Source organism: Rhizobacter sp. Root1221, assembly GCF_001425785.1.
Classification (GTDB): domain Bacteria; phylum Pseudomonadota; class Gammaproteobacteria; order Burkholderiales; family Burkholderiaceae_C; genus Rhizobacter.
The window spans coordinates 112,951-154,185 of sequence record NZ_LMDI01000007.1; the positions used below are offsets into that span (position 1 = coordinate 112,951).

Below are 41,235 nucleotides of genomic sequence, written 5' to 3' on the forward strand. Positions count from 1 at the left end.
GGCGATCTTGCCCACCCCGGCGATGGCGCCGTCGCCAACGATGTCGTGCTTGAAGGGCAGCGCCAGCGGAACATCGATCGAGATGTTGTCGGAGTACATGTAGGTGATGCCACCCCCCACCTGCGTGTCGGCCTCGACATCCGACTTCGTGTTCGGGAACGACGGCGCGCTGAGGGCTCCGCTCTTGACCTGGGGAGTGATGCGCGCGACACCGCCGCGCACCAGCAGCGAACCGGCCGACTGCGCGCTGGCCGCGCCGGAGGCAAGGAGGCCGGCCACACAAGCGGCGGCGGCGAGGCACTTGACGTTGTTGTTCATGTGTTCTGTTCTTTCAAGCGTCAGTTACAGCCAGCCCTTGGAGGCCAGGCTCCGGGCGATCAGCTGGGAGACCAGTTGGTGGGCGTACGGCGTCGGGTGGAAACCATCCGAGAACGCGTAGCTGCGCCACCAGTTCGGGTCGGTCACGCCGGTGGGCGGTGCGGCCGACAGTGCAGCGGCGGTGCAGGTGGCGAACGTGTAGGTCGGCAGGCCATCCGAGCCCACGCCGGTGGCCGGGCAGGCCGGGGTCGTCACGTTCGTCAGGCTGTACTGCGACGGGTTGGCGATGTTGTCTTCGAACGAGGTGTAGAAGTCGACCACGGCCACCTTGCTGTTGCCGGCGAAGCGGGCGGCGAGGCGGCTGTTGTAGGCCGAGATCCAGCCCTTGAACAACGCTTCGGCCTGCGCCCGGGCCGCCACACCATTGGCGCCGTTGGCGGCCGCGATGGCGTTCAGCACGGTCTGGAAGCGCGGCGTGTGCGTGATGGGCGGCATGTTGAGCACGGCCACGTACTGGGCGCCCTTTTGCACCACGTTCGCGTCGATTGCGTCCGAGAACTGGTTGGCCAGCGCGGTCATGTAGAGGCCGCCCAGGTTGGCGAGGCCGGCCGCGCCGGTGGCCATCTGGGTGTCGACCACCGTGGCGTCGAGCACCGTCTTGAGCAGCCCGCCGTAGGTGGCGCCGCTGTCCGAGGCGGCCCTCAGGTAGGCGCCCACGAGGTCGGCTGCGTCGTTGCCGCCGCCGTCGATCAGCACCAGTTCACGGGCACCGAAGTTGGTGGTGGCCGACGCGTCCTTCAGCTGCTGGATCACCGACAACGGCGAGGCCGGGTTGCTGAAGTTGTTGATGCGGCCGCCGCCGATCGCGTAGTTCGTGCAGCCTGCGGCCGGGTTCGGCACGAACGTCGTGGCGCCCGTGGCCACGTAGTAGTTGCAGGGCTTCGTGACACCAAAGCTCTCGGCCACCCGCTGCGGGTACATGACACCGCCCTGCACGGTGGCGATCACGCCGCCGAAGGTGCCGACGTCGGCCAGGCTGTCGCCCATGACCTTGACCGACGTGATCTCGACCTGGGTCTCCGTGTCGCTCCCGCCGCCGCCACAGGCGGTGACGAGGGCCGCCGCCAGTGCGATGGCGCCCAGCGCGCCGACCTTGCGATTCCATTGATGCATGCAGAACTCCAGTGTCTTCGCCGCGACGGGGGCGAGATTTCAATAAGAACGAACGTTCGTTTCCAACAGCCGCGGATGCTACTCTCGTGGCCGAAATTGACACATATGGAAACCCCGGATTCCGCACCACAGAATCCGCGTGTCCGGTGGGAGACACCAGACCCGCCAGGCTGCCGCCCAGCTGGCACGGAGGCGCTCAGCACTCGATGATGTTCACCGCCAAGCCGCCCCGCGCCGTTTCCTTGTACTTGGTCATCATGTCGGCGCCGGTCTCGCGCATGGTCTTGATGACCTGGTCGAGGCTCACGTGGTGGACGCCGTCGCCGTGCAGCGCCATGCGCGCGGCGTTGATGGCCTTGACCGACGCCACCGCGTTGCGCTCGATGCACGGGATCTGCACCAGCCCACCCACGGGGTCGCAGGTGAGGCCCAGGTGGTGTTCCATGCCGATCTCCGCGGCGTTCTCGACCTGGGCCGGCGAGCCGCCCATCACCGCGCACAGCGCGCCGGCCGCCATCGAGCAGGCCACGCCCACCTCGCCCTGGCAGCCCACCTCGGCGCCGGAAATGGACGCGTTTTCCTTGTAGAGGATGCCGATGGCCGCGGCGGTGAGCAGGAAGTCGACCACCCCGGCGTCGGTGGCGCCTTTGACGAAGTTCACGTAGTAGTGCAACACGGCCGGCACGATGCCGGCCGCGCCATTGGTGGGCGCCGTGACCACCCTGCCCCCGGCCGCGTTTTCCTCGTTCACGGCCAGCGCGTACAGGTTCACCCAGTCCATCACGACCAGCGGATCTTCGGCCGGCGACGGTGCGGTGCGCAACGCCACGGCGAGCCCGGCGGCACGCCGCCGCACCTTGAACCCGCCCGGCAGGATGCCTTCGGTGCGGCACCCGCGCTCGACACACGCCTGCATCACCCCCCAGATCTTGAGCAGGCCCGCCTCGGTGGCCTCGTCGGACCGCCAGTGGCGCTCGTTGCGCCGCATGACCTGGGCGATGCTGCACTGGTGCTGCGTGGTCAGGGCCAGCAGGTCGGCCCCGCTGTGGAACGGCAGGGGCAGCACGGTGGTGTCGGGTGCGATGGCCTTCTGGCGCGTGCCGTCGATCGCCACCTCTTCGCTGACCACGAAGCCGCCGCCCACCGAGTAGTAGGTGCGGGCCTCGACCACCGCATCCGCGGCGTCGAAGGCGGTGAAGGTCATGCCGTTGGTGTGGAACGGCAGCACCGCCTTGCGGTGGAAGATCAGGTGAGCCCGTTCGTCGAACGGCACCGGGGCACCGCCCGCCACGGGCAGCATGCCCTGCGTCCGGATGACCGCCAGCAATGCGGGGATGGCCTCGACGTCGACCGTCTCGGGATCGTGCCCGGACAGGCCGAGCAACACCGCCTTGTCGCTGCCGTGCCCCTTGCCGGTGGCGCCCAGCGAACCATACAGCGCCACCTGCAGGCGGGCCACGTGGGCACGGCGCGGGTGGGACGACAGCGCGTGCGCGAACATCCGCGCCGCGCGCATGGGGCCCACCGTGTGCGAGCTGGATGGCCCGATGCCGATCTTGAAGAGGTCGAAGACACTGACGGCCATGGGGAACGCGCCCGCGGACAAGGAGGAATCATCCTAGCCCGGCGGCTGCAGGCCCACAAGCACGGGGCCTTCGCCCCGCGTGGTTCAGCTGCCCTTCTTCGGGCGGCCCGGCTTCAGCGGCACCAGCGTTTCCAGTGCGGCGCGCAGCCGGGCATCGTTCAACGCGCTCAATGCCTGCAGGCCGGCGCGCAGCAGCTCGCTCTTCTTGGCCGGGCGGCCGAAGGCGATGGCACGGGCCTTGAGCTGGCCGATCAGGTCGAAGTCGGCCTGGGGCAGCGTGAAGCTGTCGCGCACCAGCTTCTGCTTCACCTTCACCGGTGCCTCGACCACCACCGGCACGTCGGCCTTCACGGCCTTGCCGTTGGACTTGGCTGCCGCGGGTTTGGCTGCCGGCTTCGCTGCCGGTACGGCCTTGCGTTTGGCGGCAGCGGGGGTTGCGGCGGTAGTTGCGGCGGTAGTTGCGGCGGCAGTGCGGGAGGTGGCTGCGGGCATCGGGGAAAACTCCGTCAAATTGGTATAAACGATTTATACGATATAAACCAATTGGCGACAAGTGCGGCTGGCCGATTTTCAACGCGGCTGTCACACACGGCGGCGAGACTCGGCAGGATGCCTGCGCCGCGTTGCCTACCCGTTGTCGTGTGTGCCACGCATCCGCCAGCGGGCGCGCCACAGCGCGGCCAGTTCGATCGCGCCCCACACCCAGTCGCGCAACCGGCGGGGGCTGGGCGATCGCGGATTCGCGGCACGTGGTGCTGCCTCCATGGCGTTTTCCCGAGTGGACCTGCCCCCACGCTAGTGCCACCGTGTGACAGAACGATGGCAGCGCCCACCGCGTCCGGCCGCCCATGACCTCACAGCAGCCACCCCAACTGGCCGAACTGCAGGACCTCCTCGACGGGGCGCCCCGCGAGGCGGAGGTGTCGACGGTGTGCCAGGTGGATGCGGCCGGGCGCACGTTCCCCGTGTATGCACTCGCCCTCGGCAACCGTTCACCGGACGTGCCCGCGGTAGGCTTCTTCGGCGGTGTCCACGGCCTCGAGCGCATCGGTGCCGACGTGGTGATCGGTTACCTGCGCAACATCCTCAACCGCCTGCCCTGGGACAACCTGCTCGCGATGCAGCTCGCGCGCATGCGGATGGTGTTCATGCCCATCGTGAACCCCGGGGGCCTGTGGCTCGGCACCCGGGCCAACCCGCACGGCGTGGACCTGATGCGCAACGCCCCCGTGGACTCGGCCGATGCCCCACCCGCGTTGCTGGGCGGCCAGCGAATCAGTGCGCGGCTGCCGTGGTACCGCGGCGTGTTGGGCGCCTCGATGGAGGCCGAGAGCCTGGCCGTGTGCCGGGTGGTCGAGGCGGAGCTGCTGCCCCATGTGTTCAGCCTGAGCGTCGACTGCCACTCCGGCTTCGGCGTGCGCGACCGCATCTGGTTTCCCTACGCCCACACGGCGCAGCCGGTGACCCATCTCGCGGAACTGCATGCCTTCTCGCAGGTGCTCGACCGCGGGCACCCGCACCACCGCTACGTGTTCGAGCCGCAGAGCCACCAGTACCTCGCCCACGGCGACCTCTGGGACCACCTCTACGCGCTCGCCTGCACGCGCGGCGACGGTGTGTTCCTGCCGCTCACGCTCGAGATGGGCTCGTGGTTGTGGGTGCGCAAGAACCCGCGCCAGTTCCTGTCGCGGCACGGGTTCTTCAACCCGCTCATCCAGCACCGGCAGGAGCGCGTGCTGCGCCGCCACCTGGGCGGCCTCGACTTCATGGCCCGGGCCGCCTGGAGCCACGACCGGTGGCTGCCGGCTGGCGCGGCGCGTGCCAGTCACCGGGAGTTGGCCCTCGACCGCTGGTACCGGGGGGCCCGGTGAACGCGTGGATCCTGCTGCGCGGCCTGACCCGCGAGGCGCGGCATTGGGGGGCGTTCCCCGAGGTGCTGGCGGCGCGCTGCCCGCACGTGCCGATCGTTGCAATCGACCTGCCCGGCAACGGCACGCTGAACAACGAACCCAGCCCGCCCGACGTGGCGACGATGGCTGCCGCTTGCCGCGCCCGGGCGCGGGCGCTCGGCCTGGCACCGCCGTTCGGTGTGGTGGCGATGTCGCTCGGGGCCATGGTCACGGCCCAGTGGGCCCACGACGCGCCGGGGGAGTTGGCTGCCGCCGTGCTGATCAACACGAGCCTGAGGCCCCATTCCCCATTCCACCACCGGTTGCAGGCGGCGGCGTGGCCCGGGCTCCTGCGGGTGGCGCTGAGCCGCGATGCCCGTCGACGTGAGCAGGCGGTGTGGTACCTGACGAGCCGTCGGCCCGAGGCGGACCGGGACGCCACGGTGGCGGCGTGGTCCGCCATCCACCGGGACCGGCCGGTGGCCACCATCAACGGGCTGCGCCAGTTGTGGGCCGCCGCCCGGTACCGCGCGCCGGCCCACGCGCCGGAGGTGCCGATGCTGATGCTGTGCGGCGCCGGCGACCGCCTCGTGAACCCCAACTGTTCCGCCGCCATCGCCCGCGCGTGGCACGCCACCCTGCGCACCCACCCGTGGTCCGGCCATGACCTGCCCCTCGACGACCCGGCGTGGGTGGCCGAGGCCGTGCTTGCCTGGTGCGACCAGCAACTAAGCGACAGTCGCCCCTGACCTCGGCAGGGTCGTGCCGTCGATGCCGTTTACCCAGGGCGACACTCGGCCGATGGATCCCCACACCCCTCCCCTCGATCCGCTGCCTCATGTGTCGCTGGCCTTCGACGACCTGCAGCGCCTGCTGCTCGACGCCCATGCCGGTGTTGTCATGGGCCTCGACCTGGATGGCCGGCTGCGCTGGCTCAACGCGGCGGGCCAGGCCCGGCTCGGGTATGCCGCCCGCGAGCTCGATGGCGTGGACCTGGCGGGCACCCTGCTCACCCAGGACGAACTCGACCGGCACGCGGCCGCACTGTTCGAAGAACTCGGAGAACCCGTGCCCGCGAACGCCGCGGTGCTGGGCGTGCGCCTCCTGCGCGGCCTGCCTCCGAAGGACTCGGCCTGGATGCTGCGCCACAAGGACGGTTCACCGCAGCCCACCCGCCTGGCGATGGGCGCGTTGCGCAACGACCGCGATGAGGTGGTGGGGTTCGTTGCGGTGGAACCTGCCTCGCCCCACGACGCACCGCTGCGCTTCGCCCACCACGACAACCTCACCGGGCTGCCGAACCGCGCGGTGCTGGCCGACCGGGCCGAGATGGCCCTGCAGCGGGCCACGCGGCAAGGCACCGTGCTCGCGCTGCTGCTGGTCGAGCTCGTGGGCTTCGACGCCTTGTGTGCGGAACGTGGCCGCAGCGTCGGCGACGACCTGCTGCGTGCCACCGCCAGCCGCCTGCACTTCGAACTGCGCAGGACCGACACCGCCGTCCGGCTGGAAGGCGGCCAGTTTGCCGCGCTGCTCGTGGACCTGAACCACGCCGACGAAGCCATGGCGGTGGCGGGCAAGGTGCGGCACGCGTTGTCGGCCAAGGTCAACGTGGGCGTGGCGATCCTCCCGCTCGACGTCCGCGTGGGCCTCGCGTGGTTCCCGGAACACGGCGACCAGCTGCTGCCGCTGCTGGAGGCGGCCGAGGCGGCACTCGGCACGCTTGGCCCGGATGGCGACGGATTGGCCGCGGCGGCGGCCGGCTGACCGCCCTGGTTCTTCCTGTCGAGCGGATCACGGCGGAAGGCGTGGTGGACTCCGTCGTGACGCCAGCCGGCGAATGGCGCCTACGACGCGGCAACGGCCTCCTTGACGAAGTCCGCGTACTTGCGCAGGGGACGCCCGAGGATGGCCTGCAGGCGATCCGCTGCGCCGTCCGCACCGTGCATGCCGAACTTCTGGATCCCGGCCATCATCAGGCGCATGTCGTAGGCAAGCCAGGACGGCGCCGACCCGGCCATCTGCCGTTCGAAGGCCACCACGTCATTCCCGCCGTAGGTCACTTCGCGGCCGAGCGCGGCATGCCAGGTCCTGGCCGCCGACTCCCCGGTCAACAGCTCGGGCCCGACCAGCTCCAGTGTCACGCGCGGTGATGGTGCGAGCGCGCGGTCGCGGCGCAGCAGTTCGGCGACGGCGACGTCCGCGATGTCCCGCGCATCGATCATCGCGACGCCTGCCGAGCCGATCGGCATCGGGTAAACGCCGTAGCCCTGGATCACCTGCTGGACCATGCGCTCGTTCTGCATGAAGTAGGCGGGCCGAAGAATGGTCGCCGGCATGTCGAGGCTCTCGATCATTCGCTCGACCGTGTGCTTGCCGGTGAAGTGCGGCACGTTGGTGAACTTGTCCGCGTGCATGACCGACAGGTAGACGACGCGCTCGATGCCAGCCTCGCGCGCCAGGTTCAGCGTGACGAGGGCTTGCGTCACTTCGTCGGGCGTGACGGCATTCAACAGGAACAGCGTGCGCACCGACGACAGTGCCGCGCGCAATGAGGGCACGTCGGTCAGGTCGCCAACGACCTCTTTGGCGCCCGCCGGAAAGCGTTGCTTTCCGGGTGTGCGAACGAACGCGCTGACTTTGGCGCCGGCGCCTGCCAGGCCTTGGACGACAAGGGAACCGATGGTGCCGGTGGCACCTGTGACGAGAATGCTCATGGAAATCTCCAGGGGTGGTGGTGGGGATGGATCAGCGCGAAAAGTCTGCGACGACTTTGCCGATGCGAGGGCCGGTGCGATTGCGTTCGATGGCCGCGGGGATGCCGTCGAAGCCCACGACTTCGCTGAGCTTCGAGATCAGCGTGCCTTTGGCGATCTCCGCCGCCAGGCGTTCCAGCAGGGCCGCGTCCGGTTTGTTCGTGAACCACAGTCCGCGGCGGCCGGGGGGCGTGCGTGCAAGGATGTCGGGCGAGGACGTGCCGACGATCGCGCCGTGCTTCGTCAGCACCTGCCACGAGCGATCGAGCACGTCGCCGCCGACGTAGTCGACCACCAGGTCGATGTCCCGCGCGATCTCCTCGAAGCGTTGGGTCCGGTAGTCGATGACGTGGTCAGCGCCCAGGCTGCGCACGTACTCGAGGTGCGCGGTGGCCGCCGTTGCAAAGACCTCGGCACCTGCACGCCTGGCGTACTGCACGGCATAGCCGCCCAGCCCCCCTGCTGCACCGTGGATCAGGATTCGCTGCCCTGCGGTGATCGGACCCGCGTGGTGCAAGCTGTGCCAGGCGGCTACGGCCGCCACGGGAACGCCGGCCGCATGGACGTCGTCCAAGCCTGGCGGCGTGAGCACCAGGTTCGTTTCGTCAACCGTCACGAAATCGGCATAGGCGCCCAGCCGGCCAAGCGGCCCCATGACGCGATCGCCTGCGCGAAAGCGCGAGGCGCCGGGGCCGACCGCCGCCACGGCACCCGCCATTTCAATACCCAGCACGGCGGGCAGCTGAAGCGGGAAGGCGTCCCGGACGTAGCCTTCACGAACTTTCCAATCGATGCCGTTCACGCCGGCTGCGCGAACGCGGACGAGAACCTGCCCCGGTCCGGCTGCGGGCCTTGCGATATCGGCGACCTCGGCGGCGGCAGCGCCGCCATAGGCGCGGATCAGGACAGCGCGTTGAGTGGCGCTCATTTTCAGTTTCCTCGTATCGAAGTAGCGATGACGAGAAGATAGGTCGTTGCAAAGACAAAACGAAGACGCCAAAATGAAGACATACTGTTTCAAATTCGGAACACCATGGACATGAACGCATTGGCCGACCTCGCGCTCGTCGCAACGAATGGCGGCCTGGGAAAGGCAAGCCGTGCGAGCGGGAAATCGAAGGCGACCCTGTCCCGGCGCATCGCGGACCTGGAAGAGCAACTCGGCGTGCGACTCATCGAGCGCAGCGCCCGCGGGCTCAAGCTCACGGAAGCCGGCCAGGTGCTGATGGAGCGCACCGAAGGGCCCATGCACGAGGTCATTGAAGCCATGACCGCCGCTCGCGAGGGCTTGTCGGCACCGCGCGGACGCTTGCGTGTCGCTTCTCCGGTGCTGTTCTCCCAGCTTGCGATGGGTCGCATCTCCGCCGGGTTCTGCGCGGCTTACCCGGACGTCACATGCGAGGTGGTGGCAGAGGATCGCCTGGTCGACCTCGTGGAGGAGCAGTTCGACGCCGCGATCCGTATCAATCCAGGTCCGGACAGCAGCCTCGTGGGCCGGTGCTTCGCCAAGGACAGGCTCGTGGTCGTGGCTGCACCCTCCGTGCCTGTGCCAACCCCAGGCAAGGTCAGCCCCGTTCCCGGCATCGTTTCCACAACCTTCCAACCCACGAACTGGACGCTCGACGACGGGCGCCTGGTCCTGGAGCCGATCCCGAGGCTGAGACTCTCCTCATTCCTGATGATTCGCGACGCTGCGGTCGCCGGCGCCGGCGCTGCCCTGATACCGCAGTCCATCGCGTGGAACCAACTGACCCGCGGAGAGCTGGTTCAGTGGGGCACGGTTTCGGGTGTGGAGGTCGCGCTCTGGGTCTTGCATACATCGCGACGACTTCCTGCGCCGAAGGTTCGGGCCTTTGTCGACTTCATGTGCGCGCAATATCCGGATGCGTCCCTCGTACTGAACGGCTGAAGGACCTCAGGGATCGGGGTAGAGCTTCTTCAGCTTCACGAGCACCGCGTTGGTCCACCCGAAGCCGCACTGCGTGGGGTACTCGCCCCCGCCCCCCGGCTTGTCGTCCATCACGTCGTACTTCTCGAGCAGGCGTCCGGTGTCGCGGTGCACGCGCTGGATGCAGCCGATCCAGCGTGTGCCGATCTCGCGCGCGAGCGTGTCGTGTCCGTACCGCCGCAGCCCGTCCACCGCCATCCACTGCAGCGGGGCCCAGCCGTTGGGCACGTCCCACTGCTGGCCGGAGCACACGGTGGTGGTGACGATGCCGTTGCGCATCAGCAGCTGCGACGCCACCGCGTCGGCCACCCGCGCCGCCTCGTCGTGCGACGCCTGGCCCAGGAACAGCGGCACCACGGTGGCCGCCGACAACTGCGTGCGCGGCACCCCGCGCAACCAGTGGTAGTCGACGTGGTGGCCGCGGGTGTTGTCCCACAGGTAGGTGCGCAGGGCCTCGCGGCGCGCATCGGCACGCGCCCGGTAGAGGGCCTCGCCCGCCGTGTCGCCCGCCTGCGCGCAACCGGTGGCGATGGCCTCCTCCAGGCCCAGCAGCAGGCTGTTCAGGTCGACGGGCAGGATGGCCGTGGTCTCGATGGATGACAGCCGGTCCGGGTCGGCACACCAGCGGCTGCTGAAGTCCCACCCGCTTTCGGCGGCGGCGCGCAGGTCGCGGTACACGTCGCCGTACGGCCGGTCGCTGTCGCGCGCGGTGTGCACGTCTTCCCGGTACGACTCGTCGCGCGGTTCGTCGCGGTCGTCCCAGAACCGGTTCAGCAAGTGGCCATCGGGCAGGCGCACCACACGCGACACCGCGGTGCCGGGGTCCAGCAGGTGTTCCCCCGCCATCCAGTAGCCGTGTTCGGCCTTCAGCTGCGGCAGGAAGCGTGCGTACGCAGGCGTCCCACCGGCCGCGACACACTCGATCATCTTGAAGAAAAACGGCGGTTGCGAGCGGCTGAGGTAGTAGGTGCGGTTGCCATTCGGCACGTGCCCGTGGCGGTCGATCAGGTGGGCGAAGTTGAGCACCATGCCCTCGGCCAGCGCGGCGTGGCCGGACTCCACGAGGCCCAGCATCGTGAAATACGAGTCCCAGTAGTACACCTCGCTGAACCGCCCGCCGGGCACCACGTACGGGTGCGGCAGCGGCAGCAGCGTGTCGGTCTCGCGCAACACGGCATCGGCCACCGGCTGGCGCGTGAGCTGCGGCCACAGCGTGGCCACGTGGTGCATGGCGTCGTCGTACGGCACGGCCGAGTCGTGCGAGCCGGCCTGCCACGGCAGGTCGAAGTGCCGGCGCACGAACTCGGCCAGCGCGGTGCCGGTCAACGGCCCCTCGGCCTCGTACAGCGCGCGGATCACCGCGGGCGACTGCCTCGCCACCGCATCGACGAACACCTTGCCGTCGCCGAACACGTCTTCCATCTGCACGTCCGTGAACAGCCGGCCGTACTTCTCGACCAGCGACAGCACCACCGCGGGGCGGGTCTCGGGGGCACCGTGTCTCATGCTGCCACCCGCAAGGCGGGCCCGTCGAGGCGGGTCACCGCCTGGCCGTCGGGGAGGAACACGTGCACGTGTTCGGGCGGAAACGAAAACGGCACGGCACTGCCCACGCGCAACGAGGCATCGAGTGTCTTGGCCATGAACGCCTCCGTGCCGTCGCCCGCGTGCAGGTACGCGTAGCTGTGTTCACCCAGGTGCTCCAGGTGGGTGACCACGGCGTTGCGGTCGCCCTGCCCCAGCACCACGTGTTCCGGGCGGATGCCGATGGTCACGTCGCCGCCCACCGGCAAGGCCTGCCGCACCGCGGCGGCCTGCACCCGCGCGGACACCGATGCACCCAACACCAACGCCTGCAACCCGCGGTCGGTCACCTGGGTGATGGTGCCCGGCAGGAAGTTCATTGCCGGTGACCCGATGAAACCGGCCACGAACCGGTTCGCCGGCCGGTGATACAGCTCGAGCGGGTGGCCCACCTGGGCGATGCTGGGCAGGCCCTGCCGTTCGGCGTCGGGCCGCAGCAGCACGATCTTGTGCGCGAGGGTCATCGCCTCGACCTGGTCGTGGGTGACGTACACCATGCTCGCCGAGCCCAGGTCGCGGTGCAGGCGCGCGATCTCCACGCGGGTCTTCACCCTGAGCGAGGCATCGAGGTTCGACAGCGGTTCGTCGAACAGGAACACCTTCGGCTGGCGCACGATGGCGCGGCCGATGGCCACCCGCTGCCGCTGCCCGCCCGACATGTCGCGCGGCTTGCGCTGCAGCAGCTCGTCCAGGCGCAGGATGCGCGAGGCCTCGGCCACCCGGCGGTCGATCTCGCCCGCTGGCAGCTTCAGGTGCCGCAGGCCGAAGGCCATGTTCTCGAACGCCGTCATGTGGGGGTACAGCGCGTAGCTCTGGAACACCATCGCGACGTTGCGTTTCGCGGGCGGCAGGTCATCGACCCGCCGCCCGTCGATCTCGATCTCGCCGCTGCTCGCGTCGTCGAGCCCGGCGATCAGCCGCAGCAGCGTGGACTTGCCGCAGCCCGACGGGCCGATGAACACGCAGAACTCGCCCGGCTCGACGGTAAGGGTGATGTCCTTCAGGACATGGGTGGTGCCAAAGTGCTTGTTGACATCCCGCAACTGGATCTTGGACATGGAATTGTTCCTTCAGCCCTTGACGGCGCCGGCAGTGAGCCCCGACACGATGCGGCGCTGGAAATAGACAACGAGGACCACGAGCGGCAGCGTCACGATGACCGACGCCGCCATGATCGACCCCCACGGCAGTTCGAAGCCCGAGGCCCCCGAGATCAGCGTGATGGCGACGGGCACGGTGCGTTGCCCGGTGGACAGCGTGAACGTGAGCGCGAACAGGAACTCGTTCCACGACGCGATGAACGCCAGCAGCCCGGTGGCCACCAACGCCGGCCACAGCAGTGGCAGGAAGATGCGGAAGATCACCGTGAACACGCCCAGCCCGTCCATGGCCGCGGCCTCCTCCAGCTCCTTTGGCAGCTGCTTCATGAACGTGACGAGCACCCACACGGTGAACGGCAGCGTGATGACGAGGTGCGAGATCCACAGCGCGCCCAGGTGGTCGTACAGCCCGAGGAAACGCACCAGCTCGTACATGCCCGACAGCACCGCCACCTGCGGGAACATCGACACGGCGAGGATCGTCATCAGCAGCAGCCCGCGGCCTCGAAACGCCACGCGCCCGAGCGACCAGGCCGCGAGCAGGCTGAGCCCGAGCGACAGCGCCACGGTGCCGGCCGCCACCACCGCCGAGTTCATCAGGTTGAGCCCGAACGGCTGGTCGCGGAACAGCGCGCGGTAGTTGTCGAGCGTGGCCGCGTTCGGCCACAGATCGGGCACGAACAGCGCCGAGCCCTGCTTGAACGACGTGGAGATGGCGTACAGGAACGGGAACAGCGACACCACCATGAACACCAGCGACAGCGTGGCGTGGGTGACCCGCACCGCGGCGGATGGTTTCATGACGAGGCTCCGTTGGCACCGGACCGGGTCACCGCGAGGTACACCCCGGTGGTGATCGCGATCACGAGGAACAGCAGGGTGGCCGCGGCCGAGCCGTAGCCCACCTGCTGGAAGTCGATCAGCTGCTCGCGCACGTAGAGCGACATGCTCTTGGAACTGCGGCTGTTGGACGTCATGACGTAGATCAGGTCGAACACACGCAGCGCGTCGAGCAGGCGGAAGATCATCGCCACGGCCACGCCGGGCATGATCAGCGGCAGCGTGACGCTGCGAAACACCCGCCAGGCCGGCACCCCGTCCACGTTGGCGGCCTCGTAGCAGTCCGGCGGCACCAGCTGCAATGCGGCCAGGATCAGCAGCGCCATGAATGGCGTGGTCTTCCACACATCCACCATCACCACCGTGAGCAGCGACAAGTCGGGGTCGGCCGTGAACGCGAGCGGTGCGGAGAGGGCCCCGAGCGCCAGGAGGTAGTGGTTCACCACACCGAACTGGTCATGCAACATCCAGCTCCACATGCGGGCCGATACCACCGTGGGGATGGCCCACGGCACGAGCAGCGTGGCGCGCAGCAGGGTGCGCAGGCGCGACGGATGGTTCAGCAGCAGCGCCACCCCGAGCCCGAGCGCCGTCTCCAGCGTCACCGACAGCACCGCGAACTGCAGCGTGTTGCCCACCGCGTTCCACCACTCGCGGTCCATCAGCACACCGTACTCGCCCACGTAGTTGTCGAGGCCGATGAACCGCCAGGCCGACAGGTCGGACAGGTTGGCGTCGGTGAAGCTGAACCAGATGGTGCGCCCGAGCGGCCAGCCGGCCACCATGGCCAGCACCACGAGCATGGGCGCGAGCAGCCACCACGCCGTGCGCACACGCTGGCGCGACAGCGGCGCGGTGCCCCCGCGCGACGTGGCCGGCGGTGGCGTGGCCGTCTCGGCCGCGGACATCACTCCCACTTGCCACCCCGGCCCAGGCGGTTGAGCGTGGTGTCCAGGCGCTTGAGGGCGTCAGGCGCCTTGGCCCGGCCCGACAGCACGTCGTGCGCGGCGTTCCAGAACTCGTTGCTGACCTGGTTGTAGCGCGACGCCGTCACCGTGGCCGGACGGCCCACCGCGCTGGTGAACGTGCCGTACAGCTCACCCATGAACGGGTTGGCGGCCACGATGTCGGGGTCCTTGTACAGGGCGCCGATGGTGGGGTTGTACGAGGCCTTCAGCGCGCGCTCCTTCTGCACGGCGGCGCTGGTCATGTACAGCACCAGGTCGGCCGCAAGCGCTGCGTTCCTGGAATACTTCGACACCGCCAGCAGTTCGCCGCCCAGGGTGGCCGCGTGGCGCCCATCGGGCCCGCCCTTGGGCAACACGGCCACGCCGATCTTGCCCTTGACGGGGCTGTCGGCCCCCTGCCCCAGCGACCAGGCGTAGGGCCAGTTGCGCATGTAGACGGCGTTGCCGGCCTGGAACACCCCGCGGGCCTCTTCCTCGCCGTAGTTGAGCACGGCCTTCGGCGAGATCGTGCCCACCCAGGCGGCAGCGGTCTGCAGCGCCTTCACGGCCGCCGGGTTGTTGATGGTGACCTTGCCGGACGGGTCGACGATGGAGCCGCCACCGAAGCTCGCGACCCACTCGAACGCGTCGCAGGTGAGGCCTTCGTACGCGCGGCCCTGCCACACGTAGCCCCACATCTTGTCGTTGCCCGCCTGGCGCTCGGCCGCCTGGATCCTGGTGGCCGACGCGGTGAGGTCGTCCCACGTGACGGGCACCTTCTGGCCATGTTTCTCGAGCAGGTCCTTGCGGTAGAACAGCAGGCCGGCGTTCGTGAACCAAGGCATCGCCACGAGTTTGCCGCGCACCGTGTTGTTGGCGATCATGCTCTCGAAGTGGTTCTTCTCGGCGCCCTTCGCGTACGGTGTCAGGTCCACCAGGTGGTTCGCCAGCAGGCCGGGCCAAACCACGTCGATCTGGAACACGTCGATCTTGTCCGAGCCGGCGCTGAGCACCTGCTGGTACAGCGCGAGCCGTTCGCTGCCATCGTTGGGCGTGGAGACCACCTCCACCTGGTTGCCGGTCTTGCCAGCCCAGGCCTCCGCCGCGGACTTGCACAACGCAAGCTCCTGGCCGAGGCCGCTGCACGAGACCTTCAGGGTGGCCGCCTGCGCGGCGCCGGCGAACAACAGCGCGGCCGCGAGGCCGATCGAATTCAAGCGTGTCATGGGGTCTCCTTTGGCAGATGTCTTCATTGGCAAACGTCGTGCCGGACGGCGAAAGCTTTTCGCCTCGCCAAGCACCGGATCCGCATCAGACGCCACGCCGGTGAACCGGCGATTTCAAGCATTGCCCGGTCGCGCGCCGCGGATGAAACAAATGAAATGATGGTCCGCCCGGCGCTCACGCCCTCGGGAAATCCCCGACGGCAAACCGTTCGGCCAACCACGGCCGCAGCACATTCTTCCCGAATGGCTTCTGGAGAAAGGGCCAGGGCCATTCGGCCCCTTCCTCGTCCAGCATTTCGACGGTCAGGCCCGACATCAGCGTCACGTGCAGCCCCGGCCATCGGGCCTGCACCGCCCGGCCGAAGCGAATGCCGTCGAGCCCCGGCCCCAGCCGGACGTCCGACAGCACCGCGTCGGGAAGCGGCCCCGACTGGAGCCGCACCAGCGCCGCTTCGGCCGACTCGGCCATCACCACATCGGCGCCGGCAGCACCGAGCAGTTCGCCCACGGTGTGGCGGAAGGCTTCGTCGTCATCCACCAGCAGCACGCTGGGACGGAACGCCGGTTCGCCGCGGCCGGCGGGCGCAGCCAGTGGCAGCGCCCGCCGCACTTCGGCCGCATCCGCGAGCACGGGAAACCCGAGCGTGACCCGGGTGCCCGCCCCCTCCTCGCTGTCAATGGCGATGCGCCCGCCCGACTGCTTCACGAAACCGTAGACGATGGACAGCCCGAGCCCGCTCCCGTCCTTCGGCGTCTTGGTGCTGAAAAACGGCTCGAACACACGCGGCAGCAGGTGCGCCGGGATGCCGCTGCCCGAGTCACCGACTTCGATCTCCACCCCGTCAGGCACCCTGTGCGTGGTGACCGTGAGGCGCCCGCCATGGGGCATGGCCGCGGCGCTGTTGATGACGAGGTTCAGCACGGCGTTTTCGAGCTGGCCGCGGTCCACGTGCACCTGCGTCGCGCCACCGCCCAGCGTGAACGCGGTGGACACCTGCGGCCCCGCGCTGTACTCGATGAGGTCGCTCATCTCTTCCAGCATCTCGTCCACCGGCACCCGTTCGGCCTGCAGCACCTGGCGGCTCGCGAACGCGAGCAGCCGCCGGGTGAGTGCGGCCGCGCGGCCGGTGGCACGCAACGCACGCTGCAGGCGCACGTCGTGTTCGCCCACCAGGCCGGCCCCCTCGTCGATCAGCATCAGCGTGCCGAGGATGGTGCCGAGGTGGTTGTTGAAGTCGTGGGCCACACCCCCCGTCAGCTGCCCCAGCAGTTCGAGGCGTTGCGCGTGCTGGGCCTGCGTCTGGATGGCGCGGCGGGCGGTGACGTCGGTGATGAGGTACACGTGGCCGCCGTCGGGCATCGCGCGGCTGCGCAGGTCATAGACCGGCGAGCCCGGCACCTGCAGCTCCACGTGGTCGTACACCGAGAAGTCGATGACCGCGCGGCCGTTCAGCCCACGCACGCCGGTGTGCCCGGGTGCCACCCAGGTGGTGCCCGCCGGGAAGCCCGCGTGCAGCTCCTGCTGGCTCATGCCGGCATGGATGGTCTCCGGCCCGCCGATCATCGCCGGCAGCTGCGGGTTCCACAGCGTGAGGCGGCCGCGTTCGTCGAACACCGCCAGCGCATCGGTCATGCTGCCGTGCACCGCATCGAGCCGTTCGCGCTGCACCTTCAGGTCGAGCAAGGCGGCCCGGAACACCGCGAACGTGCGGGCCAGTGCACCCAGTTCGTCGCGCCGCGCCACGGCCGGGGTGGCCGGGGTGGTGTCGCCCTGCGCGAGACGCGACATCGTGCCGGTGACCTTCTCGAGCTGCCCCACGAACCGCCACACGTATCGCGCCGCGCCAGCGGCGATGGCCAGTGACACGAGGGCCAGCAGCAGCATGCCCGTTTCACCGAACCGCAGCGCGCTGCGCACGCTTTGGCCCCGGTTCGCGGCCGTCTCGCGCAGCGTGGCCACGTGGCGGGCCACCTCCTCGCTCAGCTGGTCGGCGTTCGTGCGGGTGGACGCGATGAGGTACGCGGTGCGGTTGTCGAGTTCGGTCAGCTGTCGGCGCAGGGTCAGCAGGCTCTCGGGCCCGGTCGCGACCTCTTCGAGGCCCGGCCCCGGCAGCCCCACCGCATTGCGGCGGCGCGCGGCCAGCAGCAGGGCCTCCACGTCCGCCTCCAGTTCACCGAGCTGGGCGTTCGACGTGGTGGTGGCGCCGAGCACCAGGCTCGACCACAGCGCGAGGATGGCCGGGTCCGTGGCCACCGCCCCGGTGGACGCGGCCCGCAGGTGGGCCCCCACCTGGTCCAGCTCGGACACCCGCCGCTGCATCGCCGCCTGCAGCGCCTGCCGCTGCTGCGTCAGCGCCACGAGCAGCGGCAGTTCCTGCCCCACCCCTTCGACAAGGCGGCCCACGGCGGCCTGCACGTCGCCGGCCGGGCGAAGCCCCGAGGACAGGCGCCGCACCTCGCCCAGCAACGTGTCGACCACGCCGGTGCGCAGCCGCAGCGTCTCGGGCGTGCGGGCGTCCGCCAGGTGGGGTGCGATGGCCGCGAGCTGCGCGGTGCGCTCCGCCAGTTCCAGCGCGTGGGCGATGCCGGGCAGCACGTCTTCCTCGACACCGGCCAGCGCACGCTGCGTGCTGCGCATCCCGTACCAGCCCACCACGCTCAGCGACAGCGCCGCGAGGAACAGCAGCAGGAACGCCGCGATCAGCCGCGTGCGCACGCGGTGCGGCGACCAGGGCACGAGCCACCGCATTGCCCGCGCGGACAAGCCGGTCATGTCAGCCCGGCGTGACCTTGGCGGCGAAGACGTAACCCAGCCCGCGCTCGGTGCAGATGTACTGCGGGTGTTTCGGGTTCGGTTCGATCTTGCGGCGCAGACGAAGGATCAGCACGTCGATCGTGCGGTCGAACACCTCGGCCTCGAGGCTGCGGGTCTGTTCGATCAGCTGGTCGCGCGTCCACACGCGATGAGGTTGTTTCATCAGCGCCTCGAGCAGGCGAAACTCGCCCTGGGTCAACTCGCACGGGATGCCCCGTTGGTCCACCAGCTCACGCGCGCCAAGCCGCAACTCCCACGTGCCGAAACGCAGCACCGGGCCGGCCGCGGGGGGTGGTGGCGGAGGCGGCGGGGAGGACGGCTCGGCCGCGGCCGACTCCACCAGCACCCGTGTGCGCCGCAGCACCGCCCGCACGCGGGCCAGCAGCTCGCGCGGGATGAACGGCTTGGTGATGAAATCGTCGGCCGCCAGTTCGAGCAACAGGATGCGGTCGAGGTCGTCGCTGGCGCCGCTCACCATCACGATGGGCAACGACGACGTGCGCCGGAGTTCCCGGGCGATGGACATGCCATCCTCGGACTGCAGGCGCAGGTCGAGCAGCACCAGGTCGCACGGCCCGCGGGCCAGCGCGTCGCGCATGCGGGCCCCGTTGGGCACGCCCTCGGCGTCGAAACCGCCACCGCGGAGCAGCTCGCACATCGTGGAGAGCTGGTCCGGGTCATCGTCCACGACGAGGATGTGTTGCCGAAGGGGGTCCATGGCGGGAGTCGGGAAAGGAGGCCAACAAGGTTGGAAACGGTGCCAGTTTAGGCGCGGCGGATGGCCCGGCCGCGCCACCGCCGGCCTCGTGTTTACCCTTGACGCACCGGGCTCACCACCACACCTCCACCTGGGCACCGTAGCTCGTGCCCTTCGTCGCGTTGTCGCCGATGCCGGTCACGCCGCCGGTGCCGGCGGCCGCGTTGGCCGCGTCGTTCCACTTGGCCGTGGTGACATACAGCCGCAACTCGGGCCGGTTCCAGAAGCCGGGACCGGTGCTCAGCGTGGGCGCCAGCGTGAACTTCGCGAGCTTCTGCGTGGCACCGCCATCGGCCTTGCGCTGCGAGTACCCTGCCTCGCTCACCAGCTTGAAGTGGCGTGTCAGCGCATACGACACGCGGCCACCCACCGTCCCCGAGTCCACCTTCACACCAGCCTCGTCCCGGTCGGTCTGGAACATCACCTGCGCCTGGCCACCGAACCCGCCCTGCTGCCACACGATGCTGTCGATCAGGCGCGTGCTGCGCACGCCGGACGTGGCGGTGGGCGTGCCGAAGTTCCCGTTGAGCCCCGCGGAACCGCGGGCGTGCTGCAGCCACACCTGGTTCGTCAGGTCGGTGCCGAACAGCCTGGCCTGCTCGTGCACGGCCGAAAAGCCGAGCCCGTTGCGCCCACCCGCACCGTCGTCACCGTCGCTTCGCACGAATGTTCCCAGCAGCCGCAGGGTGCCACCCGGATTCACCGGCAGGTCGGCATAGTCCACGTTGAACCGTGTGCCGTGGCGGGTACCGGGCCGCACCGGCGGGGTCAGCGGGTCGTTGTCGTCGTCCACCAGCACGGGGTTGGCCAGGTCGCCGCCGTCGTTTCGGAACCAGCCCAGCGCGAGGTGGCCCGGGCCCACCCGGATGTCCGACGCGCCCGCGCCCACGCCGCTCAGGTCGATGTAGTGGGTGTCCACGATGTGCACGTCGGCACGGCGGTAGAACCGCTTGCCGGCCCAGAACTTCACGTCGGGCGCCACGTCGAACCCCTTGCCCTCGACGAACATCTGCTGCATCTCGAGCTTCGAGCTGCCCGAGTCGGTGCCGCCGTTGTAGAGCTTGGGCATCACGTTGATCGCGTAGTCGACCGTGTCGGCCTTCATCTTCGTCGAGAACAGGAACTCGCCGTAGAAGTCGCACTCGTTGCCGAGGCGGTACTTGAGGCCAGCCCCACTGAGGCCGTAGCAGGCGCGGGAGGCGTCCTTCTTGGTGGCACCGGGGCCGGCCCGGAAGTAGCCGCCCGACTCCAGGGTCTGGCGCTGGGCAAACGCCCAGAGGGGCACGAGCAGGGTGGCGGCCGCGGTGGCCAGCCGCAATGGGCTGTTGGACATCATCTCATCTCCGTCGCTGTGAAATGCCGGCCCGGCGGGGCGCCAGGCCTGGAGGCGGCGCCACTCTAGGGCGGGGTCCCCGCAACGAGATTTCAACGATGACGGCGTGCCCGCGGGCCACATTTCAAATGTGACGGCCGGGTCGCCCCGCCGTGCCGGCTCCGGGCGCGGGACTTGCGGCATAGTCCCACCATGACCCCGATTCCGACCGCCTCACGCCGGCTGCTGACCGCCCTCGTCCCGCTGCTGCTGGCGGCCTGCACCGGGATGGCCCCGGTCAACCCGCCCATCGACCGCGCGGACCCCGACACCGGCTACCGCACCACGCGGCTCTTGAAACCGGTCACCCAGCGCCGCAACGACCCGCACACCCTCGTGCTGCTCGCCTTCTCGGGCGGTGGCACCCGGGCCGCGGCGCTGTCGTACGGCGTGCTGGAGGAACTGCGGCGGATGCAGATCACCACGAACGGCGTCACCCACCCCGCCATCGAGGAGGTGGACCTGATCACCGGGGTGTCGGGCGGCAGCTTCACGGCCCTGTCGTACGCGCTGCTCGGCGACCGCCTGTTCACCGAGTTCGAGCCGCGTTTCCTCAAGCGCGATGTGCAGGGCGACCTGCTTCGCCGCGCGCTGAGCCCGCGCTCATGGGGCAAGCTGGCCAGCGCGGACTACGGCCGGTCCGAACTGGCGGCCGACTACTACGACGAGATCCTGTTCCAGGGCGCCACCTTCGACGACCTGATGCGCCAGGACACCCCCATCGCCGTGGTCACCGGCACCGACCTGTCCACCGGCGCCCGTTTCGAGTTCACGCAGGACCACTTCGACCTGATGTGCTCCGACCTCGGCAAGGTGCGGCTGGCCCGCGCCGCGGCCACGTCGTCCGCGGTGCCGGTGGTGCTGACCCCCGTGACCTACCGCAACTACGGCGGCCGCTGCAACGCCCAGTACCCCGCGTGGGTGCAGGACGTGGCCCGCACCGACAACCCCGAGCGCCCCGCCGGCCGCGCGCTCCTGCGTTACCGCGACATCCTCGCGCTCGAGAACAGCGAGCGTCGTCCGTACATCCACGTCGTCGATGGCGGCGTCTCCGACAACCTGGGCCTGCGCGGCATGCTGGAGGCGTTCGAGGAACTGGAGGCGAGCCCGAAGTTCCAGGAGTCCGTGAACATCCAGTCGCTGCAGCACATCATCGTGCTCGCGGTGAACTCGCGGTCCGCGCCCAGCACCAACTGGGACCGCAGCCCCTCGCCGCCGGGCCTCGTGGCCGAACTGCTGCAATCGTCGAGCGTGCCGATCGACCACTTTTCGTACGAATCGGTGGAGCTGCTGAAGGACATCGCCGAACGCTGGGCCAACCGGCGCAAGCTGCTGGTGGCCGAGGCCCGGCTGGCGGGGTTGTCCCAGGCGGCGGCGGAAGACTCGGTGCACCGGCTCACGTTCGACACCATCGACATCAGCTTCGACGCCATCGCCGACGAGGCCGAACGCGACTACTTCATGAACCTGCCCACGAGCTTCAGCCTGCCCGAAGACGCCGTGGACCGCCTGCGCGACCTGGGTGGCCGCCTGTTGCGGGAATCGAAGAAGTTGCGGGAAATGCTGCGCCAACTCGACGCAGACAACGCTGCCAAAGCGGCGACCAACGCGGCAGACGAGCGCCGTTGACCCCCCATGGCCACGTACCGGGTACCGAGCGCGCTGAGCACACCCCCTGCGGCCCTCTCGGCCCGCACGGGCTCATGCACCTTCGTGCAGGCGGCGGTGGCGGCGTGCCTCGCGCAGATCCTCCCCAACGCGGCTGACCTGGCCCGCGGCAGCACCGGCCCCGAACACGTGCACCAGCTGCGCGTGGGCCTGCGGCGGCTGCGCACGGTGCTTCGGGAGATGGTCGAACTGAACGCGGACCTCGACCCCGGATGGGAGGCACCGCTCGCCGACGTGTTCCGCGCACTCGGCGCGCAACGCGACCGTGACGTGCTGGCCGGGCCCACCGCTGCGGCGCTGGCCGCGGCCGGGTCGCCATTCACGCCGCAGCCACCGCGGCAGCCCGCCGGCCCCTCACCGGGCGAACTCGTTCATTCGGAAGCGTTCCAGCGCACCCTGCTCGCGCTGATCGCGTTCACCACCCACCCGGCGCCCACCCCGGCGTTCGACGGTTCCCCCGTCACCGCCCTGCGTGACCGGCTCGACCGGTTGCACCGGCGCCTGGTCAAGGACACGAAACGTTTCGCCACGATGTCCACCGCGCAGCAGCACCGCATGCGCAAGCGCCTGAAGCGCTTTCGCTACCTCGCCGAATTCGCAGCGCCCCTGTTCCGGCCGAAGCGCGCGAAGCGGTACCTGGCCGCGCTCAAGCCCGCGCAGGACTGCCTCGGGGCGCGGAACGACGAGGCCACGGCGCTAGCGTTGCTGCGCGACCTCGCGCAGGCGGAGCCCCGCGCCTGGTTCGCGGTAGGTTGGCTCACGGCACGACAGGCCGCATCGGTACCTGCCGCGAAACAGGTGCTGAAACAGGCAGCGAAGGCACGGCCGTTCTGGCGAGGCAAGCCGGCACCGAGGTGACGCTCACCCCGTCCGGTCCGTCCTCACCGCCAGCACCACCGACGTGGTGGTCTTGGTCACCCCGTCGATCTCCCCGATCTCGTCGAGCAGCGCATCGAGCCGCACCGTCGATTCGGCGCGCAGCAATGCCAGGTAGTCGAATTCGCCGCTGACCGAACACAGCTGCCGCAGCTCGGGGAAACGGGCCAGCCGGCGCGTCACGTCGCGCGCGGCCTTGGGGCTGATGGTGATGCCCACGTACGCGCTGACGCCGCGGTCGGTCACGTCCTGCCCGAGGCGCACGGTGTAGCCCACGATCACACCGTCGCGTTCGAGCCGTGTCAGGCGCGCGAGCACCGTGGTGCGCGCCACCCCGAGCTTGCGGGCCAGGTTGGCCGTGCTCTCGCGGGCGTTGGCCTGCAGCAGGGCCAGCAGGTCGCGGTCGAGCTGGTCTTTCACGGCGGGCAAAGGCGTGGGCATGGTGAACCTTCAGTTCCAGTGGCGGTGTTTCGACGAATCGTACGCCTCGTACAGTCATTTCGTCAGAAAGCCAGTCATGGACGACGAACTCACGCTACCTTTCGTCTGCCATCCTCCCTAGACTTTTCCTGAACAACCAACAGGAGAACGACATGCGGGTGGCGCTACTGGGTGCGGGACACATCGGGCAGACAATCGCCCGGCTGCTGAGCGAAAGCGGCGACTACGAGGTCACCGTGGTGGACCAGAGCGCCCACGCGCTGGCCCGGCTGGACGGGGCGCGCGTGCGCACGCAGGTGGCCGACACATCGGACGCGCGCGCGTTGCTGGCAGCGGTGCGCGGCCACGACACGCTCGTGAACGCGCTGCCATACCACCTGGCCACGCTCGCTGCCACGCAGGCGCGCGAAGCCGGCTGCCACTACTTCGACCTGACCGAGGACGTGGCCGCCACCCGCGCCATCCAGCACCTGGCCGACGGCGCAGCCACCGCGTTCATGCCGCAGTGCGGCCTTGCCCCGGGGTTCGTGGGCATCGTGGCCCACCACCTCACGCAGTCGTTCGACACGGTGCACGACGTGAAGATGCGCGTGGGCGCCCTGCCCGCCTTCCCCACCAACGCACTGAAGTACAACCTGACGTGGAGCGTGGACGGGCTCATCAACGAGTACTGCCACCCGTGCGAGGCCATCCGCGACGGCGAGACACTCGAGATGCTGCCGCTCGAAGGGCTGGAGCATTTCTCGCTCGACGGCGTCGAGTACGAGGCGTTCAATACGTCCGGGGGCCTGGGCACCTTGTGCGCCACCCTCGCCGGCCGCGTGCGAACGCTCGACTACAAGTCGGTGCGTTACCCCGGCCACCGCGACCTCGTGAAGATGCTGCTGGAGGAACTGCAGTTGAAAGACGATCCGGAAACACTCAAGCGCATCCTGCGCAAGGCGGTGCCGAGCACCATGCAGGACGTGGTGCTCGTGTTCGTCACCGTCAGCGGCCTGCGCCAGGGCACGCTCGTGCAGGAGGTGTTCGCCCGCAAGGTCTTTGCCGACCGCATCGACGCCCGGCCGCTGTCGGCCATCCAGATCACCACCGCGGCCGGCCTGTGTGCGGTGCTGGACCTGTTCCGCGAAGGTGCGCTGCCGCAGCGCGGTTTCATCCGGCAGGAGCAGGTGGCACTGCCGGCGTTCCTGGCGAACCGCTTCGGGCAGGCGTACCAGCAGTCGCGCCAAGTCGAATCCATTGCCTGACCCGGGAGGCCCGAGATGACCGAAGACCTGTTGACCCGCCTCGGCGTGCCCGCCGCGGCCCTCACCGGTGGCGACCTGCCGGTGCGATCCCCCATCGACGGCCGGCGCCTCGCCGACCTGCACGGCCACACCGCACGCGACATGCAGCACGCCATTGCGCGCGCCGCGTCGGCCTTCCTCGCGTGGCGGCAGGTGCCCGCGCCCCGCCGCGGCGAACTGGTGCGGCTGCTGGGTGACGAGTTGCGCCGCCACAAGGCCGACCTCGGCCGGCTCGTCACGCTGGAGGTGGGCAAGATCGCGAGCGAAGGCGACGGCGAGGTGCAGGAGATGATCGACATTTGCGACTTCGCCGTGGGCCTGTCGCGCCAGCTGCACGGGCTCACCATCGCGTCCGAGCGTCCCGGCCACCGCATGATGGAACAGTGGCACCCGCTCGGCGTCGTCGGGGTCATCAGCGCGTTCAACTTTCCCGTGGCCGTGTGGTCGTGGAACGCTGCACTCGCCCTGGTGTGCGGCGACCCGGTGGTGTGGAAGCCGTCCGAGAAGACCCCGCTGACGGCGCTGGCCGTGCAGGCGCTGTTCGAACGGGCCGTGGCCCGTTTCGGCGCGGACGCGCCGCCCCACCTGTCGCAGGTGCTGGTGGGCGGTGCGTCGCTCGGCGAAGTGCTGGCCGACGACCCGCGCGTGGCGCTCCTGTCGGCCACCGGCAGCACACGCATGGGCCGCGCCGTGGCACCGCGTGTGGCCGAGCGCTTCGGCCGTTGCCTGCTGGAGCTGGGTGGCAACAACGCCATCGTCGTGACCGCATCGGCCGACCTCGACCTCGCCGTGCGCGGCATCCTGTTCGGCGCCTACGGCACCGCCGGCCAGCGCTGCACCACCACCCGCCGCGTGCTGGTGCACCACAGCGTGTTCGATGACCTCGCCGACCGCCTGGAGCGCGCCCGCGCCCGGCTGCCCATCGGCGACCCGCGCGAGCCCGGCACCCTCGTGGGCCCGTTGATCGATGCCGCCGCGTTCGACCACATGCAGGAGGCCTTGGCCCGGGCGCGCGACGAAGGCGGCACGGTGACCGGTGGCGCCCGCATGCTGGCACGCGAGCACCCCGACGCCTGGTACGCCGAACCCGCGCTCGTGCGCATGCCCGCACAGACCGCCGTGGTGCGCGAGGAAACCTTCGCGCCCATCCTGTACCTGATGCGCTACCGCGACTTCGACGAGGCCCTCGTGTTGCACAACGGCGTGCCCCAGGGCCTGTCGTCCGCCATCTTCACGAACGACCTGCGCGAGGCCGAAGCCTTCCTGTCGGCCACCGGCTCCGACTGCGGCATCGCCAACGTCAACATCGGCACGTCGGGCGCCGAGATCGGCGGCGCGTTTGGCGGCGAAAAGGACACCGGCGGCGGGCGCGAGTCGGGGTCGGATGCGTGGCGGGCGTACATGCGGCGCGCCACCAACACCGTCAACTACTCGACGGCGCTGCCACTGGCGCAAGGGGTGAAGTTCGACGTGTGAGGGCTGCGCGCCAACCAGCGGTCCAGCACTTGCCGCAGCAGCCTGAAATCGATCGGCTTGACCAGCGCGTCGTCCATGCCGGCGTCCAGGCATCCCTGCACTTCGCCACGCGACGCGCCCGCGGTCACCGCAATGATCGGCATGCGGGGCACCACGCCCTGCCTGGCCTCCTCCAGGCGGATGCAGCGGGTCGCCTGCCAACCGTCCAACTGCGGCATCCACCCGTCCATGAACACGATCTCGTAGCGACGCTCGTTGATGCGCTGCAGCGCCTCGAGGCCGTTGGCCGCCGAGTCGCACACCACACCGAAGAGCCGCAGCGCCTCGGCTGTCAGCTGGCGGCTGGCAGGATCGTCGTCGACGACCAAGGCGACGGGGTGGCGGAACAGGGGTGTGGAGCCGGACATGCTTTCTCCTTCGAGCGAGCGACTATGGTCGGTGCCGAAGGCTTTTGCATTCGTGGTTCCACGCACGAGATTCCCGGACGCGCGTTCAGCGCGACCCGGGACATCGCGCCCACCACCACCTCGTCAAACTGGGGATGGCGAGCCAGGCACGAGGAGACTATGTTTCCGGGCCCCAACTCCGAAAGAACGCCGTGCCCCTCCGCCCCAGTCTCGTTGCCAGCGCATGGGCCACCGTGCTCGCCGTGGTGTGCACGCCCAGCCAGGCCCTTCCCCGGTACGAGTTGTTCGACCTGGGCGCGCTCACCGGCCAGGGCGCCTTCGCCCTCCGGATCAACGACGCCGGCCAGGTTCTCGGACACGGCGGGGGGTACGGCACCTTCCTGTACACCCCGGGCAGTGGGCTCGCGGACGTGTCCGTGCTGGCCGGGCGGCAGGCGGACTCGTCCTTCACCGGGTACGGGCTCAACAACCTGGGCCAGGTGGTGGGCTGGTCAGGCCAGGACGACCGCTCGTTCATCTACCGGCCCGGGCAGCCGCTCGAGTACCTCCCCGCGGGATACAGCGCGTACACCGTGAACAACGCCGGGCAGTACGTCGGCTACCGGCCCGGGGACGACTCCGGCTTCTACCGGCATACCCCCGGCGTCGGCTACGAACGCATGCCCGTGTCGGTCCTCGTCACCGACTTGCTGAACGACCGTGGCCAGGTCGCCGGACTGTCGGAGGACTTGTCCACCATGCAGGCCGTCCGCTCGGATGGCCAGAGCGTGCAGTCCCTCGGGGACTTGGGCGGCGACTACAGCTGGGCCCACGGCATCAACAACGCCGGCGATGTCGTGGGCAACGCGCGCACCGCCGACGGCCTCTCCCACGCCTTCCTCTACACCGATGCCTCCGGCATGGTCGACCTCGACACCCGCGGCCTGGGCCATCCGGCGTTCAGCAACGCCACCGCCATCAACGACCACGGCCTGATCGGCGGCGAATTCACCGACGGCGCAAGCCGCTTCCGAGCGTTCGTGAGCGACGGTACGTCCGGCCTGGTGGACCTCAACAGCCTGATCGATCCGGCGTTGGCCGAGCACTGGGTCATCACAGGCGTCGACGACATCAACAACCGCGGCCAGATCATTGGCTCCGGCCTCTTCGATGGGCGGCAACGGTCCTTCATCCTGAGCATGGTCGCCGCGCCGGTACCGGAGCCGCAGGTGTGGCTGATGCTGCTGATGGGGCTGCCGTTGTTGCGGCGGGTCGTGAGGCAACGCGCCTTGGTGCACGACTCGGGCGCCAAGGTGGATGCAGTGGCTACTTGATCGCCACCACCTCGGATTCGGGCGGTTGCCAGCCGCCGCCGAGGGCCCTGAAAGAGGCGACCGCTGCACGTGCTGAATCCGTTTGGGCTTGCGCTCGCGCATTGGAGGCACGGAGCAGGTTTTCGTCGGCCTGCAACACCTCGATCAGGCTGAGCACCCCCTTTTGATAGGCCGCAAACGAAGCGCCTCGCGCCCGGCCGAGCGAGTCCACGCCCTGGGTGAGTACGGCGGCCTGCTCTTCATGCTTGACCAGGGCCGAGAAGGCGTTCTCCACGTCCTCGGTGGCGCGCAGCACGGCAAGCCGGTAGGCGGCCAGCATCTCGGCCTCCTGGCCCTTGGCCTGGCTGATCTGCGCGTTGATGCGGCCAAAATCAAACAGGCGCCAGCGCATGCCCAACACGCCGGCGGCCTGGCTGGCGCCGGTGCTGAACAGATTGCCAGCCGATACCGATGTCGCACTGCCGATCAGCCCGCTCAGGGAAAGCTTGGGGTAGTACTCGGCCATTGCAATGCCAATGCGTGCGTTCGAAGCGGCCAGGCGGCGCTCGGCCACGATCAGGTCCGGCCGGCGCCTGAGCAACTCCCCAGGCGACCCGGTCACCGTGATCTTCGGAGCTACCGGGACCACGCCGGTGCCGGCCAGTTCCATTCGGTGCGTTCCGGGCGGCGAGCCCAGCATCACGTCCAGCGCGTTCGTGGCGGCGTCCAGACCCGCTTCGAGTGCCGGCACGGTCGCACGGACCTGGTAAAGCGCACCTTCGACCTGCCGCACCTGAAGTTCGGCGGCCAGCCCCCTGTCATGAAGAAGGTGGACGGTCGACAGCAGTTTCTCTTGCGTCTGGACCTGCTGGCGGGCCACGTCCAGGCGTGTCTGCAGTCCACGAATGCTGATGTAGATGTCGGCGGTCTGCGCCGCCACGGCCAGTCGGGTGGCGACTGCGCCGGCCTCCGACGCCTGGTACTCGGCAAGCGCCGCTTCCTTGCCGCGGCGCAGGCCTCCGAAGACATCCAACTCCCAACTCGCCCCCAGGTTGGCCTCGTAGGCACTGCCGTACCGGTCGAAATCGGGCGTCGACGCCAGCACCTGCCCGAGAGGCGTTTCAACGGATTGGTAGGCCCGGGCAGCCTGCCCACTGAGCTGCCCGGAAGGCATCAACGCGGCATTTGCCGCGCCAAGCCCCGCGCGCGCCTGGCTGACGCGGGCGGACGCCTGGGCGAGGTCGAGGTTCTGCGCCAGGGCCAAGGTCACGAACCGGGTCAGTTGCGGGTCCTCGAAGCCCGTCCACCAGGTGTCGAGGTCAGCATGGGCCGTGGCAGGCCGCTGGTCTACCGCGGGCTGGCCGAGGTACCGCTGCGGCATCGGCACATCGGTTCTGATGTAGTCGGGACCGACGGCGCAGCCGGCCGAGAGGCTGGCAACAAGGAGGGTGGCAAGAGCGCTTTTGGGCAGCATGGACTTCTTTCGGCACGAGGGGCAACGTCGAATGCGAGTGACCAATGTACCATACGGTCACTCATTGTCCAGCCACCAAGTGGCAGGTAAGCTTCACCCGATGAACCAAGCGACCACCCACCCCATCCCGGCCCGCGGTCCAGCCGACCATGATGTGCGGAGCCAGATCGTCACCGCGGCCACGGAGCACTTCAGCCGGTACGGCTATGAGAAGACAACCGTCTCCGACCTCGCCAAGGCCATCGGCTTTTCCAAGGCCTACGTCTACAAGTTCTTCGAATCCAAGCAAGCCATTGGCGAGATGATCTGCGCGAACTGCCTGCGCGAGATCGAGACCGAGGTCAGGGCGGCCGTTGGCGAAGCCGGGCGTCCGCCCGAGAAGCTGCGGCGCATGTTCAAGGCGGTTGTCGAGGCGAGCCTTCGCTTGTTTTCCCGGGATCGCAAGCTCTACGAGATTGCCATTTCGGCGGCAAGCGAGCGGTGGCAAGCGACGATCGTCTACGAGGAGCACATCCGCAAGTTGCTCGAGGACATCCTGCAGGAGGGCCGGCAGAGCGGAGATTTCGAGCGCAAGACGCCCCTGGATGAAACCACGATGGCAATCCACCTGGTGATGCGCCCGTATCTCAATCCGCTGCTCTTGCAGCACAGCCTCGACTACACCGATGAGGCGCCGGCGCGATTGTCCGGCCTGGTGCTCCGCAGTTTGTCGCCGTGAAGCCCAAGTGCATGCGTGACTATTGACTGATTTGGTCACTGGACCCAGAATGGACGTCCTGATCATTCGTCGATGGGACTCTCATGCTCCGGCGCAGCCTTCTTGCCTCTACCGTCATCTGTGCATTGCCGTTCGCCCTGGCCGCATGCAGCGAAAAACCGCACGCTGATCCACGCACCGAACTGCCGATGGTGCGTGTCGCCATCGTCCAGGGGGCCAGTGCTGCGGCGCGCTCCTTCACGGGAACCGTAGCGGCCCGTGTGCAAAGCGACCTGGGCTTTCGTGTCCCGGGCAAGGTGCTGAAACGGCTCGTCGACACCGGGCAGACCGTCAAGCGCGGCCAGCCGCTCATGCGCATCGATGCCGCCGACCTGAAGCTCGCGGCCCATGCGCAGCGGGAAGCGGTGGCTGGCGCGCGAGCGCGGGCCCGGCAAACGGCGGAGGAGGAAGCCCGCTATCGCGACCTGCGCGGAACCGGGGCCATCTCGGCCTCCGCGTACGACCAGGTCAAGGCCGCCGCGGATACCGCCAAGGCCCAACTCAGCGCAGCCGAAGCCCAGGCCGAAGTTGCCCTCAATGCAAACGGTTACGCGGAGCTGGTGGCCAATGCCGATGGGGTCGTCCTGGAAACGCTTGCCGAACCGGGCCAGGTTGTCGCCGCCGGGCAGGTCGTGGTGCGGGTGGCCCATGCCGGACGCCGCGAAGCCCTGGTCCAGTTGCCGGAAACCCTGCGCCCGGCGCTGGGTTCCGCCGGACAGGCCACCCTCTTCGGCCGAGAGGCCGTTGCCGTTCCGGTCAAGCTGCGGCAACTCTCGGACTCCGCGGACCGACTGACCCGCACGTTCGAAGCGCGGTATGTGCTCGAGGGAGAACTCGCCAACGCGCCCCTGGGCACCACCGTCACGATCCAGATTCCCAATGGACAGCCGGCCACGTCAAACGGCTTGCAGGTGCCGATCGGCGCGTTGTTCGACGCTGGGAAAGGACCCGGGGTGTGGGTGGTCGATGGCGAGCCCGCGAAAGTGAGCTGGCGTCCCGTCGCGGTCCAGCACCTGAGTGACGACGGCGCACGCATCGCCGGCCAACTGCAGCAAGGCGCGCGGATCGTCGCGCTGGGGGCCCACCTGCTGCGCGAAGGCGACCTGGTGCGGGTGGCGGGCCAGGCGGTCAACACCGCGACCGAGGGAAGCCGTCCGTGAGCGAAGGTCGTTTCAACCTGTCTTCGCTCGCCGTACGCGAGCGCGCCGTCTCCCTGTTCCTGATCTGCCTGATCTCGCTGGCGGGACTTGTTTCGTTCTTCCAGCTGGGCCGCGCCGAAGACCCGGCCTTCACGGTCAAGGTGATGACGATCATCACCGCCTGGCCTGGGGCCACGGCGCAGGAAATGCAGGATCAAGTCGCCGAGAAGCTCGAGAAGCGCATGCAGGAACTGCGCTGGTACGACCGTGCCGAGACCTACACTCGGCCCGGCCTGGCCTTCACGACATTGACGCTGCTCGACAGCACGCCACCTTCGCAGGTGCCGGAGCAGTTCTACCAAGCCCGCAAGAAGGTCGGAGACGAGGCCGGCAACCTCCCGGCCGGCGTGATCGGCCCGATGGTCAACGACGAATACGCCGACGTCACCTTTGCCCTGTTTGCACTCAAGGCCCAAGGCGAACCGCAGCGCCTGCTGGTACGCGACGCGGAAACCTTGCGGCAGCGGCTGCTCCATGTGGCGGGGGTCAAGAAGGTCAACATCATCGGCGAGCAGTCCGAGCGGATCTATGTCGAGTTCTCGCATGAGCGGCTGGCCACCTTGGGCCTGAGCCCGCAGGACGTGTTCGCCGCGCTCAATCAACAGAATGCCCTGACGCCGGCCGGCTCCGTGGAAACCAAGGGGCCGCAAGTGTTCGTCCGCCTGGACGGCGCGTTCGACGAACTGCAGAAGATCCGCGACACCCCGGTCGTGGCGCAGGGGCGCACGCTGAAGCTGGCGGACATCGCCACCGTCGAGCGCGGGTACGAAGATCCCTCCACGTTCATGATCCGCAACGGCGGTGAACCCGCGCTGCTGCTCGGCGTGGTGATGCGCGACGGGTGGAACGGACTCGACCTCGGCAAGGCGTTGGACAGCGAGGTGGGCAACATCAACGCTGAACTGCCGTTGGGCATGAGCTTGTCCAAGGTCACCGACCAGGCCGTCAACATCGGCTCCGCGGTCGATGAGTTCATGGTCAAGTTCTTCGCCGCGCTGCTGGTGGTCATGCTGGTGTGCTTCGTCAGCATGGGATGGCGCGTCGGGGTCGTGGTGGCGGCGGCGGTGCCACTGACACTCGCGGCCGTCTTCGTGGTGATGGCCGCCACCGGCAAGAACTTCGACCGCATCACGCTGGGGTCCCTGATCCTGGCGCTGGGCCTGCTCGTGGACGACGCCATCATCGCCATCGAGATGATGGTCGTGAAGATGGAGGAGGGTTACAGCCGCATCGCCGCGTCCGCCTATGCGTGGAGCCACACCGCCGCACCCATGTTGTCCGGCACGCTGGTCACGGCCGTCGGCTTCATGCCCAATGGCTTTGCCGCATCCACCGCGGGCGAATACACCAGCAACATGTTCTGGATCGTCGGCATCGCGCTGATCGCATCCTGGGTGGTCGCGGTGGTTTTCACGCCCTACCTGGGCGTCAAGCTGCTGCCCGACTTCGAGAAGGCCGCAGGCGGTCACGGCGCGCTCTACGACACGCCGCGCTACAACCGCTTCCGCCGGGTGCTGGCGCAAGTCATCTCGCGGAAGTGGCTGGTCGCTGGCTCGGTCGTCGGCCTGTTCGTGGTGTCCGTGCTCGGCATGGCCGTGGTCAAGAAGCAGTTCTTCCCGATCTCTGACCGTCCGGAGGTGCTGGTGGAGGTGCAGATGCCTTATGGCACGTCGATCGCCCAAACCAGCGCCGCCACCGCCAAAGTGGAGGCCTGGCTCACCCAACAGGACGAAGCCAGGATCGTCACGGCCTACATCGGCCAGGGCGCGCCTCGCTTCTACCTGGCCATGGGACCGGAACTGCCCGATCCCTCGTTTGCCAAGATCGTGGTGCGCACCGACAGCCAGGACGAACGCGACGCCTTGAAAATGCGGCTGCGCCAGGCCGTCGCCGGAGGCCTCGTCCCCGAGGCGCGGGTGCGGGTCACGCAGCTCGTGTTCGGGCCCTATTCGCCGTTCCCGGTGGCCTACCGGGTCACGGGTCCGGACCCGGACAAGCTGCGCAGCATCGCTGCCGAGGTGCAGCAGGTCTTGAATGCCAGTCCCATGATGCGCACGGTCAACTCGGACTGGGGCACGCGCACACCCGCGCTGCACTTCAGCCTGCAGCAAGACCGCTTGCAGTCCGTCGGGCTGAACTCCAGCACGGTCGCCCAGCAACTGCAGTTCCTGCTGAGCGGTGCGCCCGTCACCGCCGTTCGTGAGGACATTCGCACGGTGCAGGTCGTGGCCCGTTCGGCGGGCAGCAATCGGCTGGACCCCGCCAGGATTGCCGACTTCACATTGGCGGGTGCCAATGGGCAACGCATCCCGCTGTCGCAGTTGGGCACGGTGGAGGTGCGCATGGAAGAGCCGATCATGCGCCGCCGCGATCGCATGCCGACGATCACCGTGCGGGGCGACATCGCCGATGGCTTGCAGCCGCCGGACGTGTCAGCCGCCATCGTTCGGCAGCTGCAACCCATCATGGACAAGCTGCCGGGTGGCTACCGCATCGAGCAGGCCGGCTCCATCGAAGAGTCAGGCAAGGCGACGAAAGCGATGTTGCCGCTCTTCCCCATCATGCTGGCAATCACGCTGATCATCCTCATCCTCCAGGTGCGCTCGATCTCCGCGATGGTGATGGTTTTCCTGACCAGCCCGCTGGGCCTGATCGGTGTGGTGCCCACCTTGATCCTGTTCCAGCAGCCGTTCGGCATCAATGCGCTGGTCGGCCTGGTGGCGCTGTCGGGCATCCTGATGCGCAACACGTTGATCCTGATCGGGCAGATCCACCACAACAAGCAGGACGGCCTGGATCCGTTTCAAGCGGTGGTCGAGGCCACCGTGCAGCGCGCCCGACCGGTGATCCTGACGGCCTTGGCCGCCATCCTGGCCTTCATCCCGCTGACCCATTCGGTGTTCTGGGGAACGCTCGCCTACACGCTGATCGGCGGCACCTTGGCCGGGACGATCCTGACGCTCGTGTTCCTGCCGGCCATGTATGCCATCTGGTTCCGGATCAAACCCGCCGGCGCCGAATCGTTGGTCGAGGAGCCTGCATGAACGTCGCGGCTTGCGCCGCCGCTGAACCCGACCTTCATCTGCATTGAGAAAAAATCTACCATGACGAAATCAAAAGTTGTTCTCATCACCGGCGTGTCATCGGGCATCGGACGCGCCGCCGCACAGCATTTCGCCAGGCGGGGTTGCCGGGTGTTCGGCACCGTGCGCAGCCTCGGCAAGGCGGTCCCGCTGCCCGGCGTCGAGCTCCTGGAGATGGACGTCCGTGACGACGTGTCCGTCCAGCAGGGTGTCCAGCGGGCCATCGAACAGGCTGGCCGCATTGACGTGCTGGTCAACAACGCGGGCATGAACATGATCGGCGCCGTGGAGGAAACAACGGTCCCCGAAGCCGCCTTGCTCTTCGAGACCAACGTGTTCAGCATCTTGCGCACCACGCAGGCGGCGCTCCCGCACATGCGCAAGCAAGGCCAAGGCAGGATCGTCAACGTCAGCTCGGTGCTGGGCTTCCTGCCCGCGCCGTACATGGGCCTTTACTCGGCCTCCAAGCATGCGGTGGAGGGGCTGTCCGAAACCCTGGACCACGAGGTGCGCCAGTTCGGCATCCGCGTGACACTCGTCGAGCCGTCATACACCAAGACCCACCTGGACGCCAACTCGCCTCTGGCGACGTCGAAGATCCCGGACTACGACCGCGAACGCGATCTGGCGTCCCGGGCGGTCGCCGCGAGTGTCAGCGGCGCACCTGAACCCGCCGCGGTAGCGAACACGATCGTCGAAGCGGCGCTTGGCCCCTGGCGCATGCGCCGCACGCCGGCCGGGCACGCATCCCTCGTGAGCAAGCTGCGCCGCTTCATGCCTGCAGGCGCCGTCGATGCGAGCCTGAGGAAGTCGCTCGGCTTGGCGTGAGATCGCCTCGCCAGGCCGCCCGCCCCTATCGCGACAGGTACAGCACGGTGGCCTTGCGGCCATCGCCCTGGTCAACCTGGCCGACCAAGACGTTGGGAAAGGTCTGCGCCAGCTGCAGCATGCGTCCGGACACGTCACCGGCACCGCCGCGGGCGGGGTCGGCGCCGAGTTCGACCCGGCAGCTGCGCGATCGGCACTCGACGTTGCGCAGGTCGTCGCGTTGCCCCGCCTCGCCTTGCAGGAACACACCGCGCACGCTTTCCACCGCGCCCCGGCTCCAACGGGTGTCCTCCGGCTCATTGCGGAACGCCGATTCGCTCGAGGCCATGCGCATTCGCTCGGCCTGCTCCGCCTCGGCGTTGGCTTCCGGGCTCGGGAGCCTGCGCGGCCCATCCGCCTCGGCCTGCCTTGCGCCGGGCAGGTGCGCGACCTGAACGCGCAGGTCGGCCACCTCGCGGCGAAGCAGCGCCACCTGATCGGCCAGCGTGGTGTCGTCTGGCGCGCGCTGCGGCACGGCGACTCCGGTGTCCCGCGGGCCACCGGCCACGGAGGGCGCGGCGGCCCGCACCTGTGGCGCCGGTGGGTCGTCGGTGAGGCCGCCGCAACCCGCGGACAAGGCGACGGCCGTCGCGGCGACCGTCGCGTGCGCGAGTTGATGAAGCATGCGAGACCTGGACGGTCCTTGGCATTCGTTTGACATGGCCGCCCCTCAGAGGATCACCGTGATGTTGAACAGCTGCGCGTTCGGGGGCAAAGAACATTCGACACTCTGCACCGATTGCCAGGGCATTTCGGCCTGCGAGAGGAAATTCCCCAGCTGGAACGTGCCAGGGCCGGTGAAGTTGAACGCCTGCCCGATGGCCCCGCCGGACTTCTTCGCACTCCACAGCGTGCACCAGAGCGTACCGTTCGGGACGAAGCCGCTGACGAAGGCATGCATACCGGCCGCCGACGGATCTTTCGAGCGCACGATCGGGCAGGCGATATACGCCGTCTCCGACGACTTGTTGGTCAGGCCATCGATCCCCCGCGCCAGGTCCGTCGCCGGAATGATGTCCTCGGCCACGCAGATCGAGGCATGCACCGTGGTGGACGCCGCGCAGGCCGAACCTTGCACCCCCAGGAGGGCGCCGAGGGCGAGAGCCGTGGAGACGGCTCGTTGTGTGGTTGTCATCGGAATCCTTTGTGATCCGGACGGATCAGTGTTGTTGTCGAGCGAGTCGCGCACACGAGGCATCTCACAGAATCTGCGTGATGCCGAACAAGCTGCCGCCCGGCGGTAGCGTGCACACGACACTCTGCGCGGACAACGACGGCACCATCGCCTGCTGCAGCGGCAGGCCCAACTCAAAGTCCCCCGTGCCGGTGAACGAGGAAGCCGTCCCCCCGATGAGAACGCCCTTTCCAGTGGCACTCCACACCGTGCATGTCACCTTGCCGCTATTCGCGAGGTTGCCGGTGACGTAGGTCCACATGCCGAAAGCCGTCGGATCCTGCGATCGCACCACGGGGCATATCACAGCCTTCGGCTCCGCAGCGATGTTCTTGATGCTGTTGACCGTGCGGCGCAGGTTGGCAACCGGATCGTTGAAATAGGGCTGGCAGATCGAGGCCTGTTCGATGGTGGCTGACGCTGCGGCCGGGCCGTGCAGCCCCATGAGCGCGCTGCCCGCAAGAACAGCGGTGGCAGCGCATTGGGTGATCGTCGTCATGTGAATCCCTGGTGATTGAAGTAGGCGGCCGATGCTAGGGATCCATCCACACCGTCACATCCCGTTGATGGAGGACGATCCAGCCCCGGCCCCCCCGGGACAGGTGGTGCGCAAAGTCCACCTGGCGTGCCAACTACCACGAGCACCCACGAATGGATAGGGCGGATTCCTACACACATGGCGCTCGGGATGCGCGACGATGCGAACTCCAGGAATCACGAGTTCCCGCCATGCCGGCCAAGAGCCCCCCGATCAACGAAGCCGCAACCGATCCGCCCGATGGGGCACTCGGTGCGATGCCCACGACCACCAGCGCCTCGTACGCGGCCCGTTCGGCCGCCCTCACCGCATTCGACCGCTTCGCCTCCGCCGTCACACGCGGGGCGGGCTCTCCCACGGCGTTCTGCGCCGCTCTGCTCACGGTGCTGGCCTGGGGCGTGACGGGGCCGCTGTTCGGCTTCTCGGAGAAGTGGCAACTCGTCATCAACACCGGCACCACCATCGTCACGTTCCTGATGGTGTTCCTGATCCAGCAGAGCCAGAACAAGGACAGCGTGGCGTTGCACCTGAAGCTCAACGAACTGCTGGCGGCGAACAAGAACGCCAGCAACCGGATGATCGGCATCGAAGACCTCGACGAGCAGGACCTCCGCGAGGTGGCCGCGCTGTACGTGAGGCTTGCCGAACGCGCGAAGGTGGCCGGCAACCGCAAGGAACCGCATTCGATCGACGAGGAAGGCTTGCCCGCCCTGCCCGCCCGCGCGGGCGAACCGCTGACGGCCAAGTGACATGGGCCCGCAACCAGCACACGCCCACCCTTGTGCCCGCGCACTGTCCGGCGGCGTTGCGCCGCACCGTGACACGTTCGACGACCGCGTGCGCTGTGCGCTGGCACAGGCCCGCCGCGAAGGGTCCGGCCTCGCCCTGGTGGCGGTGAACGCGCCACCGGGCTGCCTGGATGCCCTGGCCACGATGGTGCGCGACAGCGACGTGGCCGCCCCCCGGAACACCGGATGTTTCGCGGTACTGATCGTCGCCCCCACCGTGGCCGACGTGCGGCGGGCCAGTGCGATCGTGGCGGACCGGCTGGAGTTGCGCGTGCGCGCGTTCGCCGCGCATGGCGACCCGTTCCCTCACGCCGCGGTCACCGTGGCGGGGGCGGGGGACGGCGAGCCCCAGGCGCTGCTCGAACGCGCCGGGCTCACCGAGGCCAGCGCGCTGTCCTGACTCGGTTCACACCACCGGCGGATCCACCTCGCGGCGGAAGTCACGGTGTGCACCGAGTGCGGCCACGAACGCGGCGACCGCCCCGCCCTTGCCCGCCGTGGCACCGGTGAACTGNCGCTGGAGTTGCGCGTGCGCGCGTTCGCCGCGCATGGCGACCCGTTCCCTCACGCCGCGGTCACCGTGGCGGGGGCGGGGGACGGCGAGCCCCAGGCGCTGCTCGAACGCGCCGGGCTCACCGAGGCCAGCGCGCTGTCCTGAGAGACTGACGCCGCTGCTCACACCACCGGCGGATCCGCCTCGCGGCGGAAGTCACGGTGGGCGCCGCTGCCACCTACCCCGCGGATCAGCGGCCCGGCAACATGGCCACGAGCCTCTCGGCCGCCTCATCCATCGATTTGGCCAACCCGGGGTCCTCCGCCATGCGGGCCTGCACGTGGGCAACCAGTTCGTAGAACTTGGGATCGTTGATCAACGCTTCACCCAGTTCGAACAGCAGCACCGATTCGATGAAGACACCGAACACCTTGCGCTTGCGGTCCGGGTCGGCCGGGTCGATGAAACGGATGCGCCGAAACACCAATGACGGCAGGTCGCCGGCCTGAGGTGCAGGCGCGCTCCGGTCGCCTTGGACGACCGCCCGCGTGCGGGCCGTTGGCGCCGCCCGCATGGTCTCCAGTTGCATGCGAATGAAGGCCGCCACATCGGCGGCCCCGTTGATCGATGTCATGCAGGACGAGCCTTCAGTGGAACGATCCGTTCCGGTAGTTCGACAGCAGCACGTGGGAGGCGTCGGCATCGGCGCCCTCTTCCGGCACGGCTGCGGCCGACTGCTCGGCATTCGAGCGAACGAGCGCCTCGATCCGGTCGATCACCATCTGGATGTCGCCGTTGAGCGGCGCGTTGTCGNCCGGCACGGCTGCGGCCGACTGCTCGGCATTCGAGCGAACGAGCGCCTCGATCCGGTCGATCACCATCTGGATGTCGCCGTTGAGCGGCGCGTTGTCGGTGTTGAGCGCCTGGCCGGCGCGGAACCGGGTGATCGCATCKGCGAATCGGTCCTCCGCCAGCGCCGCGAAACCGAACACGAACTCGCGCAGCGGATGCGCTTGCGGCAACTGCGTGAGCGGCTGCCACGTCACCAGGGCCAGGGCCGCRTGGCCTGACGTGTACTGCAACAACCCGAGTTGATAGCGCGCCACGTGCATCTCGGGCGCCAGCAACAACGCCGCGGCGAAGGCCTGGATGGCCTCCTCGATGCGCCCCATCTGGGCGAACTCGGCACCCAGCAGGAACGGCGGCACCGCGAAACCGGGCTGTTCGTCGACCGCTTCACGGAACAGCCGCACCGCCGTCTCACCGTCGCCCTGGGCACTGGCCGCCATGGCCTGTTTCAATTTTTCGCCGAATGCCGGAGGAGTGTTCATGGTTCATCACCTGGAGTGAGTCGATCCCGGCCTCGCTCGTGGATCGGGCAAGACCGGGCAAAACAAAGCCGCGCGGCGCAGGAAGCGCGGCACGGCCAATGGACAAGACRAAGGGGGCCGCCACTGAAKCACTGSWAAGCCGGCGTGRCCCCTTCACCCTGTATGTCCCGACTTTTCGCCGTTCGTTTAGCCATTGCCCGAGTAACTCAGTCGGATTATCTCTCCCCAACTAAACGATTCCCGATTTTCCCGGATGTCTTGTTGAGATCCAGGGGCTTCCCCCCTGCGACCCAAGCAAACAACTGCGGCCCGTCCCTGTGCTCGACGTGGCCGCCCGGGAGAGAGAAACATGGTAGCGATCGTCAGCGGCAACACCCTCGGCCTGAACCTCACGTCCCTGGCCACCCTCGGCCAGCGCGGCATCTCCGGCTCCGCCGGCCAGGGGCGCAACGGCGAACTCGCCTACGTCAACGTCGCCAACGGCAACCTCGTGCTGCAAGACCGCGACGACCTCCTCGTGAGCCGCGGCGCCGACGTGGGTGCCATCCGCACCTACAACAGCCAGGGCCAGCTCTCCGACGACAACGCCGACAACTGGTCGCACGGCATCTTCCTGCAGCAGTTGCGCCTGACCGGCACCCGCAACACCGCCGGCAGCACCCTCGTGCGCACCGACCGCGACGGCAGCCAGGCCACCTACACCTACGACACCACCTCCGSGCGCTACGTCTCCACCGCCGGCAGCGGGGCCTACGACAGCATCGCCTTCGACGCCGCCTCCGGCCAGTACGCCTGGACCGACGGTGACTCCGGCACCCAGGAACGCTACGACACCACCTCCGGCCGCCTGCTGWCCCTCACCGACACCAGCGGCAACACCCTCACCTACACCTACGACGCCGCCGGCAAGCTCGCCAGCATGACCGGCGCCAGCGGCGAGACCACCTACCTCGACTACAGCGGCAACAACCTCACCCAGGTCCGCACCGTCACCGCCTCCCCCACCGGCGCGCAGACCACCACCCGCACCCGCTACGTCTACGACACCAGCAACCGCCTGTCCACCGTCATCGTCGACCTCTCCCCCGAGGACAACTCGGTGGCCGACGGCCGCACCTACGTCACCGCCTACACCTACGACGGCACCAGCACCCGCGTGGCCTCCGTCACCCAGGGCGACGGCACGAGCCTCGCCTTCACCTACGTCCAGGTGGGCGGCGAGCACCGCATCGAGACCGTGCGYGACGCGCTCGGCCAGGTCACCACCTTCGCCTACGACACCGCCGCGCGCCGCACCACCGTCACCGACCCRCTGGGCCTGCGCACCCTCTACGACCACGACACCAGCGGCCARCTCGTGCGCGTGACCGCCCCGCCCGTGGGCGGCGCCTCCCAGGTCACGGCCTTCACCTACAACACCAACGGCGACMTCACCCAGGTCACCGACCCCGCCGGCCGCACCGTCGACATGGYGTACGACACCCGCGGCAACCAGACGCTGCAGCGCGACGCCGCCGGCAACACCGTCACCCGCACCTACGACGCGCGCAACCAGCTCCTCACCGAGACCGCCTACGTCGTGGCCGACACCGATGGCGCCGGTGCCGCACAGCCCAGCCTCCCGCTCACCACCCGCTACGTCTACGACAGCGCCGGGCGCAACCAGCTGCGCTTCGTCATCTCCCCCGAAGGCCGGGTCACCGAGCACCGCTACGACACCTTCGGCAACCGGGTGTCCACGMTGAAGTTCGGTGGCGAGGCCTATGCGGTCGCCGGCT

Annotated in this window: 36 protein-coding genes and 1 pseudogene (1 of these 37 only partly in view); 16 read left to right on the plus strand and 21 right to left on the minus strand. The window is 68.7% G+C overall.

Going from position 1 to position 41,235, the window contains the following annotated elements:
• The 4 genes from ASC87_RS07065 to ASC87_RS07080 form a co-directional block, all read right to left on the minus strand.
• Positions 1–318, minus strand: the beginning of a protein-coding gene (locus tag ASC87_RS07065) for an OmpW family protein (RefSeq protein ID WP_056658775.1). The gene continues 363 nt to the left of window position 1, outside the view; 318 of the gene's 681 nt are visible here — the first part of the coding sequence; the start codon lies at positions 316–318; its stop codon lies beyond the left edge, outside the window.
• Between the two features lie 24 nt (positions 319–342).
• Entirely contained in the window at positions 343–1,491 is a 1,149-nt protein-coding gene (locus ASC87_RS07070; RefSeq protein WP_056658779.1) for an SGNH/GDSL hydrolase family protein, read from the minus strand.
• A 196-nt stretch (positions 1,492–1,687) separates the two neighbouring features.
• A complete protein-coding gene (locus tag ASC87_RS07075; RefSeq protein WP_056658782.1) occupies positions 1,688–3,076 on the minus strand; it encodes an L-serine ammonia-lyase in 1,389 nt (462 codons plus the stop codon).
• A gap of 84 nt (positions 3,077–3,160) precedes the next feature.
• Positions 3,161–3,568 carry a hypothetical protein gene (locus ASC87_RS07080; RefSeq protein ID WP_056658785.1) on the minus strand — a complete coding sequence of 136 codons (408 nt, stop codon included), beginning with the start codon at positions 3,566–3,568 and terminating at the stop codon, positions 3,161–3,163.
• Between the two features lie 356 nt (positions 3,569–3,924).
• Here ASC87_RS07080 and ASC87_RS07085 point away from each other — a divergent pair, with 356 nt between their 5' ends.
• From ASC87_RS07085 to ASC87_RS07095, 3 genes are read left to right on the plus strand one after another with little or no spacing between them, the layout of a single operon-like run.
• Entirely contained in the window at positions 3,925–4,947 is a 1,023-nt protein-coding gene (locus tag ASC87_RS07085) for a M14 family zinc carboxypeptidase (RefSeq protein WP_056658788.1), read from the plus strand.
• Positions 4,944–5,714, plus strand: a complete 771-nt coding sequence (locus tag ASC87_RS07090; RefSeq protein WP_056658791.1) for an alpha/beta fold hydrolase — start codon at positions 4,944–4,946, stop codon at positions 5,712–5,714. The genes ASC87_RS07085 and ASC87_RS07090 overlap by 4 nt, the downstream gene beginning before the upstream one ends.
• A 52-nt stretch (positions 5,715–5,766) precedes the next feature.
• Positions 5,767–6,729 carry a GGDEF domain-containing protein gene (locus ASC87_RS07095; protein WP_162255137.1) on the plus strand — a complete coding sequence of 321 codons (963 nt, stop codon included), beginning with the start codon at positions 5,767–5,769 and terminating at the stop codon, positions 6,727–6,729.
• An 80-nt stretch (positions 6,730–6,809) separates the two neighbouring features.
• On the opposite strand, the gene ASC87_RS07100 is transcribed toward ASC87_RS07095, so the two are convergent.
• Both ASC87_RS07100 and ASC87_RS07105 read right to left on the minus strand, forming a co-directional pair.
• Entirely contained in the window at positions 6,810–7,679 is an 870-nt protein-coding gene (locus ASC87_RS07100; RefSeq protein ID WP_056658797.1) for an NmrA/HSCARG family protein, read from the minus strand.
• Positions 7,680–7,710: 31 nt separating this feature from the next.
• Complete coding sequence (locus tag ASC87_RS07105; protein WP_056658800.1) at positions 7,711–8,646, minus strand: NADP-dependent oxidoreductase; 936 nt, start codon at positions 8,644–8,646, stop codon at positions 7,711–7,713.
• A 105-nt stretch (positions 8,647–8,751) separates the two neighbouring features.
• Between ASC87_RS07105 and ASC87_RS07110 the strand changes: the two genes are divergently transcribed.
• The gene (locus ASC87_RS07110; RefSeq protein ID WP_056658803.1) at positions 8,752–9,627 is read left to right on the plus strand and encodes a LysR family transcriptional regulator; all 876 of its coding nucleotides are present in this window, start codon (positions 8,752–8,754) and stop codon (positions 9,625–9,627) included.
• 6 nt (positions 9,628–9,633) lie between these two features.
• Here the strand turns inward: ASC87_RS07110 and treF are convergent, their stop codons facing one another.
• From treF to ASC87_RS07150, 8 genes are all read right to left on the minus strand, one after another.
• Positions 9,634–11,172, minus strand: coding sequence for an alpha,alpha-trehalase TreF (treF, locus tag ASC87_RS07115; protein WP_082568455.1), 1,539 nt, complete (start codon positions 11,170–11,172; stop codon positions 9,634–9,636).
• Positions 11,169–12,308: an ABC transporter ATP-binding protein gene (locus ASC87_RS07120; protein WP_056658809.1), complete on the minus strand. Its 1,140-nt coding sequence runs from the start codon at positions 12,306–12,308 to the stop codon at positions 11,169–11,171. The genes treF and ASC87_RS07120 overlap by 4 nt, the downstream gene beginning before the upstream one ends.
• 12 nt (positions 12,309–12,320) lie before the next feature.
• The gene (locus ASC87_RS07125) at positions 12,321–13,151 is read right to left on the minus strand and encodes a carbohydrate ABC transporter permease (RefSeq protein WP_056658811.1); all 831 of its coding nucleotides are present in this window, start codon (positions 13,149–13,151) and stop codon (positions 12,321–12,323) included.
• Positions 13,148–14,098 (minus strand): carbohydrate ABC transporter permease, encoded by a 951-nt coding sequence (locus ASC87_RS07130; RefSeq protein ID WP_056658815.1) that lies wholly within the window; start codon positions 14,096–14,098, stop codon positions 13,148–13,150. The genes ASC87_RS07125 and ASC87_RS07130 overlap by 4 nt, the downstream gene beginning before the upstream one ends.
• Positions 14,098–15,363 (minus strand): ABC transporter substrate-binding protein, encoded by a 1,266-nt coding sequence (locus ASC87_RS07135; protein WP_056658818.1) that lies wholly within the window; start codon positions 15,361–15,363, stop codon positions 14,098–14,100. The genes ASC87_RS07130 and ASC87_RS07135 overlap by 1 nt, the downstream gene beginning before the upstream one ends.
• 175 nt (positions 15,364–15,538) lie before the next feature.
• On the minus strand, positions 15,539–18,136 hold the full coding sequence (locus ASC87_RS07140) for an ATP-binding protein (RefSeq protein WP_157603881.1): 2,598 nt from the start codon (positions 18,134–18,136) through the stop codon (positions 15,539–15,541).
• Position 18,137: 1 nt separating this feature from the next.
• Positions 18,138–18,896, minus strand: coding sequence for a winged helix-turn-helix domain-containing protein (locus ASC87_RS07145; protein ID WP_056658822.1), 759 nt, complete (start codon positions 18,894–18,896; stop codon positions 18,138–18,140).
• A 112-nt stretch (positions 18,897–19,008) separates the two neighbouring features.
• Positions 19,009–20,271: a carbohydrate porin gene (locus ASC87_RS07150; protein WP_056658825.1), complete on the minus strand. Its 1,263-nt coding sequence runs from the start codon at positions 20,269–20,271 to the stop codon at positions 19,009–19,011.
• Positions 20,272–20,460: 189 nt separating this feature from the next.
• Here ASC87_RS07150 and ASC87_RS07155 point away from each other — a divergent pair, with 189 nt between their 5' ends.
• Both ASC87_RS07155 and ASC87_RS07160 read left to right on the plus strand, forming a co-directional pair.
• Positions 20,461–21,936, plus strand: coding sequence for a patatin-like phospholipase family protein (locus tag ASC87_RS07155; protein WP_056658829.1), 1,476 nt, complete (start codon positions 20,461–20,463; stop codon positions 21,934–21,936).
• A 6-nt stretch (positions 21,937–21,942) separates the two neighbouring features.
• Complete coding sequence (locus tag ASC87_RS07160; protein ID WP_056658832.1) at positions 21,943–22,833, plus strand: CHAD domain-containing protein; 891 nt, start codon at positions 21,943–21,945, stop codon at positions 22,831–22,833.
• A gap of 3 nt (positions 22,834–22,836) precedes the next feature.
• On the opposite strand, the gene ASC87_RS07165 is transcribed toward ASC87_RS07160, so the two are convergent.
• Entirely contained in the window at positions 22,837–23,292 is a 456-nt protein-coding gene (locus tag ASC87_RS07165) for an Lrp/AsnC family transcriptional regulator (protein WP_056658835.1), read from the minus strand.
• A 152-nt stretch (positions 23,293–23,444) separates the two neighbouring features.
• Between ASC87_RS07165 and ASC87_RS07170 the strand changes: the two genes are divergently transcribed.
• Together ASC87_RS07170 and ASC87_RS07175 are read left to right on the plus strand one after the other, a co-directional pair.
• A complete protein-coding gene (locus tag ASC87_RS07170) occupies positions 23,445–24,539 on the plus strand; it encodes a saccharopine dehydrogenase family protein (protein ID WP_056658838.1) in 1,095 nt (364 codons plus the stop codon).
• Positions 24,540–24,554: 15 nt separating this feature from the next.
• Complete coding sequence (locus ASC87_RS07175; protein ID WP_056658841.1) at positions 24,555–26,054, plus strand: aldehyde dehydrogenase family protein; 1,500 nt, start codon at positions 24,555–24,557, stop codon at positions 26,052–26,054.
• Here the strand turns inward: ASC87_RS07175 and ASC87_RS07180 are convergent.
• On the minus strand, positions 26,006–26,461 hold the full coding sequence (locus ASC87_RS07180) for a response regulator (protein ID WP_056658844.1): 456 nt from the start codon (positions 26,459–26,461) through the stop codon (positions 26,006–26,008). The two genes, ASC87_RS07175 and ASC87_RS07180, sit on opposite strands and share 49 nt — an antisense overlap.
• 191 nt (positions 26,462–26,652) lie before the next feature.
• On the opposite strand from ASC87_RS07180, the gene ASC87_RS07185 reads away from it, so the two are divergent.
• Positions 26,653–27,774, plus strand: a complete 1,122-nt coding sequence (locus ASC87_RS07185; RefSeq protein WP_056658847.1) for an HAF repeat-containing protein — start codon at positions 26,653–26,655, stop codon at positions 27,772–27,774.
• Here ASC87_RS07185 and ASC87_RS07190 read toward each other — a convergent pair.
• Positions 27,767–29,227, minus strand: coding sequence for an efflux transporter outer membrane subunit (locus ASC87_RS07190; protein ID WP_056658850.1), 1,461 nt, complete (start codon positions 29,225–29,227; stop codon positions 27,767–27,769). The two genes, ASC87_RS07185 and ASC87_RS07190, sit on opposite strands and share 8 nt — an antisense overlap.
• A 100-nt stretch (positions 29,228–29,327) precedes the next feature.
• Between ASC87_RS07190 and ASC87_RS07195 the strand changes: the two genes are divergently transcribed.
• The 4 genes from ASC87_RS07195 (at position 29,328) to ASC87_RS07210 (ending at position 35,094) form a co-directional block, all read left to right on the plus strand.
• Positions 29,328–29,945, plus strand: coding sequence for a TetR/AcrR family transcriptional regulator (locus ASC87_RS07195; protein WP_056658853.1), 618 nt, complete (start codon positions 29,328–29,330; stop codon positions 29,943–29,945).
• Positions 29,946–30,028: 83 nt separating this feature from the next.
• Complete coding sequence (locus ASC87_RS07200; RefSeq protein WP_056658856.1) at positions 30,029–31,144, plus strand: efflux RND transporter periplasmic adaptor subunit; 1,116 nt, start codon at positions 30,029–30,031, stop codon at positions 31,142–31,144.
• The gene (locus ASC87_RS07205) at positions 31,141–34,227 is read left to right on the plus strand and encodes an efflux RND transporter permease subunit (protein ID WP_056658859.1); all 3,087 of its coding nucleotides are present in this window, start codon (positions 31,141–31,143) and stop codon (positions 34,225–34,227) included. The genes ASC87_RS07200 and ASC87_RS07205 overlap by 4 nt, the downstream gene beginning before the upstream one ends.
• Positions 34,228–34,287: 60 nt before the next feature.
• Positions 34,288–35,094: an oxidoreductase gene (locus ASC87_RS07210; protein ID WP_056658863.1), complete on the plus strand. Its 807-nt coding sequence runs from the start codon at positions 34,288–34,290 to the stop codon at positions 35,092–35,094.
• A gap of 25 nt (positions 35,095–35,119) precedes the next feature.
• Here ASC87_RS07210 and ASC87_RS07215 read toward each other — a convergent pair whose 3' ends face one another.
• Genes ASC87_RS07215 through ASC87_RS07225 form a run of 3 tightly spaced genes read right to left on the minus strand, consistent with a single transcriptional unit; the run spans position 35,120 to position 36,806 of the window.
• The gene (locus tag ASC87_RS07215; protein WP_056658866.1) at positions 35,120–35,758 is read right to left on the minus strand and encodes a hypothetical protein; all 639 of its coding nucleotides are present in this window, start codon (positions 35,756–35,758) and stop codon (positions 35,120–35,122) included.
• Positions 35,759–35,803: 45 nt separating this feature from the next.
• Positions 35,804–36,322 carry a hypothetical protein gene (locus ASC87_RS07220; RefSeq protein ID WP_157603883.1) on the minus strand — a complete coding sequence of 173 codons (519 nt, stop codon included), beginning with the start codon at positions 36,320–36,322 and terminating at the stop codon, positions 35,804–35,806.
• A gap of 10 nt (positions 36,323–36,332) precedes the next feature.
• Complete coding sequence (locus ASC87_RS07225; RefSeq protein ID WP_056658871.1) at positions 36,333–36,806, minus strand: hypothetical protein; 474 nt, start codon at positions 36,804–36,806, stop codon at positions 36,333–36,335.
• A 230-nt stretch (positions 36,807–37,036) separates the two neighbouring features.
• Between ASC87_RS07225 and ASC87_RS07230 the strand changes: the two genes are divergently transcribed.
• Positions 37,037–37,594, plus strand: a complete 558-nt coding sequence (locus ASC87_RS07230) for a low affinity iron permease family protein (RefSeq protein ID WP_056658874.1) — start codon at positions 37,037–37,039, stop codon at positions 37,592–37,594.
• A gap of 1 nt (position 37,595) precedes the next feature.
• Positions 37,596–38,033, plus strand: a complete 438-nt coding sequence (locus ASC87_RS07235) for a hypothetical protein (RefSeq protein ID WP_056658877.1) — start codon at positions 37,596–37,598, stop codon at positions 38,031–38,033.
• A 343-nt stretch (positions 38,034–38,376) separates the two neighbouring features.
• Here ASC87_RS07235 and ASC87_RS07240 read toward each other — a convergent pair whose 3' ends face one another.
• Positions 38,377–38,760 carry a hypothetical protein gene (locus ASC87_RS07240; RefSeq protein ID WP_056658880.1) on the minus strand — a complete coding sequence of 128 codons (384 nt, stop codon included), beginning with the start codon at positions 38,758–38,760 and terminating at the stop codon, positions 38,377–38,379.
• A 1,046-nt stretch (positions 38,761–39,806) separates the two neighbouring features.
• Between ASC87_RS07240 and ASC87_RS07250 the strand changes: the two are divergent.
• Positions 39,807–41,235: pseudogene (locus tag ASC87_RS07250) on the plus strand (RHS repeat protein); the annotation flags it as partial.

Bases quoted from the DNA above. Each gene is read 5' to 3' on its own strand.
- ASC87_RS07070 (WP_056658779.1), bottom strand. From the start codon at position 1,491: ATGCATCAATGGAATCGCAAGGTCGGCGCGCTGGGCGCCATCGCACTG.
- ASC87_RS07075 (WP_056658782.1), bottom strand. From the start codon at position 3,076: ATGGCCGTCAGTGTCTTCGACCTCTTCAAGATCGGCATCGGGCCATCC.
- ASC87_RS07080 (WP_056658785.1), bottom strand. From the start codon at position 3,568: ATGCCCGCAGCCACCTCCCGCACTGCCGCCGCAACTACCGCCGCAACT.
- ASC87_RS07085 (WP_056658788.1), top strand. From the start codon at position 3,925: ATGACCTCACAGCAGCCACCCCAACTGGCCGAACTGCAGGACCTCCTC.
- ASC87_RS07095 (WP_162255137.1), top strand. From the start codon at position 5,767: ATGGATCCCCACACCCCTCCCCTCGATCCGCTGCCTCATGTGTCGCTG.
- ASC87_RS07100 (WP_056658797.1), bottom strand. From the start codon at position 7,679: ATGAGCATTCTCGTCACAGGTGCCACCGGCACCATCGGTTCCCTTGTC.
- ASC87_RS07105 (WP_056658800.1), bottom strand. From the start codon at position 8,646: ATGAGCGCCACTCAACGCGCTGTCCTGATCCGCGCCTATGGCGGCGCT.
- ASC87_RS07110 (WP_056658803.1), top strand. From the start codon at position 8,752: ATGGACATGAACGCATTGGCCGACCTCGCGCTCGTCGCAACGAATGGC.
- treF (WP_082568455.1), bottom strand. From the start codon at position 11,172: ATGAGACACGGTGCCCCCGAGACCCGCCCCGCGGTGGTGCTGTCGCTG.
- ASC87_RS07120 (WP_056658809.1), bottom strand. From the start codon at position 12,308: ATGTCCAAGATCCAGTTGCGGGATGTCAACAAGCACTTTGGCACCACC.
- ASC87_RS07125 (WP_056658811.1), bottom strand. From the start codon at position 13,151: ATGAAACCATCCGCCGCGGTGCGGGTCACCCACGCCACGCTGTCGCTG.
- ASC87_RS07130 (WP_056658815.1), bottom strand. From the start codon at position 14,098: ATGTCCGCGGCCGAGACGGCCACGCCACCGCCGGCCACGTCGCGCGGG.
- ASC87_RS07135 (WP_056658818.1), bottom strand. From the start codon at position 15,363: ATGACACGCTTGAATTCGATCGGCCTCGCGGCCGCGCTGTTGTTCGCC.
- ASC87_RS07140 (WP_157603881.1), bottom strand. From the start codon at position 18,136: ATGACCGGCTTGTCCGCGCGGGCAATGCGGTGGCTCGTGCCCTGGTCG.
- ASC87_RS07145 (WP_056658822.1), bottom strand. From the start codon at position 18,896: ATGGACCCCCTTCGGCAACACATCCTCGTCGTGGACGATGACCCGGAC.
- ASC87_RS07150 (WP_056658825.1), bottom strand. From the start codon at position 20,271: ATGATGTCCAACAGCCCATTGCGGCTGGCCACCGCGGCCGCCACCCTG.
- ASC87_RS07155 (WP_056658829.1), top strand. From the start codon at position 20,461: ATGACCCCGATTCCGACCGCCTCACGCCGGCTGCTGACCGCCCTCGTC.
- ASC87_RS07160 (WP_056658832.1), top strand. From the start codon at position 21,943: ATGGCCACGTACCGGGTACCGAGCGCGCTGAGCACACCCCCTGCGGCC.
- ASC87_RS07165 (WP_056658835.1), bottom strand. From the start codon at position 23,292: ATGCCCACGCCTTTGCCCGCCGTGAAAGACCAGCTCGACCGCGACCTG.
- ASC87_RS07170 (WP_056658838.1), top strand. From the start codon at position 23,445: ATGCGGGTGGCGCTACTGGGTGCGGGACACATCGGGCAGACAATCGCC.
- ASC87_RS07175 (WP_056658841.1), top strand. From the start codon at position 24,555: ATGACCGAAGACCTGTTGACCCGCCTCGGCGTGCCCGCCGCGGCCCTC.
- ASC87_RS07180 (WP_056658844.1), bottom strand. From the start codon at position 26,461: ATGTCCGGCTCCACACCCCTGTTCCGCCACCCCGTCGCCTTGGTCGTC.
- ASC87_RS07190 (WP_056658850.1), bottom strand. From the start codon at position 29,227: ATGCTGCCCAAAAGCGCTCTTGCCACCCTCCTTGTTGCCAGCCTCTCG.
- ASC87_RS07195 (WP_056658853.1), top strand. From the start codon at position 29,328: ATGAACCAAGCGACCACCCACCCCATCCCGGCCCGCGGTCCAGCCGAC.
- ASC87_RS07200 (WP_056658856.1), top strand. From the start codon at position 30,029: ATGCTCCGGCGCAGCCTTCTTGCCTCTACCGTCATCTGTGCATTGCCG.
- ASC87_RS07210 (WP_056658863.1), top strand. From the start codon at position 34,288: ATGACGAAATCAAAAGTTGTTCTCATCACCGGCGTGTCATCGGGCATC.
- ASC87_RS07215 (WP_056658866.1), bottom strand. From the start codon at position 35,758: ATGCTTCATCAACTCGCGCACGCGACGGTCGCCGCGACGGCCGTCGCC.
- ASC87_RS07225 (WP_056658871.1), bottom strand. From the start codon at position 36,806: ATGACGACGATCACCCAATGCGCTGCCACCGCTGTTCTTGCGGGCAGC.
- ASC87_RS07230 (WP_056658874.1), top strand. From the start codon at position 37,037: ATGCCGGCCAAGAGCCCCCCGATCAACGAAGCCGCAACCGATCCGCCC.
- ASC87_RS07235 (WP_056658877.1), top strand. From the start codon at position 37,596: ATGGGCCCGCAACCAGCACACGCCCACCCTTGTGCCCGCGCACTGTCC.
- ASC87_RS07240 (WP_056658880.1), bottom strand. From the start codon at position 38,760: ATGACATCGATCAACGGGGCCGCCGATGTGGCGGCCTTCATTCGCATG.